The sequence below is a fragment of the Pseudomonas sp. Pseusp18 genome (assembly GCF_059506005.1).
On sequence record NZ_CP169240.1, the window covers coordinates 1,267,306 to 1,323,937 of the forward strand.

The following is a 56,632-nucleotide window of genomic DNA, read 5'->3' on the forward strand; positions in this document are numbered from 1 at the left end:
ACCGCTGACTATTGGAGTGTGATGTTCATGTTTAATGAACATTCGCGCGATCGCTTGAAGACTGCCGGCATCGATATTCCATTTCCGCAGCGGGTTATTCGCGTGGTGCAGGAATCAGCAGCGGTGTAAGGATCAGTCGATCAACTAATGTCTGACCTTTCGGTCAAATATTTTGCAAGCCCCGATCCTCTAAACACAATGCTGTAGCCAATAAAAAAGGCCCATCCGAAGATGGGCCTTTTTCGATTACCGCAAACTAACTTTCTGCAATTACAGAATGTTGAGCGGGTAGTCGGTGATCAGGCGGAACTCAGAGATATCGCCTTCGCCTTCGTCTGCGTTGGCGGTGTGCCATGCTTGACGGATGCGGAACGACAGATCTTTAGCTGGGCCGGACTGAATTACGTATTTAACTTCCACGTTGGTTTCGTGGTGTTTGCCGTCTGCACCGTACAGGCCAGCGTAAGGGCTGCCTGCTGGAGTGTTGGTGCCGTCGATGTCCCAACCTTTCACGTAACGGGTCATGAAGCTCAGACCAGGTACGCCGTATTCAGCCATTTTCAGGTCGTAACGGGCCTGTACCGATTTCTCGCCAGGGGCGTTGAAGTCGGAGTACTGGATGGAGTTGGCGAGGAAGATCGAGTCGCCACCGCGGTTGTTTTTACCCACGCCGATATAGTCGAACGGAGTATCGCCATTCACTTTCTGGAAGCCCAGGGTGATGGTGTGTGCCTTCAGGAACGAGAAAGCGGCAGCGAGGGAGTAGGCGGTGTTATTGATTTCGCCTGCTTTAGCGCTACCAGTGTCCCTGGTGTTGTAGATGTTACCGTCGAAGTTGATCGACTGATCGCCACCCAATGCGAGGGTGTAGTTCGCGTTGGCGTAGTACTGGTTCCAGATGTCTTCGAGCTTGGCACCGTAGAGCGAAACGCTCAGGTCTGGGGTAATGCCGTACTTGCCGCCGAAGTAGTCGATGGAGTTGGCTTGCACGCCAGCGTAGGTTGCCCACAGGTCGCCATTACGAGCATTTCGGTCCTGGCTGGTTGCCGAGTAGAAGTGACCGGCTTCGAGGTCAAGGTCTTTGACTTCGCTGCTCTGCAGTTGGAGACCGCTGGCAGTTTGGTGAAGAATGCGGGAACCGCCTACAGCGAACACCGGAGAGGTGCTTGGCTGCATGTCGCCGATTTTCAGCTCGGTCTTGGAGATGCGGAACTTGGCGGCAGCGCCGGCTTTGCCCTGGTTGTTTTCGACCTCGCCATCATTGCCAACGGGCATGTTGCCGGTACCCGAATACTTGTCGGAACCGTCCAGCTTAATGGCCAGTTGGCCCCAAGCTTCAACGCCAACACCGATCAGACCTTGGGTGTAGCCCGAGCTGTACATGCCCTGGATGCCCTGGGTCCAGTCTTTGTCATCGACGGCGCCGTCTTTCTTGTTACGGTTGTAGTAGTAGTTGCGAACCAGCAAGTCGAGCTTGCTATCTTCAACAAAACCTTTGGCGTCAGCCTGGTCACTTACGAAAGGTGCGGCCGTAGCCAATTGAGTACTGGCTGCTGCTGCAACTGCCAGTGCGATCATGCTCCACTTCATCACGCGCATCGTGATTTGCTCCTTTGGTTTTTAGAAGAGTACTGCCGTCCCACCTGTTTTATTATCTGGGCGGCTCTTTCTTTTTGTGTCGGCGCAAACTTATATCACGCCGACCCTATTGGCGATACTTGCGCATCTAACCTTTCAGCTTCTTTACGACCCTGTCGCAAATGGCTTGATCAATGTCGCAAATTCACAATCCCGACACAATCGGACTGACAACTTCAGCGCTGTTTTCCAGGGCTTGAGCATCGGTAAAAAAGAGTCCTTGGTCCTGCACTTGAATCTCCATCGGGCAACCCTGCCACTGTTTTTATTGGTCTTCAGGCTTCCACTTCCAGCGGAGCGCTTATAGACGATACGGGTGTTAATGCAACAAGCGTGCACAAACCAGAATTCTGTTGCTGTTTTTTTCTGAAAGCCTGCCTGTTGCTGTTAAAGCCTCATAAAACCGGGGGGTTCAAGCTCGTTTTTCTTAGGCTTGACGCCATGCTTTGCATCGTGGTTACCACATCGGCGTTGCGGGGGTGACAACCAAAAACGTTACCGGTTCACCCCGCCAGTGAGTAATTGGCGGATGCTGACGCACTGAGCGTAGACGCGTTGTGCGGTTTTGGTGCAAAAAATTTTATTTCCTGTACTGAATTCACACATGGTGGCTTTGCCGTGGGTTCGAACGGTGCGTTGTTTATGGGGGGGGTCGGCGTTTTTTCCGTGATGGCCGGTTCCGTCATGGTGCGTCCCGAATCAAAATGGCGCATCTCGACGCGCCCGCAGGACGGTGCTGGCGGCAGTTCGTCGTGAAGCGTGTGGCGTTCGCAGGTATGCTGCCGTCCTGTCGCTTGGTGCGCCGTCTTTCGGTGGGGGCGCTAAGCTGAAAAAAGATGACCAGAGGGGAGTGTGCGCTGTGTTCGCTTTAGATCCACGACTTCAACAAGACACGTTGCCAATCGGCGATTTCCCGCTCTGCCGGTTACTGCTGTCCAACGATTCGAATTACCCCTGGTTCATCCTCGTGCCACGCCGTGAGGATATCAGTGAAATATTTCAGCTGGATGGCGCAGATCAACAGCAGCTGTGGCGCGAAACGACTGAGCTGGCGGAAATCCTCAAGGACTCGTTCGACGCGGACAAGTTGAACGTCGCGGCCCTGGGTAACGTCGTCAATCAGTTGCACATGCATGTGATTGTGCGCAAGCGTGAGGACGCCGCCTGGCCAGCTCCGATCTGGGGCAAACAGGAGGCCAAGCCATACAGTTCAGAGCAGATCGCGACGATTCGCGAGCGACTGCGTCTGGTGTTGACCGACGATTTCAAGTTTCTGGAGGGCTGAATCATGAGCCTCGACGAACGCGTTACCGATCTGGAAAGCCGGCTGGCGTTTCAGGATGACACCATCCAGGCATTGAATGATGTGCTGGTGGCGCAGCAGCGTGTGGTCGAGCGTCTGCAGCTGCAAATGACAGCGATGCTCAAGCGGCAGGAGGAAATGGTCGGCCAGTTCGAGTCCTTCGAAGAAGAGGCTCCACCGCCGCATTACTGAAATGCAGGGCATAAAAAAACCGCGAACAGTCTGAACTGTTCGCGGTTTTTTTTAGCCTTGAATCAGCGGCGCGGCAGTGCGGCGATCACATCTTCGGCTTGCAGGCCTTTGTCACGATTCATGACAGAGAACTCCACGCGCTGGCCTTCCACCAGAACGCGGTGGCCTTCACCGCGAATCGCCCGGAAATGCACGAAAATATCATCGCCGGAGTCGCGGGAAATAAAGCCGAAGCCTTTGGAGGTGTTGAACCATTTGACGGTGCCAGTATCGCGGTTGCTCATGTCATAGCTTGGCGCGGCGGCGGCCGGTGAAGATTTGTAGAAGCTGATGGCCAGGTGCAGGAATACGGCGATCAGGGCAGCGACCAGGCTGAACAGAACGGCAGGTTGACCGGCGATGACAGGCATCGGGGCGATCAGCGTCAGGGTTTGCAGTACGACAGCCAGAACCAGCAAGGCGCTGACCAGGTTTTGCAATTGATGACGCGGGCCTTTGTTCCAGTAAGGGATAACAGGCGCAAGGGTGAGGTTGAGTAGGCCGAAAAAGGCCAGGTAAAGCGCATCGGGTTGTTGCAGGTAAGGTACCGCTTCGGATCGCAGGCTAGGGATGAAGGACAGCAGCAGGGCTGCTGCGCCCATTAGCAGGTGGACGATTTTCAACATTTTGATTAACTCACGTTAAGACGGATCACAAGGAAGAGCTGATAGAGCACGGTTCGCTTCAGAACAATAAGAGGCGTTGGGCACGTACCTGATATCAGCCTATGCGCAGCCCCCGGAAAATAGGTGGTAGCGACACACTGCCTATTTAACAGCAAAGCCTGCGGCTACTCAAATCAGGCGGTCCGGCGGCGCTTCCATTGGCATGGCGCGCGGATGACGCTGCTGAGTGTTATTCGTGCGCTGTGTTTCTCGGATCTTTCGCCTTTTCGTTGAGTGATATTGCGTCAGTTTTCGTAGGAAATCGTCCGGCCTAGGACGAGCTCCATGATCGCCCCTTCGTTGTTGGCTTATCCTACGTTGATGGTCATAAAGTCATCTGGATATACCGTAGCGCCTGCGCTTTTATAAGGAAACGGAATATGGCCTTTACAAGCAGCAAGGATGACAAAGGAGTGTCAACGGTATGGTTCATGAAGACAGGCAAGGCGAGGGGAGGAACGGTCCACTCAAGGATATAAGGATTGATTCACTTGTCGGCGAATTCGATATGGGGCTGGCCCAGCCCTTATCCCGGTCGGTGCGTTTGAATGGTTTTGCGACCTGTTTGCGGCTTGAACAGGTCTATTGGGATATTTTGGGCGACATGGCCAAGGTCAATTGCTGTTCGGTCAGTGCGCTGTTGTCCCATGTGGACCGCGAAGTGCACTTGCGCCATGGCGGGGTGAAAAACTTCACCGGGTTGGTGCGGGTTGTCTGCGTCGTGCACAGCCTGAAGGAGGGCAGTTGCCCCGTCATGGCTTAGCGAGAGCAGCTGAATGAGTCGAGTGTCGGTCTGTGCAGTCTTACGGCTGCACAGGCTGCATTTAATGGATATAATCCCGCTCTTTGCCGCAAAGCCCTGCATGCGCGGTAGCAATCTGATCGCCGAGACAACCCCCATGCCGATGTACGATTACCAATGTGCTTCCTGTGGTCATCAGTTGGAAGCCATTCAAAAGATCAGCGCAGCACCGCTGGTCGACTGCCCTGCCTGCCAGGCGCCAGAGCTTAAAAAGATGCTGTCCATGCCCGGTTTCCGCCTCAGTGGCACCGGCTGGTACGAAACCGACTTCAAGACCGGTTCCAAGAAAAATCTGGCCGGTGGCGACAAAGCTGACTAGGGTCTAGCGCCCGGGTTGAACGACACGCGCGAGCTCTTGCATCATCTGGCACCTTATTCAAGTGCGGTGGTGCGGCAAGACCTCCACCCGAATTTCGAATTACGAGAAGTGAAACCACTACCATGATGCGCAGCCATTATTGCGGCCAACTGAACGAAAGCCTGGAAGGCCAGGAAATTACCCTTTGCGGATGGGTTCACCGTCGCCGTGACCATGGCGGGGTGATTTTCCTCGATATCCGTGATCGTGACGGTCTGGCCCAGGTGGTGTTCGATCCGGACCGTGCCGAGAGCTTCGCCGCCGCCGATCGCGTGCGCAGCGAGTACGTCGTGAAGATCACCGGCAAGGTTCGCCTGCGTCCGGCCGGTGCAACCAACGCCAACATGGCGTCGGGCATGATCGAGGTCCTGGGCTACGAGCTGGAAGTGCTGAACGAATCGGAAACCCCGCCGTTCCCGCTGAACGAGTTCTCCGACGTTGGCGAAGAAACCCGCCTGCGTTATCGCTTCCTTGACCTGCGTCGCCCTGAAATGGCCGAGAAGCTGCGTCTGCGTTCGCGCATGACGACCAGCATCCGCCGCTATCTGGACGAGAACGGTTTCCTCGACGTCGAGACGCCGATCCTGACCCGTGCGACGCCGGAAGGCGCGCGTGACTATCTGGTGCCGAGCCGTACTCACGCCGGTTCGTTCTTCGCCTTGCCGCAATCGCCGCAGCTGTTCAAGCAACTGCTGATGGTGGCCGGCTTCGATCGCTACTACCAGATCGCCAAGTGCTTCCGCGACGAAGACCTGCGGGCTGATCGCCAGCCGGAATTCACCCAGATCGACATCGAGACCAGCTTCCTCGATGAAAAAGACATCATGGGCCTGACCGAAGGCATGATCCGCAACCTGTTCAAGGAAGTGCTGGACCTGGAATTCGGCGAATTCCCGCACATGACCTTCGAAGAAGCCATGCGCCGCTACGGTTCCGACAAGCCAGACCTGCGTAACCCGCTGGAACTGGTGGATGTTGCCGACCAGCTCAAGGAAGTCGATTTCAAGGTGTTCAGTGGCCCGGCCAATGACCCGAAATGCCGTATCGCCGCCTTGCGCGTTCCAGGCGGGGCGAGCATGCCGCGCAAGCAGATCGACGATTACACCAAGTTCGTCGGCATCTACGGTGCCAAGGGCCTGGCGTACATCAAGGTCAACGAGCGTGCTGCCGGTGTTGAAGGTCTGCAGTCGCCGATCGTGAAAAACATCCCGGAAGCCAACCTGAACGTGATCCTCGATCGCGTCGGTGCGGTCGATGGCGACATCGTGTTCTTCGGTGCCGACAAAGCCAAGATCGTCAGCGAAGCCCTCGGCGCGCTGCGGATCAAGCTGGGCCATGACCTCGAGCTGCTGACCTGCAAGTGGGCGCCAATGTGGGTCGTCGACTTCCCGATGTTCGAAGAGAACGACGACGGCAGCTTCAGCGCCTTGCACCACCCGTTCACCGCGCCGAAGTGCACTCCTGAAGAGCTGGAAGCCAACCCGGCCGGCGCTTTGTCCCGTGCCTACGACATGGTTCTGAACGGCACCGAGCTGGGTGGCGGTTCGATCCGTATCCACCGCAAGGAAATGCAACAGTCGGTCTTCCGTCTGCTGGGTATCAACGAAGCGGAACAGGAAGAGAAATTCGGCTTCCTGCTCGACGCCCTGAAATACGGCGCGCCGCCGCACGGTGGTCTGGCCTTCGGTCTGGACCGTCTGGTGATGCTGATGACCGGCGCCCAGTCGATCCGTGAAGTGATCGCCTTCCCGAAAACCCAGAGTGCTGCGGACGTGATGACGCAGGCTCCGGGCGTGGTAGATGCCAAGGCGTTGCGCGAACTGCACATTCGTCTGCGCGAAACGCCAAAGGCAGAGTAAGGCTGACCGCAAAGGCGCATCCTGTGGGATGCGCCTTTTCTTTAGGTCGAGATTTTTTTGTTGCTGGCCGACACTCCCTGTGTGGCGGGCGATGTTACAAAGAGAAATTCGGAGCGAGTTATGGCGGGTCATTCCAAGTGGGCGAACATCAAGCACCGCAAAGAACGTCAGGATGCCAAGAAGGGCAAGATTTTCACCAAGTGGATTCGTGAACTGACGGTCGCTGCCCGTCAGGGCGGCGCTGATCCGGGCTCCAACCCGCGTCTGCGTCTGGCGCTGGATAAGGCGCTGGGCGCGAACATGAGCCGTGACATCATCGACCGCGCGGTGGCGCGTGGTGCCGGCGCTGCCGATACCGATGACATGGTCGAGCTGACCTACGAAGGCTATGGCCCGGGCGGCGTGGCAGTGATGGTCGAATGCATGACCGACAACCGCAACCGCACCGCAGCCGCTGTTCGTCACGCGTTCAGCAAGTGCGGCGGTAACCTCGGTACCGACGGTTCGGTGGCTTATCTGTTCGAACGCAAAGGGCAGATTTCCTTCGCGCCAGGGGTTGATGAAGACGCGCTGATGGAAGCAGCCATGGAAGCCGACGCCGATGACGTGGTGACCAACGAAGACGGCTCCATCGACGTGTTCACCTCGTTCGCCGGCTTCTATTCCGTGCGTAACGCCTTGGAGGCCGCAGGCTTCAAGGGCAGCGATGCGGAAATCGTCATGTTGCCGACCACCAGTGCCGAGCTGGATCTGGAAGGCGCCGAGAAGGTTCTCAAGCTGATCGACATGCTCGAAGACCTGGATGACGTGCAGAACGTGTATTCCAACGCGGACATTCCAGAGGCGGTGGCCGCGCAGCTCGGTTGATGCATCGATAAAGATCGCAGCCTTCACCCGGCCCCTACGCTGTACCCGTAGGAGCTGCCGAAGGCTGCGATCTTTTGATTTTCAGCTTTTTAATTAAAAGATCGCAGCCTTCGGCAGCTCCTACACAGTTATCCTCAGCCAACCGCGATCTCTTTCTGCAGGCGTTATGACTTTAATTCTTGGTATCGACCCCGGCTCGCGTATCACCGGTTACGGCATTGTTCGCGATACTGGCCGTGGTTGTGTTTACGTGGCATCGGGCTGTATCCGCACCGGTGCTGGCGAGTTGCATGAGCGTCTGCAGATCGTCTATCGCGGCGTGCGTGAAATCATTCAGACTTATGGCCCGGTCACCATGGGCATCGAAAAGGTGTTCATGGCGCGCAATGCCGACTCCGCGCTGAAACTGGGGCAGGCCCGTGGCGCGGCGATTGTCGCCGGCGCCGAAGAGAGCCTGGAAATTGCCGAGTACACCGCAACCCAGGTCAAGCAGGCCGTGGTCGGCACCGGCGCCGCCAATAAAGAACAAGTGCAAATGATGGTCATGCACATGCTGAAACTGACCAGCAAGCCGCAAATCGATGCCTCGGATGCCCTGGCCATCGCGATTTGCCACGCTCACACCCGTTCCAGCCTGTTGCCCCATGGCTTGGGCGCGGCACGCAGTCGTGGCGGGCGCCTGCGTCTCTGATAGCATCAGCAATCATTTTTTGTGGGATGAGGGTTTTGCGCCTGTGTTGTCGGCGCAAAACCCTTGTTCTGTCAGTCGCCAGCACTGATCTGGCCAACGCTCAAGGATCTGAAACGTGATTGGACGCTTGCGCGGCACTTTGGCTGAGAAACAGCCGCCGCACCTGATTCTGGATGTAAACGGTCTGGGGTATGAGCTGGAAGTGCCCATGACCACGCTTTATCGCTTGCCGTCGGTCGGTGAACCGCTGACCTTGCACACCCATTTGGTCGTACGCGAAGACGCGCAGTTACTCTATGGCTTCTTCGGCAAGCGTGAGCGAGACTTTTTTCGCGAACTGATCCGTCTCAATGGGGTAGGGCCGAAACTGGCGCTGGCCCTGATGTCGAGTCTGGAAGTCGACGAGTTGATCCGTTGCGTGCAGTCCCAGGACACCTCGGCGCTGACCAAGGTGCCGGGCGTCGGCAAGAAGACTGCCGAGCGTTTGCTGGTGGAGCTCAAGGATCGCTTCAAGGCCTGGGAAACCGTGCCGGCGATGTTCGCGCTGGTGCCAAACCAGCCAGGCGGGCCAGACGCGCCGGCTCCGGTGGCCACCGCCGAAAACGACGCGGTCAGCGCGCTGATTTCCCTGGGCTACAAGCCGCAGGAAGCCAGCAAGGCGATTTCCGCGATCAAGGAGAAAGGTTTGAGCAGTGAAGACATGATTCGTCGTGCCCTGAAGGGAATGATCTAAGTGATTGAAGCTGATCGTCTGATCGCCGCTACGGGTGGCCCCCGTGAGCGCGAAGAAGTCCAGGACCGGGCGATTCGTCCCGTCAGCCTGGCCGAATACATTGGCCAGCCGACCGTTCGCGAGCAAATGGAGTTGTTCATCCAGGCCGCGCGCGGGCGCAATGAATCGCTGGATCACACCCTGATTTTCGGCCCGCCGGGCCTGGGTAAAACCACCCTGGCCAACATCATTGCCCAGGAAATGGGCGTGTCGATCAAAAGCACCTCGGGGCCGGTCCTCGAGCGTCCTGGTGATCTGGCTGCATTGCTGACCAACCTTGAGCCCCATGACGTGCTGTTCATCGACGAGATCCATCGGTTGTCGCCGATCGTCGAAGAAGTGCTGTACCCGGCCATGGAAGATTTCCAGCTCGACATCATGATCGGCGAAGGGCCGGCCGCGCGCTCGATCAAGCTCGATCTGCCACCGTTTACCCTGGTTGGCGCAACGACCCGTGCCGGTATGCTGACCAACCCGTTGCGCGACCGTTTCGGGATCGTCCAGCGCCTGGAGTTCTACAGCACCGCCGACCTGGCAACGATTGTCAGCCGTTCGGCGAACATTCTCGGTTTGCCGCTGGACCCGGAAGGCGCCTTTGAAATCGCCCGGCGTGCCCGTGGCACACCGCGAATCGCCAACCGCTTGCTGCGCCGGGTCCGGGATTTTGCCGAGGTTCGTGCCAAGGGCCACATCACCAAACCGATCGCCGACCTGGCCTTGAACCTGCTGGATGTCGATGAGCGTGGCTTCGACCATCAGGACCGACGCCTGCTGTTGACCATGATCGAGAAGTTCGACGGTGGGCCGGTGGGGGTGGACAGTCTGGCCGCTGCGATCAGCGAAGAACGCCACACCATTGAAGATGTGCTGGAGCCGTACTTGATCCAGCAGGGCTATATCATGCGCACGCCGCGGGGGCGGGTAGTGACCCGGCATGCGTATTTGCACTTTGGCTTAAACATTCCGTCACGATTGGGGGAGATGCCCGTGGTAGACGAGTTCCTCGATGCCGTGGACGATTAATCACCTTTGCGCGCTGATTTATTCGGGGTTTGTGCTGTCCCAGGACGGTACTTTCGCCAGAAAGCCGCGAATCAATGAAAAACAGTTGCCTGGCCGGATTGGCAACCTGAGGAGTAAGCACTAGAGTATGCGCGCGCAAAACGGGCTTGAGCCGTTCGCACATCGTTGTCGCGTTTATTACGAGGACACCGATGCCGGCGGCATCGTGTATTACGTCAATTACCTCAAGTTTATGGAACGGGCTCGAACCGAGCGGCTCCGAGAGCTGGGCTTTGCCCAGTCGGCGCTGGCAGGGGAGGACCTGTTGTTCGTCGTGCATTCCAGCGAAGCGCGTTACCACGCGCCGGCGCGACTGGACGACGAGCTGCTGGTAAGCGCCGAAGTAATTGAATTGAACCGGGTCAGCCTGCGCTTCAAACAGCAGGTCAGGCGGGCTACGGATAACGTGCTGCTCTGCGAAGGGCAGTTTCTGGTGGCCTGTGTGCGCACTAACAGTTTGAAACCCCGGGCCATTCCCGAAGCTCTACGTGCGGCCTTTGCCGACGTGAGCGGCGCGGGTACACACTCAAAGCAGGAGATAAAGCGTGGAAGCTAACGTCGTCGACCATTCCTCCATGTGGAGCCTGGTCAGCAATGCCAGTGTCGTGGTGCAACTGGTAATGCTGATCCTGGTAGCCGCATCGGTGACCTCGTGGATCATGATCTTTCAGCGCAGCAACTTGCTGCGCGCCGGTCGACGTGCCCTGGAGAGCTTTGAAGAGCGCTTCTGGTCCGGTATCGACCTGTCCAAACTCTACCGTCAGGCCGGCAGCAACCCTGATCCGGATTCCGGCGTCGAGCAGATCTTCCGTGCCGGCTTCAAGGAATTCTCCCGTCTGCGCCAGCAGTCGGGCGTTGATCCGGAAGCGGTCATGGAGGGCGTGGCGCGTGCCATGCGCGTAGCCATCTCCCGTGAGGAAGAGAAGCTCGAGCAGAGCCTGCCGTTCCTCGCCACCGTCGGTTCCGTCAGCCCGTACATCGGTCTGTTCGGTACAGTCTGGGGCATCATGAACTCCTTCCGTGGTCTGGCGACCGCCCAGCAAGCGACCCTGGCCACTGTGGCTCCAGGTATCGCCGAAGCACTGGTTGCTACTGCGATCGGTCTGTTCGCCGCCATCCCGGCCGTTATCGCCTACAACCGTTTTGCTGCCCGCAGCGAAACCCTGCTGGGCCGCTATTACACCTTCGCCGACGAATTCCAGGCGATCCTGCACCGCAAAGTGCACACCAGCGAAGAATAAGCAGGTAATTTCCAATGGCTTTAATCGCTCGAGCTCGCAAAAAGCGCAAGCCGGTTGCCGAGATGAACGTGGTGCCTTACATCGACGTGATGCTGGTACTGCTGGTCATCTTCATGGTGACCGCGCCGATGCTCAATCAGGGCGTGAAAGTTGATCTGCCCAAGGTTTCCAGCGAAGCCTTGCCGCAGGACAACAACACTCAGGTCCTGACCATTTCGATCAAGGCTGACAAGACCTACTACTGGAACCTTGGCAGCGAAGTCGACACCGAAAAGCAGCAGGACAAGGCCATGACCTTGCCGCAAATGACCGACGCCGTGACCAAGATCATTCGCGTTGGCAACGGTAACGGCAAGCGCACGCAGGTGTTCATTCGTGGCGACAAAACCGTCGATTATGGCTCCGTCATGGGCGCCATGGGCGGGTTGCAGAAGGCCGGGGTCGGTAATGTTGGCTTGATTACCGAGGCGCCCTGATGCAGCAACTGCGAGAGCCGTCCGCCTCGGAAAGCTACTTCTGGCCTAGTGTCTGGGCGATTGTCTTGCACGTGCTGGTGTTCGGCATGCTGTTCGTCAGTTTCGCCTTCACACCGGAGCTGCCGCCGGCCAAGCCGATTGTCCAGGCAACCCTGTACCAGCTGAAATCGAAAAGTCGGGCGACCACCCAGACCAATCAGAAGATCGCGGGTGAGGCGCAGAAATCTGCTGCGCGTCAGACCGAAGTCGAGCAGATGGAACAGAAGAAGGTCGAGCAGGAAGCGGTGAAGGCTGCGGAACAAAAGAAAGAAGAAGCGGCTCAAAAGGCCGAGGAAGCCAAGAAGGCCGACGAGTCGAAGAAAGCGGAAGAGGCGAAAAAGGCTGATGAAGCCAAGAAAGCCGACGAAGCGAAGAAGACCGCCGAAGCCAAAAAGGCCGAAGAGAAACAATTGGCTGATATAGCCAAGAAGAAAGCCGAAGAAGAAGCCAAAAAAGCTGCTGAAGAAGAGGCCAAGAAAGCGGCCGCTGAAGAAGCGAAGAAAAAGATCGTCGAAGACGCGAAGAAGAAAGCTGCGGAAGACGCCAAGAAGAAAGCTGAAGCGGAAGAGGCGAAGAAGAAAATCGCCGAAGACGCGAAGAAGAAAGCGACTGCCGATGCTGCGAAGAAGAAAGCGCAGGATGCGGCTCGCAAATCGGTAGAGGACAAGAAGGCTCAGGCTCTGGCTGACTTGCTGTCCGATAAGACCGAGCGTCAGCAGGCTTTGGCGGATGAGCAAGGCGATGAAACCGCGGGCAACTTTGATGATCTGATTCGTTCGCGAGCATCTGAAGGTTGGGCGCAGCCACCGTCGGCCCGCAAGGGCATGAAGGTGATTCTGCAAATCAACATGCTCCCTGACGGAACGATCTCCGGTGTTTCGGTTGCTCATTCCAGCGGTGACGCGCCGTTCGACAGTTCTGCAGTCGCGGCTGTAAAAAATATTGGTCGATTGACCGAAATGCAGGGTCTGAAGCCAGCTGATTTCGCACCCTATCGTTCATTCAAGATGACATTCACACCTGAGGATCTAGCCTTGTGAGAAACCTTCTTCGAGGACTGCTTGTAGTCATGTTCTGCTTTGCAGGACTGGCCACGGCAGATGAAAAAAATATCCTGGTCAGCAGTGGCAGCTCCCAGGCAACTCCAATTGCCGTTGTGCCTTTCGGCTTCCAGGGCGGTAGCGTGCTGCCGGACGACATGGCTGAGATTATCGGTAACGACCTGCGCAATTCGGGTTACTACGCGCCGATTCCAAAGCAGAACATGATCAGCCAGCCAAGCCAGGCCAGCGAAATCATCTACCGTGACTTCAAGGCGGTGGGTGCCCAGTACGTCATGGTCGGCAGCATTGTTCCGGCGGGCGGTCGCCTGCAGGTGCAGTACGCACTGTTCAACGTCGCCACCGAGCAGCAAGTGCTGACCGGCAGCGTGTCGGGCGGCGTCGATCAACTGCGCGACATGGCGCACTACATCTCCGACCAGTCGTTCGAAAAACTCACCGGTATCAAAGGTGCGTTCTCGACGCGTCTGCTGTACGTGACGGCCGAGCGTTTCTCCGAGAAGAACACTCGCTACACACTGCAACGTTCGGACTACGACGGTGCCCGTGCCGTGACGCTGCTGCAATCGCGCGAGCCAATCCTGTCGCCGCGTTTCGCACCGGATGGCAAGCGCATTGCCTACGTGTCGTTCGAGCAGAAGCGTCCGCGCATTTTCATGCAGAACATCGACACTGGTCGCCGTGAGCAGATCACCAACTTCGAAGGCCTGAATGGCGCGCCAGCCTGGTCGCCGGATGGCAATCGCCTGGCATTCGTGTTGTCGAAAGACGGTAACCCGGACATCTACGTGATGAACCTGGGTTCGCGTCAGATCACCCGTGTCACCAATGGTCCTGGCATCAACACCGAACCGTTCTGGGGTAAGGATGGTTCGACCATCTACTTCACCTCTGACCGTGGCGGCAAGCCTCAGATCTATAAAACCAGCGCAGGCGGTGGTGGTGCGGAGCGTGTGACCTTCATCGGTAACTACAACGCCAACCCTAAACTGTCGGCCGATGAAAAGACCCTGGTGATGATTCACCGCCAGGACGGTTTCACCAACTTCAAGGTGGCGGCCCAGGATTTGCAGCGCGGTAGTGTAAAGATCCTCACTGATAGCACTCTGGACGAGTCTCCTACTGTTGCGCCCAACGGCACCATGGTAATCTACGCCACCCGCCAGCAGGGCCGGGGAGTCTTGATGCTCGTGTCCATTAATGGACGCGTGAGGCTCCCGCTTCCTACCGCACAAGGCGAAGTCAGAGAACCGTCCTGGTCCCCTTACCTGAACTGACGCGGCGCTATACGTTTTACTTAACACACTGGGGTTCATTAGGAGTTTCACGATGGAAATGCTGAAGTTTGGTAAATTTGCTGCGCTGGCTCTGGCCATGGCTGTAGCTGTAGGTTGCTCGTCCAAAGGCGGCGACAACGCCGGTGAAGGCGCTGTAGATCCAAACGCTGGTTACGGCGCTAACACTGGTGCAGTTGACGGCTCCCTGAGCGAAGAAGCTGCTCTGCGCGCAATCACCACCTTCTACTTCGAATACGACAGCTCGGACCTGAAGCCAGAAGCCATGCGCGCTCTGGACGTTCACGCCAAAGACCTGAAAGCAAACGGCGCTCGCGTTGTTCTGGAAGGCAACACCGACGAACGTGGTACTCGTGAGTACAACATGGCACTGGGCGAGCGTCGTGCGAAAGCCGTTCAGCGCTACCTGGTACTGCAAGGTGTTTCCCCAGCTCAGCTGGAACTGGTTTCCTACGGCGAAGAGCGTCCAGTTGCTACCGGCAACGACGAGCAGTCCTGGGCTCAAAACCGTCGCGTCGAACTGCGTAAGTAATTCGTCATGCGAACGTGCCGTCGTGCTGTAACTGTTTTGGCTCTCAGTCTCGCACCGCTTGCGGTGTGGGCTGCGGTTCCTGTGGTCGAGGACAACTCCGGCTATAACAATAGCGGGAGCAGTTATCCGCCTGCGGGTTACGGTACGAACGGCGCCTATGCCGGGGGAGGGGTTTCGGCCCCTGTCTCGGCACAGGGCGAGCTGTTCAACCAACTGCAATCGATGCAGGAGCAGATCTCGCGCCAACAAGGCATCATCGAGGTTCTGCAAAATGATGTAGCGCGCATGAAGCAAGAGAACCTGGAGCGATATCAGGATCTTGATCGGCGCATAGGAACCGGCGTTGCACCAGCCGCGACTCCTGATAATTCTTCCACCGGTGGCAATTTGAATGCCCCCGGTGCAGCAGCCGGTGCAGGTGCGGGAGCGGCTGCCGCTCAAGCCCCGGCCGCGGGTGGCGAACCGGCTGACCCGGCGAAGGAAAAACTGTATTACGATGCAGCCTTCGACCTGATCAAAGCCAAGGATTTCGACAAGGCCAGCCAGGCTTTCGCCGCATTCCTGCGCAAATACCCGAACAGCCAATACGCGGGCAATGCCCAGTACTGGTTGGGTGAAGTGAACCTGGCCAAAGGCGATCTGCAAGGTGCAGGTCAGGCATTTGCCAAGGTTTCGCAGTTGTACCCCAAGCACCCCAAAGTGCCTGATTCGCTATACAAGCTCGCTGATGTAGAGCGTCGTCTCGGTCATACCGACCGGGTCAAAGGCATTCTGCAACAGGTCGTGTCCCAATATCCGGGCACTTCCGCCGCTCAGCTGGCGCAACGGGACTTGCAGCGCATGTAAGCCTGTTTAGCCCGTTTTGAAGAAACCCGCGCTTGTCGCGGGTTTTTTCGTTAGAATTCATGCCCTTTTTATGAAACACGCTTTTTGGGATCTGCGCGTTGGCGGGGTTCCTTGAAGTGCCTGACGGAGGCGGACAGCCTGTTTAGCTGTTACGCCCGTGGCGACTATGCAAGACACATTGAGAATCACCGAAGTTTTCTACTCGTTGCAGGGTGAAACGCGGACTGCCGGGCTGCCCACTGTTTTTGTGCGCCTGACCGGTTGCCCATTGCGTTGCCAATACTGCGACAGCGCCTACGCGTTCACTGGCGGCACCCTCCGCACGCTCGACGACATCCTCGAGCAAGTGGCCGGTTTTCGCCCGCGTTACGTCTGTGTCACGGGCGGTGAGCCCCTGGCGCAACCCAATGCCATTCCCTTGCTCAAGCAGTTGTGTGACGCCGGTTACGAAGTGTCGCTGGAAACCAGTGGTGCTCTGGACATCTCGGCGGTCGATCCACGGGTCAGTCGCGTCGTCGACCTGAAAACCCCGGGTTCGAAAGAAGCCCACCGCAACCGCTACGAGAACATTGAACTGCTCACGCCCAACGATCAGGTGAAGTTTGTCATCTGCTCGCGGGAAGACTATGACTGGGCCGTGTCCAAGCTGATTCAATACGGTTTGAACGAGCGTGCCGGCGAAGTCCTGTTCTCGCCGAGCCACCATGATCTGAATGCACGTGATCTGGCGGACTGGGTGGTGGCGGACAATCTGCCTGTGCGTCTGCAATTGCAGCTGCATAAATATCTTTGGAATGACGAGCCGGGGCGCTGAAATGACTGAACAACTGAACATTGCTGAAAAACGTGCGGTCATCCTGCTGTCCGGCGGCCTTGACTCGGCGACGGTCGTGGCCATGGCCCGTGCCGAAGGCTATAGCTGCTACACCATGAGCTTCGATTACGGTCAGCGCCACCGTGCCGAACTGCAAGCCGCCGAGCGTGTTGCCCGCGACTTGGGTGTGGTCGAGCACAAGGTGATCGGCCTGAACCTGAACGGTATCGGCGGCTCGGCCCTGACCGACAGTTCCATCGACGTACCGGAGGCGCCGAGCGAAGGCATTCCGGTGACTTATGTGCCGGCGCGCAACACGGTGTTTCTGTCCCTGGCGTTGGGTTGGGCCGAAGTGCTGGGTGCACGTGACATCTTTATCGGTGTAAACGCGGTGGATTATTCCGGTTACCCGGATTGCCGTCCCGAGTTCATCGAAGCCTTCGAGCGCATGGCTAATCTGGCGACCAAGGCCGGTGTAGAAGGGAATGGCTTCCGTATCCAGGCGCCCCTGCAGAACCTGAGCAAGGCGCAGATCGTTCAGGCAGGCGTGAAGCTTGGCGTCGACTACGGGCTGACCGTTTCCTGCTATCAGGCGGACGATAACGGCCGTGCTTGCGGCAAATGCGACAGCTGCCGTCTGCGTGCAGAAGGCTTTGCGGCGGCCGGAATCAGCGACCCGACACCTTATTTTTGATTTATTTCAAATTAGGTGTTGAATAGTCCTTAAAAATCAGTATTATACGCGCCACCACACAGCGGGTCGTTAGCTCAGTTGGTAGAGCAGTTGGCTTTTAACCAATTGGTCGTAGGTTCGAATCCCACACGACCCACCATTTTAAAAAATCTGGAAGGCCCACGTAAGTGAGGATTTCCGGGTTTTTTTTTGCCCGCGATTTAAGGTTGTCCCGCTCCGGGATCGCCCTGCGTGACGCAGGTCAGAATCATCTTTTGCATCCGCCGGATATTCTGTAGCCTTGCGCAGCTTCAACGCTGTCCATGCCTGATGAATACTCACTCTCCCGGCGGTACCCCGAAGGGTCCGGAGCCGGGTGTATACTCGACTTTCGCGCGAAAGCGCCTGCAGGTCTTGCGAACATGACGCAGATTTCCGAACGCCTTCTGGTTCAAGCCCACCTCGACGCCAAGCAGCCCAAGCCGCTGACGGCCGAGGAAGAGGCTTATTACCGCACAGCCATCGCAGCCGAGCTCAAGGCTCAGGACGCGGTGCTGGTTGCCCACTTCTATTGCGATCCAGTCATTCAGGCCCTGGCCGAAGAAACCGGTGGCTGCGTCTCCGACTCTCTGGAGATGGCTCGCTTCGGCAATGCCCATCCGGCCAAGACCGTAGTGGTTGCCGGTGTGAAATTCATGGGCGAAACCGCGAAAATCCTCAACCCTGAAAAACGTGTGCTGATGCCGACCCTGGAAGCGACCTGCTCGCTGGACCTGGGTTGCCCGGTGGACGAGTTCTCGACGTTCTGCGATCAGCACCCGGAACGCACGGTGGTGGTGTATGCCAACACCTCGGCGGCAGTCAAAGCCCGGGCGGATTGGGTGGTGACGTCCAGCTGCGCGCTGGAAATCGTCGAAAGCCTGATGGATAACGGCGAAACCATTATCTGGGGCCCGGACAAGCACCTGGGCACTTACATCCAGCGCAAGACTGGCGCCGACATGCTGCTGTGGGACGGTGCCTGCATCGTTCACGAAGAGTTCAAGGCCAAGCAGCTCGAAGACATGAAAGCGCTATACCCGGATGCGGCCATTCTGGTGCACCCGGAGTCGCCGACCGCGGTGATCGAATTGGCCGACGCGGTGGGCTCCACCAGTCAGCTGATCGCTGCCGCACAAAGCCTGCCGAACAAGACCCTGATCGTCGCCACCGACCGCGGCATTTTCTACAAGATGCAGCAGCTGTGCCCGGACAAGGTCTTTATCGAAGCGCCAACGGCTGGTAACGGCGCTGCTTGCCGCAGTTGCGCGCATTGTCCGTGGATGGCGATGAACACCCTTGAGCGCACGCTGAAGAGCTTGAAGGAGGGGACCAACGAGATCTTCGTTGACCCGGCGTTGATTCCGCAGGCGATTCGGCCGTTGAAGCGGATGCTGGATTTCACGCAGGCGGCGCGGATGAAGTTGGCCGGCAACGCTTAAGGGCAAGATTAAAAGGCAAGATCAAAAGATCGCAGCCTTCGGCAGCTCCTACGGGTGTATATGGAACCGTGTAGGAGCTGCCGAAGGCTGCGATCTTTTTTTGCGAATTATTTTGTCTTCTTTGGAATGCGCACGAGCTGGGTGTTGGAGTAGATGTCATGCCAGCTGCGCTTCTGCTTGTCGAACAGCGACCAGAAGAACCCCAGCCCGAGGCATAACCAGGACGCGATCGACACTACAAAGCGCAGCAGCGCCTGCCACAGGCTGATGGATGAGCCGTCGGCGTTTTGTACGCGGATGCACCACACCTGCATGCCCAGGGTCTGGCCCGACCAGGTCCAGAACTTGGCGAAGAAGCCGAACAGCACAAACAGCAGAACCGTCGACAGCAGTGGGTCACCGTCCAGGGCGCCGGCCTCGGTCAGGGTGCGCATCCGGTCTTCGCCGATGATCGCCATCTGGATCATCTTGTAAATACCGCTGGTGACGATCAGCAGCGCGGTGCACAGCAGGAAGTCGTAGAACATCGCTGCCAGGCGACGACCCAGGCCGACGGCGGGAAAGTCGCCTTGGGGGTTGAGCAGGTGTTTCGACATGGCTGCCTCTGAACGGAAAAAGAAGCCATTTTACGGATTTACGCGCACAAAAAAGCCCCTGATGTCAGCATCAGGGGCTTTTTCGTAACAGAAGATTAGCCTTCTGCTTGTACTTCGTCAGCCTGCATGCCTTTCTGGCCTTGCACAGCAACGAACGTCACTTTCTGGCCTTCTTTCAGGCTCTTGAAGCCGTTGCCCTGAATAGCGCGGAAATGCACGAACAGATCCGGACCGCTTTCTGGAGTGATAAAACCAAAACCTTTCTCGTCGTTAAACCACTTGACGGTACCGCTCTGACGTTGGGACATTTCTTATTTCCTTTGACGCAAAAATGAATGACAGTCTCCTTCTCGTGAAAGAGTACTGGGGCTGGTTGCAGGAGAGTAAGAAGACGTCGAACGGGATGTAGCTAACTTGTAGGCTACTGCCCAGGTCACGATTTCCAAGCGACCCATGCAAACACAGTGAACAAACTCTACGCCAACTACGGGAGAAAAAACAAGCCCCGCGAAGGCCCGGATTTCCTCAGGTTGATGGCAATTAGAGTGGCTACTAGTGCGGGCTTATTCGATCGCGTTGTTCATTGCTTTTCGATTGTTATAAGTAGCGTTCATAAGCGAAACGTATGCACTGTTTTATGGCGGTTGCGTTACAGATTAGTGCACTGTTAACGCAACCGCGTTACTTATAGAAACAGTCAATCAGCCACGATAGTAGCGTTGTGGAACAAATGGCATTTTGCTTACAAGCAAAGGCACCTTTTTCCCACGCACAATGGCCCAAACTGGTGTTTCCAAAACGGTATAAGCGCTGTCGAGGTAACCCATGGCCAAAGGGCCGCCCAAGGTCGGACCGAAGCCGCCGCTGCAGACGCTGCCGATGATCTCGCCGGCATCGTTGACGATCTCTGCACCTTCACGCACCGGTGTACGTTCCTGCGGCAGCAGGCCAACGCGCTTGCGGCTGACACCGGTTTGCTGTTGGGCGAACACGGTTTCGGCGCCAGGGAAACCGCCGGCCCGCGCGCCATCGGCACGTCGAGGCTTGGAGATGGCCCATAGCAGGCTTGCTTCGATCGGCGTGGTTTCGGTGTTCATGTCGTGGCCGTACAGGCACAGACCGGCTTCCAGGCGCAGGGAATCGCGGGCGCCGAGGCCGATGGCCTCGACTTCCGGTTCGGCCAGCAGGGCGCGAGCCAGCGCTTCGGCGTTGGCCGCCGGTACGGAGATTTCGTAACCGTCTTCACCGGTGTAGCCCGAACGGCTGACAAAGCAGTCCACTCCCAACAGTTTCACGCGGGTGAACTGCATGAAGGTCATCTTCGCAACTTCCGGTGCCAGGCGTGCGAGCACGGTGACGGCGGCCGGGCCTTGCAACGCCAGCAGCGCGCGCTCTTCGAACAGCGGTTCGATGCTGCACTGGTCGCCGATGTGCTTGCGCAGGTGCGCCAGGTCCTGGTCTTTGCAAGCGGCGTTGACCACCAGGAACAGCTCGTCATTACCGAGGTTGGCGACCATCAGGTCGTCGAGGATGCCACCGGCCTCGTTGGTGAACATCGCGTAGCGCTGCATGCCCACCGGCAGGTCGATGATGTCCACCGGCACCAGGGTTTCCAGGGCTTTGGCGGCATTGGCGCCGGTCAGGCGGATCTGGCCCATGTGCGACACATCGAACAGCCCGGCCTGATCACGGGTGTGCTGGTGTTCTTTCATCACGCCCAACGGGTATTGCACCGGCATGTCATAACCGGCGAACGGCACCATGCGGGCGCCGAGTTCGAGGTGCAGGGCGTGCAACGGGGTCTTCAATAGTTGTTCGGTGGACATATACAGCTCCTGAAAAAGTGTGCAGATGCGCGTGAGCATCAGCACTCGATAATGTTGACCGCCAAACCGCCACGGGCGGTTTCCTTGTATTTGCTTTTCATGTCGGCGCCGGTCTGGCGCATGGTGCGGATGACCTTGTCGAGGGAGACGAAGTGCTGACCGTCGCCACGCAGGGCCATGCGCACTGCATTGATGGCCTTGACCGAACCCATGGCGTTGCGCTCGATGCAAGGCACTTGCACCAGTCCGCCAATCGGGTCGCAGGTCAGGCCGAGGTTGTGTTCCATGCCGATTTCGGCCGCGTTTTCCACCTGCTGCACCGTACCGCCGAGCACTTCGCACAAGGCGCCGGCCGCCATGGAACAGGCAACGCCAACCTCGCCCTGACAGCCGACTTCGGCGCCGGAGATCGAGGCGTTTTCCTTGTACAGAATGCCGATTGCAGCGGCCGTCAGTAGAAAACGCACCACGCCGTCTTCGTTGGCACCGGGGATGAAGCGCATGTAGTAATGCAACACGGCCGGGATAATGCCGGCTGCACCATTGGTGGGCGCAGTGACCACGCGTCCGCCATTGGCGTTTTCTTCGTTGACCGCCAGGGCGTACAGGTTGACCCAGTCCAGCACCGACAGCGGATCGCGCAGCGATGATTCCGGGTTTTTGCACAGTTGCCGATGCAGCGCTGCGGCCCGACGTTTGACCTTCAGCCCACCGGGCAGGATGCCTTCGTTGCGGCAACCGGCGGCGACGCAGTCTTGCATCACTTGCCAGATCTTCAGCAGGCCGGCGCGGGTTTCCGCTTCCGGGCGCCAGGCGCTTTCGTTGGTCAGCATCACCTGACTGATCGATAAACCGTAGGTGCTGCAGTGACCAAGCAGGTCCTTGGCGCTTTTGAACGGAAAGGTCAGTGGCGTGGCGTCTTCGACGATGCGGTCGGCACCGGCAGCGTCTTCATCGACCACGAAGCCGCCACCGACCGAGTAATACTCGCGGCTGCGCACTTGCAGGCCGGCCGCGTCGAACGCGCGAAAGATCATGCCGTTGGGGTGATAGGCCAACGGTTTGCGAATCATTGCCAGGTGTTCTTTCTCGTTGAACGCGATGCTGTGTTCACCGAGCAGGTTCAAGCGACCGCTGCTGCGAATCTCTTGCAGGCGGGCGGTGACGGTTTCGGTGTCCACGGTGTCCGGGTGTTCGCCTTCCAGGCCCAGCAATACGGCCTTGTCGCTGCCGTGGCCTTTGCCGGTGGCGCCGAGTGAGCCGTAGAGCTCGACTTTGACGCAGGTGGTTGCCGCCAGCAGCCCTTCACGGCGCAGACCTTCGGCGAAGCGCGCAGCGGCACGCATCGGGCCGACGGTGTGGGAGCTGGAGGGGCCGATACCAATCTTGAACAGGTCGAACACGCTTAACGACATGGTTGTTCTCCGGTTTCTTGTTATAGGCGAAATATCACGAGATATGCACCCTGTAGGAGCTGCCGCAGGCTGCGATCTTTTGATCTTGCTCTTGATACAGAAAGATCAAAAGATCGCAGCCTGCGGCAGCTCCTACAGGGGGAGTGCGGTGTTGTTGAAGGGGGCGAGTAACTCGCCCCCTATAGATCAAGCGTAGCTTTCGATAGACGGGCAGGCGCAGACCAGGTTGCGATCGCCAAACACGTTGTCGACGCGACCGACCGGCGGCCAGTACTTGGCTTCGATCAGCGACGCTACCGGGTAAACAGCTTGCTCGCGGCTGTACGGGTGAGTCCACTCGCCGACGATTTCCGCAGCGGTGTGCGGGGCGTTTTTCAGTGGGTTGTCATCCTTGTCCAGCGTGCCGTTTTCCACTGCGCGGATTTCTTCGCGGATGCGGATCATGGCGTCGCAGAAGCGGTCCAGTTCTTCCTTGGATTCGCTCTCGGTCGGCTCGATCATCAACGTGCCGGCCACCGGGAACGACATGGTCGGGGCGTGGAAGCCGAAGTCGATCAGACGCTTGGCCACGTCATCGACGCTGATGCCGCTGCTGTCTTTCAACGGACGCAGGTCGAGGATGCATTCGTGCGCCACCAGACCGTTGCTGCCGGTGTACAGCACTGGATAGTGCTCTTCGAGGCGACGGGAAATGTAGTTGGCATTCAGGATCGCCAATTGCGAAGCGCGCTTGAGGCCGGCGCCACCCATCATTCGAATGTACATCCAAGTGATCGGCAGAATGCTCGCGCTGCCGAACGGTGCCGCGCAGACCGCGCCTTCCTTGCGTTCCATCTGGGCGTGACCCGGCAGGAACGGCGTCAGGTGCGACTTGACGCCAATCGGGCCGACGCCCGGGCCGCCACCGCCGTGTGGGATGCAGAAGGTTTTGTGCAGGTTCAGGTGCGATACGTCGCCGCCGAACTTGCCTGGTGCGCAAAGGCCGACCATGGCGTTCATGTTCGCGCCATCGATATACACCTGGCCGCCGTTGTCGTGAATGATGCCGCAGATTTCGCGGATGCCTTCTTCGAACACACCGTGGGTCGACGGGTAGGTGATCATCAGCGCGGCGAGGTGTTCGCGGTGCTCGATGGCCTTGGCGCGCAGGTCTTCGATGTCGACGTTGCCGCGGGCATCGCACGCGGTCACAACCACGCGCATGCCGGCCATGTTGGCAGTGGCCGGGTTGGTGCCGTGGGCGGACGACGGGATCAGGCAGATGTCGCGACGGTCTTCGCCACGGCTCTGGTGGTAGGCACGGATCGCCAACAGACCAGCGTATTCACCCTGGGAACCGGCGTTCGGTTGCAGGGAGATCGAGTCGTAACCGGTGGCGGCGCAGAGCATCGCTTCCAGTTCATCGGTCAGCTGCTGATAGCCGGCGCTTTGCTCGGCCGGGGCGAACGGGTGCAGGGCACCGAATTCAGCCCAGGTCACCGGGATCATTTCGCTGGCGGCGTTGAGTTTCATGGTGCAGGAGCCCAGCGGGATCATGGTGCGATCCAGGGCCAGGTCCTTGTCCGCCAGTTTGCGCAGGTAGCGCATCAACTCGGTTTCGGAGTGATAACGGTTGAACACCGGGTGGCTGAGGATCGGCGATTGGCGAACCAGCGCGGCCGGGATAGTGCTTGCAACGTTCGCAGCCAATGCTGCGAAGTCCGGCAGTGCCTTGCCGTCGGCCAGCAGGCTCCACAGGGTTTCGACGTCAGCCTGGCTGCTGGTTTCGTCGAGGGACAGGCCCAGACGCTCAGCATCGACCACGCGCAGGTTGATCTTCTGCGCATGAGCCTTGTCGTGCAAGGCAGCCGTTTGTGCGCCGGTTTTAATCGTCAACGTGTCGAAGAAGCTGGCTTGCTCGACGCTCAGGCCCAATGCGCTCAAGCCTTTGGCGAGGATCGCGGTCAGGTGATGAATGCGATTGGCGATTTGCGTCAGGCCTTTCGGGCCGTGGTACACGGCGTACATGCTGGCGATGTTGGCCAACAGAACCTGGGCGGTGCAGATGTTGCTGGTGGCTTTCTCGCGACGGATGTGTTGCTCGCGGGTCTGCATGGCCAGGCGCAGGGCCGGCTTGCCGAAACGGTCCACGGAAACGCCGACCAGACGGCCCGGCATGTCGCGCTTGAATGCATCCTTGGTGGAGAAGTACGCCGCGTGCGGACCACCGAAGCCCAGCGGCACGCCGAAGCGTTGTGCGCTGCCGATGGCCACGTCGGCGCCGAACTCGCCCGGTGGGGTCAGCACGGTCAGGGCCAGCAAGTCAGCAGCGACCGCGACCAGTGCATTAGCGGCGTGGAAGCGCTCGGTCAGTTCGCGGTAGTCGAACACGTCACCGTTGCTGGCCGGGTATTGCAACAAGGCGCCGAAGAACGGCGTCACGTCGGTCAGTTCACGCTCGTCGCCAACGACCACGTCGATGCCCAAAGGCTCGGCACGGGTGCGCAAAACGTCGAGGGTTTGCGGGTGGCAATGAACGGAGGCGAAGAAGGCGTGGCTGCCCTTGTTCTTGCTCAGGCGTTTGCAGAAGGTCATCGCTTCGGCAGCGGCAGTGGCTTCGTCCAGTAGGGAGGCGTTGGCGATCGGCAGGCCGGTCAAGTCGCTGATCAGGGTCTGGAAGTTCAACAGCGCTTCGAGACGGCCCTGGGAAATTTCTGGCTGGTACGGGGTGTAGGCGGTGTACCAGGCCGGGTTTTCCAGCAGGTTGCGCAGGATCGGCGACGGCGTGTGAGTGCCGTAGTAGCCCTGACCGATGTAAGTCTTGAACAGCTGGTTTTTACCGGCGATGGATTTGATCAACGCCAGGGCATCGGCTTCGCTCAGGCCGTCTTCAAGGCCGAGGATGCTGGTGCCTTTGATGCTGTCGGGAATCACGCTGGCGCTCAGGGCTTCCAGGGAGTCGAAACCGAGGCTGTTGAGCATGGCTTGCTCGTCGCCTGCACGCGGGCCGATGTGGCGGGTGATGAATTCGTTGGCGGTCGTCAGATTGACTTGAGTCATGTAGGCGCTCCTCAGGCTTGGGCAATCAGACGGTCGTAAGCGTCTTGATCCAGCAGTTGGCCGACAGCCGAGGCGTCGGTTGGCTTGAAGCGGAAGAACCAGCCTTCGCCCAGCGGATCTTCGTTGACCAGTTCAGGGCTGCTATCGAGGGCCGGGTTGGTCTCGACCACTTCTCCGTCCAGAGGCATGTACACGCCGCTGGCAGCTTTTACCGATTCCACGGTGGCGGCTTCTGCGCCTTTGTCGTAGGACTGCAGCTCAGGCAGTTGTACGAAAACCACGTCGCCCAGTGCGTTCTGTGCGAAAGCGGTGATGCCGACCGTAACGGTGCCGTCAGCTTCGGTGCGCAGCCATTCGTGATCTTCAGTAAAACGCAACTCGCTCATGGAAACTCCTAAGGGGGCCAGACTCGTCTGGTGGACGCGATGGAATGCAGGGGCAATGCCCTGCTTTATGAGTGGTTACTTAGCAAAATCGCGGCCAATGTTATTTTGTTGTTTAAAAACAATGACTTATGATTTTGTATGGACCGTCGTGTTTCTGTAGCTGTAGCGAAATCGCTACAGCTCGAACCAAAGAAAAAAGCTTAGGTGGATCAAAGCCTTGGACAGCGCTGATCAGGAAGGGGTGTATCGATATCATTCCACTGTAGCGCTTTCAGTACAGATGGAGGTCGCTTTTAAACAGGTTAGAAACCCTTGAATTGGAACCCGACCCGTAGGAGCTGCCGAAGGCTGCGATCTTGTCCCAGGCACTACAAGGCGAAAGTCAAAAGATCGCAGCCTTCGGCAGCTCCTACGGGGGATGTGTCGGATTGAAGACGGTGTTCCAACATCCGACCGAGTAAGCCTCACGGCTTATTGGGAATCCCGTACTTGCGCAACCGATGGGCAATCGCGGTGTGGGAGGTTTGCAGGCGGCTGGCCAGTTGGCGGGTCGAGGGGTAGCTGACGTAGAGCTTTTCCAGCAGATCTTTCTCGAACTCTTCCATGGCCTGTTCGAGGCTGTCGACCTCGGTATCGCTCTGGCGTGCCACAGAGGTGCCGGCAATGTCGAGGTCGCCGATGTCCACCAGGCTGCTTTCGCAGATCGCCGCGGCGCGGAAGATCACGTTCTGCAATTGCCGCACGTTACCTGGCCAACGGTTACCCAGCAGCGCCGGGTAGGTGCCGGGGGCCAGGCGACAGACCGGGCGCTGGATCTGCGCGCAGGCCTGCTGCATGAAGTAGCGCGCCAGCAGCAGAATGTCCTGGCCGCGCTCGCGCAGGGGCGGTACTTCGACATTCAGCACGTTGAGGCGATAGAACAGGTCTTCGCGGAAGGTGCCTTCGCTGACCATTTTTTCCAGGTCGCGGTGGGTCGCGCTGAGGATCCGTACGTTGACCTTCACTTCGCGATCGCCGCCAACCCGACGGAAGCTGCCGTCGTTGAGAAAACGCAGCAGTTTCGCCTGCAAATACGGCGACATTTCACCGATCTCGTCGAGAAATACCGTGCCCTGGTTGGCCAGTTCCATCAGCCCCGGCTTGCCACCCCGTTGCGCGCCGGTGAAGGCGCCGGGGGCGTAGCCGAACAGTTCGCTTTCGGCGAGATTTTCCGGCAGCGCCGCGCAGTTCAAGGCCAGGAACGGCGAACTGTGGCGGGCGCTGATGGCGTGGCAGGCGCGGGCCACCAGTTCTTTGCCGGTGCCGGTTTCACCCTGGATCAGCAACGGTGCATCAAGGGCTGCGACGCGTTGAGCGCGAGCCTTCAGCGTACGAATGGCAGGGGATTCGCCGAGCAGGGCATCGAAACCTTCAGCGTGATCGTGGTGCAGCGCCGAGAGGCGTTCACCGATGCGGTTCGGTTGATACAGGGTCAGCAGGGCGCCGGCGTCGGTGATCGGCGTGGCATCCAGCAGCAGGGTTTGACCGTTGACGGTGATCTCGCGCAGCGGCAGGCGGAAGCCGTTTTCCAGCAATGTGTCGAGCAGCGCCGGGTCGGCAAACAGCTCGCTGATGCTTTCACCCGCCGGTTCGCGACCGTACAGGGCAATCAGTGCCGGGTTGGCCAGCAGCACCTTGCCGGCGCTGTCCAGGGCCAGCACCGGATCGGTCATGGCGGCGAGTAGCGCATCGAGCTGCAAGTGACGGCGCTGGCCGGGAAGGATGTCGACCACCGTCACCGCTTGCACGCCATGCACGTTGAACAGCGCATCGCGCAGCTCTTCGAGCACGGCCGGGCTCAAGGTCGGGGCGTCGATGTAGACGTTGGGTGGCACCATTTCCACCGCATCCAGATTGAGATTGCGCCCACCGAGCAGGGCCAGGACTTCCTGGGTGATACCGACGCGGTCGATGAAACTGACGTGGATGCGCATGGGGCGGTTTGGTTCTGGAGTGCGGAGGTTGGCAAGTATGCCTTGGAGGAGGGTTGGAGGTGAAATCGGCAATGGGGGATTGCTTGAAAAGATCGCAGCCTTCGGCAGCTCCTACAGGAGAATACGTTCGGCGTAGGAGCTGCCGAAGGCTGCGATCCGTTGATCTTCCAGTCGTTATTCCAGGTGTTCGGGTTTGACCGGATCGCCCGACTTCATGTTGAGCTGTGCCCGCACGTCTTCGAACATTGCATCGTAGTACTGGTGAATTGAACCGATGCTGCTCAGCGTCTTGGGGATGCCGTACTTCTCGGCGATTCTGGTGACGTTACTGGCGAAGTTATAGGCCTGATCCTTTGGCAGGAAAAATGACTCCGTCAGTTCCTTGCCCTGGATGCTGCCGTGCATCGTGAACTGCATCCCTTTGCCCTCCTTGGGATCCTGGGTGACTTCATAGTCGATGCACACGTTGTAGCTGACATCGCCCTTGTTCAGTGCGTGGCGCTCGATGTGCAGGTGACCGGGCTCAAACTTGGCCATTGGCGTCTCTCCTTCAAAGGCATTGAATCAGGGCAGACCTCACGCCTGCCTCCCTGCGTTTCTTTCTATTCGTTTCTTTCTATTGATAACTGATGCCAGGCGTCGCTGTGCTGATACGGGTGCCGGCCTTGCCCTGGACGATCGCTTCGATGTCCGAGAGTGAACCGATTACCGCGACTTTCCCAGTATGGCGGGCGAACTCGCAGGCCGCCTGGACCTTTGGTCCCATTGAGCCGGCGGCGAAGCCGAGTTTGTCCATTTCATCGGGGTGGGCCTGGGCAATGGCTTTCTGCGTGGGTTTGCCGAAATCGATGAACGCCGCGCTGACGTCGGTGGCGATCACTAACAGATCGCTTTCAAGCTGTTCGGCCAGCAGCGCCGAGCACAGGTCTTTGTCGATCACCGCTTCCACGCCTTGCAGTTTGCCGCTGGCGCCGTACATCGTCGGGATGCCGCCACCGCCGGCGCAAATCACGATGCTGCCTTTTTCCAGCAGCCATTTGATCGGGCGGATTTCGAAGATGCGTTTGGGTTTCGGGCTGGCGACCACGCGCCGGAATTTGTCGCCGTCCGGGGCGATGGCCCAGCCTTTTTCGGCGGCGAGTTTCTCTGCGTCGGCCTTGGAGTAGACCGGGCCGATGGGTTTGCTGGGAGCCCGGAAGGCCGGGTCATTGGCGTCGACTTCGACCTGGGTCAGCAGGGTGGCGAACGGGACTTCGAAGTCCAGCAGGTTGCCCAGTTCCTGTTCGATGATGTAGCCGATCATGCCTTCGGTTTCGGCACCGAGCACGTCCAGCGGGTAAGGAGAAACCTGGGTGTAGGCCGCCGCTTGCAGCGACAGCAGGCCGACCTGCGGACCATTGCCGTGGGCGATCACCAGTTGGTTGCCGGGGTAGACCTTGGCGATCTGTTCGGTGGCGATCCGGATGTTGGCGCGCTGGTTGTCCGCAGTCAGGGGTTCACCCCGGCGGAGCAGGGCATTACCGCCCAGAGCAACGACGATACGCATAATGCAGATCCTTTCAGAATTCGGTGAGCCCCGTAGGAGCTGCCGAAGGCTGCGATCTTTTGATCCTGGTCTTTTGATCTTGATCTTTGCCGAGCCATTGAAGATCAACATCAAGATCAAAAGATCGCAGCCTTCGGCAGCTCCTACGGGGGGCGGGGTCAGGTCATGAACAAGTGTTCAGCCTCAGATATCCGCCAGCGCCGACACCAGAATAGCCTTGATGGTGTGCATACGGTTTTCCGCTTGCTCGAAGGCGATGTTGGCCGGCGATTCGAAGACTTCTTCAGTCACTTCGACGCCGTTGGCCAGGTGCGGATAGCGTGCGGCGATGTCCTTGCCGACCTTGGTTTCGCTGTTGTGGAACGCCGGCAGGCAGTGCATGAATTTCACGCGCGGGTTGCCCGAGGCCTTCATCATGTCGGCGTTGACCTGGTACGGCAGCAGTTGCTCGATGCGCTCGTCCCACGCTTCCACCGGCTCACCCATCGACACCCAGATGTCGGTGTGGATGAAGTCCACGCCCTTGACCGCGGCTTTCGGGTCTTCGGTGATGGTGATGCGCGCGCCGCTCTCTTCGGCGAAGGCTTTGCACTGATCGATGAAGTCCTGATGTGGCCACAGCGCTTTCGGTGCGGCGATGCGCACGTCCATGCCGAGTTTGGCGCCGATCATCAGCAACGAATTACCCATGTTGTAGCGCGCATCGCCCAGGTAGGCGTAGCTGATGTCGTGCAGCGGTTTGTCGCTGTGTTCGCGCATGGTCAGGGTGTCGGCGATCATTTGCGTCGGGTGGAATTCAGCGGTCAGACCGTTGAACACCGGTACGCCGGCGAACTTGGCCAGCTCTTCGACGACTTCCTGTTCGAAGCCACGGTACTCGATGGCGTCGAACATCCGCCCCAGCACGCGGGCGGTGTCCTTCATGCTTTCCTTGTGGCCGATCTGCGACGACACCGGGTCGATGTAGGTGACGTGGGCGCCCTGGTCATGGGCCGCGACTTCGAAGGCGCACCGGGTGCGGGTCGAGGTTTTTTCGAAGATCAGCGCGATGTTCTTGCCTTGCAGGTGCGCACGCTCGGTGCCGGTGTATTTGGCGCGCTTGAGGTCGCGGGACAGGTCCAGCAGGTAGTGCAGCTCGCGAGTGGTGTGGTGCATCAGCGAGAGCAGGCTGCGGTTGCGCATGTTGAAAGCCATGATTGGATCTCCTTGGGTTTCGGTTATCCCCTCGGCCGTGCTGGATAAGCATCGGCCAAGGCTTGAAAGTTAATAATCGATAGGGTCGCGAATGATCGGGCAGGTCATGCAGTGGCCACCGCCACGCCCGCGCCCGAGCTCACTGGCGCTGATGGTGATGACCTCGACGCCGGCCTTGCGCAGCAGGGTGTTGGTGTAGGTGTTGCGGTCGTAGCCGATGACCACGCCTGGCTCCACCGCCACCACGTTGTTGCCGTCGTCCCATTGCTCGCGTTCGGCGGCAAAGGCGTTACCTCCGGTTTCGACGACGCGCAGCGCCTTGAGGTTGAGGGCCTTGGCCACGGTGTCGAGGAAGCTGGCTTCTTCACGGCGCACGTCGATGCCGCCCGGTTTGCTTTCATCGGGGTGCAGGCTGAAGGCGACGATCTGCTTCACCACTTCCGGGAAAATCGTCACCAGGTCGCGGTCGCAGAAGCTGAACACGGTGTCCAGATGCATCGCTGCGCGGGATTTCGGCAGGCCGGCGACGATGACTCGTTCCACCGCTTTGTTCTTGAACAGGTTGACCGCCAATTGGCCGATGGCCTGGCGGGACGAGCGCTCGCCCATGCCGATTAACACCACACCGTTGCCGATCGGCATCACGTCACCGCCCTCAAGGGTGGCGCTGCCGTGATCCTGGTCCGGGTCGCCGTACCAGATCTGGAAGTCAGCGTTGGTGAACTGCGGGTGGAATGTGTAGATGGCGGTGGCCAGCAGGGTTTCCTGACGGCGCGCCGGCCAGTACATCGGATTCAGGGTCACACCGCCGTAGATCCAACAGGTGGTGTCGCGGGTGAACTGGGTGTTGGGTAGCGGCGGCAGAATGAAGCTGGAATGACCGAGGAAGTCGCGGAACATCTGGATGGTCTTGCCACCGAAACTGTCTGGCAGGTCATCGGCGGAAACCCCGCCGATGAGGAACTCGGCGATCTTGCGTGGTTCCAGGCTACGTAGCCAGGCTCCCACTTCATGGACCAGGCCGAGGCCGACCGAATTGGCGGTGATCTTGCGTTCCAGAATCCAGTCCAGCGCTTCAGGCATCGCGACGATGTCCGTCAGCAGGTTGTGCATTTCCAGCACGTCGACACCACGCTCGCGCATCTTGGTGACGAAGTCGAAGTGATCGCGTTTGGCTTGGGCGACCCACAGCACATCATCGAACAGCAGTTCGTCGCAGTTGTTCGGGGTCAGCCGCTGGTGGGCCAGGCCGGGGGAGCAAACCATGACTTTGCGCAGTTTGCCTGCTTCGGAATGGACGCCGTACTTAACTTTTTCCGTGGTCATTACGTGTTCCTCCAGATGAAAACAATCGGGTGCTGCTTTTCACAACAGTGCTAAAGGGTCAGAAAGCCGGCATACAGCCCATAGGCCGCCACCAGGGCGCCCGCGACGACAGCGGCGAAAATCAGCTTCTCGACGTTGGTGAAAACCGGTTTGTCGACTTCAAGCTTGGCTTTGGCGAACAGGATCGCGCCGGGGGCATACAGCAGGGCGGAGAGCAGCAGGTATTTGACGCCGCCGGCGTAAAGCAGCCAGATCGCGTAGATCAGTGCGATGCCACCGATGAGCAGGTCTTTGCTGCGCTCGGCCGCAGCGTTTTCATAGCTCTCGCCGCGCACCGCCAGCAGCACGGCATAGGCCGCCGACCACAGGTACGGCACCAGAATCATTGAGGTGGCGAGGTAGATCAGCGACAGGTAAGTGCTGGCCGAAAACAGTGTGATGATCAGGAACAGCTGCACCATCGCGTTGGTCAGCCACAGCGCGTTGGCCGGTACAAGGTTGGCGTTTTCACGGCGCAAAAACGCCGGCATGGTGTGGTCCTTGGCGGCAGCGAACATGATCTCCGCGCACAGCAACACCCATGACAGCAACGCCCCGAGCAAGGAAATGATCAGGCCGACGCTGATCAGCACCGCGCCCCAGTGACCGACCACATGTTCCAGCACCGCGGCCATCGACGGGTTCTGCAGTTTCGCCAGTGCAGGTTGGGTCATGATCCCCAGGGACAACACGTTCACCAGCATCAGGAACAACAGCACGGTGATGAAGCCGATGACGGTGGCTTTACCCACGTCGCTGCGTACTTCGGCACGGGCTGAGAAAATGCTCGCGCCTTCGATGCCGATGAACACCCAGACGGTGACCAGCATCATCTTGCGCACTTGGTTCATCACGCTGCCCAGGTCCGGGTTTTTCACGCCCCAGATGTCAGCGGTGAAGATATCCAGTTTGAAGGCGAACACGGCGATCAATACGAACAGCAGCAGCGGCACGACCTTGGCGACGGTGGTCACCAAGTTGATGAACGCCGCTTCCTTGATTCCCCGTAACACCAGAAAGTGCACCGCCCAGAGCAGCAGCGAGGCGCCGATGACGGCGGCAACGGTGTTGCCTTCGCCGAAGATCGGAAAGAAATAACCGAGGGTGCTGAACAGCAGAACGAAATAACCCACGTTGCCCAGCCAGGCACTGATCCAGTATCCCCAGGCGGACGAGAAACCCATGTAGTCGCCGAACCCGGCCTTGGCGTAGGCATAAACACCGCCATCCAGATCAGGCTTGCGATTGGCCAGGGTCTGGAAGACGAAAGCGAGGGTCAACATGCCCACCGCGGTAATCGCCCAACCAATAAGAACAGCACCAACGTCAGCACTGGCAGCCATGTTCTGGGGCAAAGAGAATATTCCGCCACCAATCATTGAACCGACCACTAAAGCAACGAGCGCACCGAGTTTCAGTTTTCCGGGGGATTCAGACATGGCATGACTCCAGTGCAGGAGAAGAGAGACAACAGAGTAGTTCTGCAGGCTGTTCAATCAGCTGACATAGATCAGTGCATGGGCACATTCCATTGTTAATGAAAGACTTATGTATCGTTCTCGGGCATAGCGGTATTGCCGGGGAAGCCCTGTTCAGAGGGGGGCAAGTCAGGTGGGCGTAAGCGGTATTGCTTGGGCTTTGAAATTAGTGTGTTACTGCGGTTTCGCCAATTTTCTGATAACTGTTTTATATGACAGATTTGATTTATCAGGTGCGCGGTACTGGAATTAATGAATAAACGTTATTTCGTTTTATCTGTTTAGTTAAAAAACAACTACGCGACGATGTTTGCGGTGACTGTTCGGGCCTCATCGCGGGCAAGCCACGCTCCCACATTGGATCGGTATCCATTTGTAGGCGCGAGGGTTGCCCGCGAAAGCTATCTGATGATCACCACCACTGCGCGCGATGGGCGCCCAGTTCCCCGGCCGGCAGCGCCCATTGCAGTGGCGTCCCGGTGATCTTCAACGGCACCTGCAACCGATGGGCCGGCCCCCACGGTGTTTGCTCAATCAACATCCCTTGATCGTGGTCATCCTCTGCGCGCAACGGCTCGTTGGTTCCGGCGCCATGTTCGATCAACAACTTCGCCGTCCGTGCCAGCGACAACCGCGCAGAGCCACCGTGCTCCAATAGCTTGATCGCACTGGCCGCCATCAAATACCCGGTGGCGTGATCAAGGGCCTGGACCGGCAGCGGTGTCGGTTTATCCGATTTCTTCCAGTGCATGCCCGCGTCGGCAATCCCGCTGCTCATCTGCACCAGGCTGTCGAAGCCGCGACGGTTCTGCCAAGGGCCGCTCCAGCCGTACGCGTTGAGGCAAACATCGATCAGGCCGGGGGCCAGTGCCTGGCGTTGGGCGATGCCGTAACCCAGGCGTTCCAAGGCATCGGCGCGGTAGCCGTGGAGCAGAATGTCGGCGTCCTTGAGCAGGCTTTCGAACACCGCGCGATCGGCTTTGTCGTGCAGATTCAGGCGCGCACAGCGTTTGCCCAAGGTGACTTCCGGCACCACGCCCGGTTCATTCCAGGTCGGTGGGTCGATGCGCAGCACGTCGGCGCCGAGCCCGGCGAGGAAGCGGCTGGCGATCGGGCCGGCGAGTACTCGCGTGAGGTCCAGTACCTTGATTCCGGCCAGCGGTTGCGCCACCGAGCCTTGCCACGGTTTGGCGGTTTGGTTGCCATCGACGCTGAACTGAATCAACGGCTCGGCGTTCACGGCCCGACCTTGGGGGTGAGCTTGCCATTGCTTCCAGCTGCGCATCTCGGCGGCGCAACCACCGGCCTCGACCACCGCTTGTTCCAGATCGTTTTTCGCCCACTGAGCCACTTTGCTCGCCATCGCTGCGCGGTCGGCACAGGCGCCGAGCACTGACTCAGCAGCGGCGCGGTGATGGGGCGCGTTGGTGTGCAGGCGGATCCAGCCGTCCTTGGTCGCGTAGTCACCGGCGACCGGATCCCACAGCGGCGGGACGCTCCAGCCCACGGGGCGGATCGAGGTGGCGAACCAGAACGACGCCAGGCGGCGGTCAACTTCAAGGCTGGGCAAACGACCGGTTTGCCGGTGCAGCAGTTCGCTGGCGGCCTGGCCGGCGGCAGCAATGCTGGCGCAGGCCAGATCGGTCACGGCAAATGCCGAGGGCAGGGCGCCGCTCGAGGTGAACGGGATTGGGGTGTGAGGCAAGCCGAGTGCGGCTTGAATGGACGTGAGTAAATCAGTCATCGAAGGCCCTCCGGAACGAGAGCCCGAGCATAGTTCAAAAAAACGGCGCGGCCAGATGAAAGCAAGTTGAGGGTTTCCCCTCAACCATAGAATCTCCCACAGGGGATTTGTGCAGAGTGATTCCGGGCGCTTTACCCACGCCCCAGCAGATAGGTCGCGTAATCCGGGATGCGGTGTTCGTGAGCCTGATCCATCAACGGGCTGCTGAGCAGGTAGTCGGCGCTGCATTCGTTGCAGGCTACCGGGATGTTCCACACCGCCGCGACCCGCAGCAGCGCCTTTATGTCCGGGTCGTGGGGTTGCGGTTCGAACGGGTCCCAGAAGAACACCAGCATGTCGACCCGCTGCTCGGCGATTTGCGCGCCGAGTTGCTGGTCGCCGCCCAGTGGACCGCTGATCATGCTTTCCACCGACAGGCCGAGGCGTTGTTGCAACAACAACCCCGTGGTACCGGTGGCGACCAGTTCATGCTGCGCGAGTTTGTCTTTCTGCCGCTCGGCCCAGTCCAGCAAAAACACTTTGCAATGGTCATGGGCGACCAGGGCGATACGCTTGCGCGCCGCCATGGTCTTTTGCGTAAAGCTGATACCGATCATCGCTTGCTGCTCCAGACGAGAATGCGCCGGCGACGACGCATTTTTCGGCGTTGCAAATACCCGTAGGAGCTGCCGCAGGCTGCGATCTTTTGATCCTGGCGGCCGTGAGGCCCATGAAAATCAAGGTCAAAAGATCGCAGCCTTCGGCAGCTCCTACAGGGCCGCGTCCAACAAAGAATGAGGCGTCGTGCGCCCCATCACTTATTCAGCGTTGCAGAGCGCCAGGCAGTTATCGAGCATGCGGTTGGAGAAGCCCCACTCGTTGTCGTACCAGGCCAGCACTTTGAGCAGCTTGCCGCTGGACTTGGTGTGGTTGGCGTCGAAGATCGACGACAGCGGGTTGTGATTGAAGTCGCTGGATACCAGCGGCAGGGCGTTGTAGCCGAGAATCTTCGAGTGCTGGCTGGCTTGTTTGAGCAGCGCATTCACTTCATCGGCCGACGCTTCGCGCTTGAGCTGCACGGTCAGGTCCACCAGCGACACGTTGATCACTGGAACACGCACCGCCATGCCGGTCAGTTTGCCCGCCAGCTCCGGCAGTACCAGGCCTACTGCTTCAGCGGCGCCGGTCTTGCTCGGGATCATGTTCTGGGTGGCGGAACGGGCGCGGTACGGGTCGGTGTGGTAGACGTCGGTCAGGTTCTGGTCGTTGGTGTAGGCATGGATGGTGGTCATCAGACCGCTTTCGATGCCCAGCTCGCGGTGCAGCACCTGGGCCACCGGGGCCAGGCAGTTGGTGGTGCACGAGGCGTTGGAGATGATCTGGTGCGACTGGCGCAGAATGTCGTGGTTAACCCCATAAACCACAGTGGCGTCGGCGCCTTTGGCCGGGGCCGAGATAATCACTTTGCGTGCGCCGGCCGTAATATGGGCGGCGGCTTTGGCACGGTCGGTGAACAGACCGGTGCATTCGAACACGACGTCGACCTTCTCCGCGGCCCAGGGCAGTTCGGCCGGGTTGCGAATGGCGCTGACCGAAATACGGTCGCCGTTGACGGTCAGGCTTTCCTGATCGTGCTGGACATCGGCATCGAATGTGCCGTGAACGGTGTCGTACTTGAGCAGATGGGCATTCATCGAGCTGTCACCCAGGTCGTTGATCGCAACGATCTGCAGATCCTGACGATAGCCTTGGGTATACAGTGCGCGCAGGACATTACGGCCAATACGGCCAAAACCATTGATTGCGATTCGAAGAGTCATTTACAGCGCCGCCGTCGTTTTGTTGTTGGAATTACAAGATTATTCGCAAAAAAATAGAAAACAAGCCTTTTTAGTGGCAATATTTTGTTTTATCTACAACGAGTGACCTGAATCAACTGGTCCGAATGGTCAACAAAGCCGTCTGTCATCCCGATCACACCGGCAATTGATCAGCATAGACAATCAGGTCGCCACATCCGTTAGCCTGGAGTTCTACACATGCATCCCCGCGTCCTTGAGGTCACCGAACGGCTTATCGCCCGCAGCCGCGCCACGCGTGAGGCTTACCTTGCATTGATCCGCGGCGCGGCCAGCGACGGCCCGATGCGCGGCAAGCTGCAATGCGCCAACTTTGCCCACGGCGTGGCCGGGTGTGGCAGCGACGACAAGCACAGCTTGCGGATGATGAACTCCGCCAACATCGCAATTGTTTCGTCATATAACGACATGCTCTCGGCGCACCAGCCGTACGAAGTCTTTCCTGAACAGATCAAAAAAGCCTTGCGCGAAATCGGCTCCGTCGGCCAGTTCGCCGGCGGCACCCCGGCCATGTGCGATGGCGTGACCCAGGGCGAGCCAGGCATGGAACTGAGCCTGCCGAGCCGTGAAGTGATCGCGTTGTCCACCGCCGTGGCGCTGTCTCACAACATGTTCGACGGCGCGCTGATGCTCGGCATCTGCGACAAGATCGTGCCGGGCCTGATGATGGGCGCGTTGCGCTTCGGTCATCTGCCGATGATTTTCGTGCCGGGCGGGCCGATGGTGTCGGGCATCTCCAACAAGCAGAAAGCCGATGTGCGTCAGCGCTACGCCGAAGGCAAGGCGACCCGCGAAGAGCTGCTGGAATCGGAGATGAAGTCCTACCACAGCCCTGGCACCTGCACGTTCTACGGCACCGCCAACACCAACCAGTTGCTGATGGAAGTCATGGGCCTGCACTTGCCGGGCGCCTCGTTCGTCAACCCGAACACCCCGTTGCGCGATGCGCTGACCCGCGAAGCGGCGCATCAGGTCACTCGCCTGACCAAGCAGAATGGCAACTTCCTGCCGATCGGCGAAATCGTCGACGAGCGTTCGCTGGTCAACTCCATCGTGGCCCTGCACGCCACCGGCGGCTCGACCAACCACACCTTGCACATGCCGGCCATCGCCATGGCCGCGGGCATTCAGTTGACCTGGCAGGACATGGCCGACCTCTCCGAGGTGGTGCCGACCCTGAGCCACGTGTACCCGAACGGCAAAGCTGACATCAACCACTTCCAGGCAGCGGGCGGCATGTCGTTCCTGATCCGCGAACTGCTGGAAGCCGGCCTGCTCCACGAAAACGTCAACACCGTGCTCGGCCACGGCCTGAGCCGCTACACCCAGGAACCGTTCCTCGAAAACGGCGAGCTGGTCTGGCGCGAAGGCCCGATCGAAAGCCTCGACGAAAACATCCTGCGCCCAGTGGCTCGTGCATTCTCGCCAGAAGGCGGTTTGCGCGTGATGGAAGGCAACCTCGGCCGTGGTGTGATGAAGGTCTCGGCGGTTGCTCTGGAAAACCAGGTCGTCGAAGCCCCGGCCATGGTGTTCCAGGATCAACAGGACCTGGCCGATGCGTTCAAGGCCGGTCTGCTGGAGAAGGATTTTGTCGCGGTAATGCGCTTCCAGGGCCCGCGCTCCAACGGCATGCCGGAACTGCACAAAATGACGCCGTTCCTCGGCGTGTTGCAGGACCGCGGTTTCAAAGTCGCGTTGGTGACTGACGGGCGCATGTCCGGCGCCTCGGGGAAAATCCCGGCGGCGATCCATGTCAGCCCCGAAGCTTATGTGGGCGGCGCTTTGGCACGGGTGCGTGAGGGCGATATCATCCGCGTCGATGGCGTCAAAGGCACCCTGGAGCTTAAGGTGGACGCCGAAGAATTTGCAGCGCGCGAGCCGGCCAAAGGCCTGTTGGGCAACAACATCGGCACCGGTCGCGAACTGTTTGGTTTCATGCGCATGGCCTTCAGCTCCGCAGAGCAAGGCGCCAGCGCCTTTACTTCTGCCCTGGAGACGCTTAATTGAAACTGGCTTTGGTCGGTGACATCGGTGGGACCAACGCACGTTTCGCGTTGTGGAAAAACCAGCAACTGGAATCAGTCCAGGTGCTGGCAACGGCAGACCACGCCACCCCGGAAGAAGCGATTGCGCTGTACCTGAACGGGCTCGGCCTGGCGCCGGGTTCGATCGGTTCGGTGTGTCTGTCGGTGGCGGGCCCTGTGAGCGGTGATGAATTCAAATTCACCAACAATCACTGGCGGCTCAGTCGCAAGGGTTTCTGCAAGACCTTGCAGGTGGATCAACTGCTGCTGGTCAACGATTTCTCGGCCATGGCCCTGGGCATGACCCGCTTGCAGCCGGGCGAGTTCCGGGTGGTCTGCGAAGGCACGCCGGAACCGTTGCGGCCAGCAGTGGTAATCGGTCCGGGTACAGGCTTGGGCGTAGGCACGTTGCTCGATCTGGGCGAGGGCCGTTTTGCCGCGTTGCCGGGGGAGGGTGGTCACGTCGATCTGCCGCTGAGCAGCCCGCGGGAAACCCAGCTGTGGCAACACATCTACAACGAGATCGGCCATGTCAGCGCTGAAACGGCGTTGAGCGGTAGTGGTTTACCGCGAGTCTACCGGGCGATTTGCGCCGTGGACGGCCACACGCCTGTGCTCGACACGCCTGAGGCGATCACGGCGGCCGGGTTGGCGGGCGATCCGATTGCCCTGGAAGTGCTCGAGCAGTTCTGCTGCTGGCTCGGTCGCGTGGCCGGCAACAACGTGCTGACCACAGGCGCACGGGGTGGCGTGTACATCGTTGGCGGGGTGATTCCACGGTTTGCCGATTTCTTCATCGAAAGCGGTTTCGCCCGGTGCTTCGCCGACAAGGGCTGCATGAGCGATTACTTCAAAGGCATTCCGGTGTGGCTGGTGACAGCGCCGTATTCCGGCCTGGTGGGCGCGGGTGTGGCGCTGGAACAGGCCTGAGACCTGTGGCGAGGGGGCTTGTCGGAACGCCGCACCGCCCCGTTCGGCTGCGAAGCAGTCGTAAAAAAGGACCGCTACGCGATCCAACGGGGGCAAGCCCCCTCGCCACAAATCCGCGCACGTCATCAGATTTCCGTAAGGCATAATCCTCCCCAACACAAACAACAAGGATGCCGCCGTGAGCTCAGTCAACAAGTCGATTTTGTTGGTCGATGACGATCAAGAGATACGCGAGTTGCTGGACACCTACCTGACCCGTGCCGGTTTCCAGGTTCGTACCACGCCCGATGGCGCAGGCTTTCGTCAGGCGCTGAACGAGGCGCCGAGCGATCTGGTGATCCTCGACGTGATGCTGCCGGACGAAGACGGTTTCAGCCTCTGCCGCTGGATCCGCCAGCACCCGCGCCAGGCTCACGTGCCGATCATCATGCTCACCGCCAGCTCCGACGAGGCCGATCGTGTCATCGGCCTGGAACTGGGCGCCGACGACTACCTCGGCAAACCCTTCAGCCCCCGTGAATTGCAGGCGCGCATCAAAGCCCTGTTGCGTCGTGCGCAGTTCGGTCAGGAGCGGTCCGGCGGTGAAGTGCTGGCCTTCGACGACTGGCGGCTGGACATGGTCAGCCATCGGCTGTTCCACACCGACGGCGAGGAAGTGATTCTCTCCGGCGCCGATTTCGCCCTGCTGAAACTGTTCCTCGATCACCCCCAGGAAATCCTCGACCGCGACACCATCGGCAACGCCACCCGTGGCCGTGACCTGATGCCGCTCGATCGCATCGTCGACATGGCGGTCAGCCGTTTGCGCCAGCGCCTGCGCGACACCGAAAAACCGCCGCGGCTGATTCGGACCGTGCGGGGCAGCGGCTACCAACTAGCGGCCAACGTGGTTGCCGGCAATGGCCACTGAGTTCCTGCGCAAGCTCGCCGGGCGCGTGCCGGTGCCGCGTTCGCTGCTCGGGCGCATGTTGCTGCTGACCCTGTTGGCGGTGCTGTTTGCCCAGACACTGTCGAGCGTGATCTGGGTTTCGCAACTGCGCGCCACGCAACTTGAAGGGCTGGTCACCAGCGCCCGCAGTCTGGCCCATTCGATGACGGCCAGTGTCAGTTATTTCCGCTCGTTGCCGGTGGCGTTCAGGCCGCTGGTACTCGACCAGTTGCGCAGCATGGGCGGCACCCGGTTCGTGGTGACCCTCAACGACAAACCCTTGGGCATGGAAGTGCTGCCGATCACGCCGCGCAAAGAAGCGGTGCTCAAAGCGGTGGACGAGGTGCTGCGCCAGTCGCTGGGCCAGGACGCGGATATTTCGGTGACGTTCGTCAGCCCCGAAGACCTGCGGATCTTCAATAGCGGGCTGAAACTCGATGAGTTGCCACGCTCCTGGGCGCACTACGCGTTGACCCTGGAGCCAGTGAACCCACCGGTGCTGGTCACGCAAATCCAGATGGCGCCGGGGGAATGGCTGTACATCGCCTCGTTGTTGCCCGAACCCTACACCAGTCTTGAAGAGCAAGGCCTGCCGGCACAGCAAGTCTGGTTCATCGTACTCACCAGCGGCTTCTTGCTGCTGTTCATCGGCCTGCTGGTGCATTGGCAGAGCCGGCCGCTCAAGCGATTGGCGCGGGCGGCGCGGGACATGTCCTTGGGCGCTGACGTCGAACCGGTCGCTCAGGGCGGCGGCAGTGAAGTGGTGGAAGTCGGTCGCGCGTTCAATGCAATGCGTGAACGCATCAGCCGTTACCTGACCGAGCGCAGCCAGTTGTTCAGCGCGATTTCCCATGACTTGCGCACACCGATCACTCGGCTGCGACTGCGGGTCGAATTGCTTGAAGACGAAAAGCTGCAAGCCAAGTTCGGACGTGATCTGGATGAGCTGGAGTTGCTGGTCAAAGGCGCGCTGCAATGCGTGAAAGACACCGACATCCACGAAAACATCGAGCCGGTGGACCTCAATCATGTGCTCGACTGCCTGGTGGAACCGTATCTGGCGCCTAACGGCAACGGCCGCGTGACTCAGCAGGGGCGGGCGCTGGCGCCGTATCCCGGCAAGCCACTGGCGCTCAAGCGCTGCATCGGCAACCTGATCGACAATGCCTTGAAGTACGGGCAGAACGCGCATCTGCACATCGATGACGACGAGAGCGCGTTCGTCCTGCATGTCGACGACGAAGGTCCGGGTGTGCCCGAACAGCGGCTGGAGCAAGTGTTCGAGCCGCACTTCCGCCTGGCCGGGCAGCAACAGGGTTATGGCTTGGGGCTGGGGATTGCGCGCAACATCGCCCATAGCCATGGCGGTGAAGTCAGCCTGCAAAACCTGCGTGAAGGCGGGTTGCGCGTGACGTTGCAGTTGCCGCGACCAATGGATTGACACTGCCCCTGTGGTGAGGGAGCTTGCTCCCGTTGGACTGCGCAGCAGTCCCTCTTTCAGGGCCGCTCCGCGCCCCAACGGGAGCAAGCTCCCTCGCCACAAGTAACCACTCACTTCAAAATCAGGGTGAATGTCACAGCTCGGTGACAAAAGCCGCCCCCTTCGTTACCTGCCCGCCACCGACCGTTGTTTAGACTGGTCCCAGTCATAACAACAAAAAAGGTACCGCATGGACACCTTCCAACCCGCCTTCAGCAGTTGGCTGAACGCGCCTGCCCATCAGCAATGGCTCGCCGCCGAAGGCCTGCGCCTGTTGGCATTTGCCAGGGCTTCAAAGCTTCCCGACGGTTTCGGCAACCTTGATGAAAAGGGACGCCTGGCGGTCAACGCGCAAGCCGAAACCATGAACACCGCGCGCATGACCCACAGCTTCGCCATGGCCCACATCCAGGGTTTGCCGGGGTTCGCCGAGCTGGTGGATCACGGCATCAAAGCCCTCAGCGGGCCGCTGCGTGACGCCGAACACGGTGGCTGGTTCGCCACGCCCGAACACCGCGACGGCAATACCGGCAAAGCCGCTTATCTGCATGCCTTCGTGGCGTTGGCCGCGAGTTCTGCGGTGGTTGCCCAGCGTCCCGGTGCGCAAGCCTTGCTCGACGATGCGATCCACATCATCGACAGCCATTTCTGGAGCGAGGAGGAGGGTGCCCTGCGCGAATCCTTCAACCGCGACTTCAGTTGCGAGGAAGCCTATCGCGGCGCCAACAGCAACATGCACGCCACCGAAGCTTTCCTCGCCCTGGCCGATGTCACCGAGGACCACCGCTGGCTGATTCGCGCGCAGCGCATCGTCGAGCGTGTCATTCACGAACACGCCGCCGCCAACGATTACCTGGTGGTCGAGCATTTCGACCGCGACTGGCAGCCGCTGCGTGACTACAACCACGACAACCCGGCCGACGGTTTCCGCCCTTACGGCACCACGCCGGGTCATGGTTTCGAATGGGCGCGGCTGTTGCTGCACCTCGAAGCCGCGCGGGTACAGGCCGGGATGCTCACGCCGGGCTGGCTGGCCACCGATGCGCAAAAACTCTTCGAACACAATTGCCGTCACGGCTGGGACGTCGACGGTGCGCCGGGCATCGTCTACACCCTCGACTGGGACAATCGCGCGGTGGTTCGTCATCGTTTGCACTGGACTCATTGCGAAGCCAGCGCCGCCGCCAGTGCGCTGCTAAAACGCACCGGTGATGAGCAATACGAGCACTGGTACCGACTGTTCTGGGAATTCTGTGACAGTCATTTCATCGACCGCTGCGATGGCAGCTGGCATCACGAGCTCGATCCGCTGAACCGCCCGAGCGCCGATATCTGGGCCGGTAAACCCGACCTGTATCACGCCTGGCAAGCCGTATTGATCCCGCGCCTGCCGTTGGCACCGAGCATGGCCACCGCGCTGGGGCAGTTGTCCCAGAGCATTCCTGTGTAACCATGTGGTGACATTCGCGCGTCCCTTCGTTACCTGCGAAGGGCTATCCCCTGTTTAAAATCCTATGCAGCGCAAGCACCAGACTTGCATGCATAACAACAAGAAAGGTACTACTAGATGAATGCGATTTCTCGCCTCGCTACTGTCATTTCTCTCGCTTCACTGCTTCCCGTTGCTGCATTCCCGCTCAGTGCCCTTGCCGCCGATTCCAAAGGTTCGGTGGAAGTCGTTCACTGGTGGACGTCTGGTGGTGAAAAAGCGGCTGTCGATGTGCTCAAGGCTCAAGTCGAAAAAGACGGTTTCACCTGGAAAGACGGCGCAGTCGCCGGCGGTGGCGGTGCCACTGCCATGACCGTACTCAAAAGCCGCGCCGTTGCCGGTAACCCGCCGGGCGTAGCGCAGATCAAAGGTCCGGACATTCAGGAATGGGCGTCTACCGGTCTGCTCGATACCGACGTCTTGAAAGACGCTGCCAAAGCTGAGAAGTGGGACAGCCTGCTCGACAAGAAAGTCTCCGATACCGTGAAGTACGACGGTAACTATGTGGCCGTGCCGGTGAACATTCACCGCGTCAACTGGTTGTGGATCAATCCGGAAGTCTTCAAGAAAGCCGGCATCGAAAAAGCGCCAACCACCCTTCAGGAATTCTACGCGGCCGGTGACAAGCTCAAGGCTGCGGGCTTCATTGCGCTTGCCCACGGTGGCCAGCCTTGGCAAGACAGCACCGTGTTCGAAGCGGTGGTCCTGTCGGTCATGGGCGTCGATGGCTACAAGAAAGCCCTGGTCGATCTGGATAACGCGGCGCTGACCGGTCCTGACATGGTCAAGGCGCTGACCGAGCTGAAGAAAGTCGCGACCTACATGGACGCCGACGGCAAAGGCCAGGACTGGAACCTGGAGGCGGCCAAGGTCATCAACGGCAAGGCCGGCATGCAGATCATGGGTGACTGGGCCAAGAGCGAGTGGACAGCGGCCAAGAAAGTCGCCGGCAAGGATTACGAGTGCGTAGCCTTCCCGGGCACCGACAAGGCCTTCACCTACAACATCGACTCGCTGGCCGTGTTCAAGCAGAAAGACAAGGGCACTGCTGCAGCTCAGCAGGACATTGCCAAGGTCGTGCTGGGTGAGAACTTCCAGAAAGTCTTCAGCATCAACAAGGGCTCGATCCCGGTTCGAAACGACATGCTGAGCGACATGGGCAAGTACGGTTTCGACTCCTGCGCCCAGACGGCTGCCAAAGACTTCCTGGCGGACGCCAAGACCGGTGGCTTGCAGCCGAGCATGGCGCACAACATGGCGACCACGCTGGCGGTACAGGGTGCTTTCTTTGATGTCGTGACCAACTTCATCAACGATCCGAAAGCCGATCCTGCCACTGCCGCCAAGCAACTCGGCACTGCCATTAAAGCGGCCAAGTAACCGTTAGCCGCGCCCCCCTGTGGGAGGGATTTTGTGGGAGCCGGGCTTGCCCGCGATGCAGACACCTCGGTTTATCAGTTGCACCGAGGTGATGCCATCGCAGGCAAGCCAGCTCCCACAGAAGGCCGCTCCCACAAGGGAAAGCGCTTGTAATCCTTTCTCTTCGTACTGGATCTTCCCATGAGTTCTGTTGCTGTGTTCAGCAAGGCCTCGCCGTTCGATGCACTGCAGCGCTGGCTTCCCAAGCTGGTGTTGGCGCCGAGCATGTTCATTGTTTTGGTGGGGTTCTATGGCTATATCCTGTGGACCTTCGTCCTGTCGTTCACCACTTCGACCTTCCTGCCGACTTACAAATGGGCAGGTCTGGCGCAGTACCAGCGGTTGTTCGACAACGATCGTTGGTGGGTAGCGAGCAAGAACCTGGCGCTTTTCGGCGGCATGTTCATCGGTATCACCCTGGTGATCGGTGTGTTGCTGGCGGTGTTTCTTGATCAGCGCATTCGTCGCGAAGGTTTCATTCGCACCATTTACCTGTACCCGATGGCGCTTTCGATGATCGTCACCGGTACTGCCTGGAAATGGCTGCTCAACCCGGGCATGGGCCTGGACAAATTGCTGCGTGACTGGGGCTGGGAAGGCTTTCGCCTGGACTGGTTGATCGATCCGGATCGCGTTGTGTATTGCCTGGTGATCGCGGCGGTATGGCAAGCCTCGGGCTTTATCATGGCGATGTTCCTCGCCGGTCTGCGTGGTGTTGATCAATCGATCATCCGTGCCGCCCAGATCGATGGCGCGAGCATGCCGCGCATTTACCTGAAAGTGGTGTTGCCGAGCCTGCGCCCGGTGTTCTTCAGCGCAGTGATGATCCTGGCCCACATCGCTATCAAGAGTTTCGACCTGGTAGCGGCAATGACCGCCGGTGGCCCGGGTTATTCCTCCGATCTGCCTGCGATGTTCATGTATTCCTTCACCTTCAGTCGCGGCCAGATGGGCATGGGCTCGGCCAGTGCGATTCTGATGCTCGGTGCGATTCTCGCGATCATCGTGCCTTACCTGTACTCCGAGCTGAGGGCCAAACGTCATGACTAGTTTCGCTGCCAAACCTGCCATCAGCCTGAGTCGCATCGCGATCTATGGCGTGCTGCTCCTTGCGGTATTGCTGTACCTGATACCACTGGTGGTCATGCTGTTGACCAGTTTCAAGACGCCGGAAGACATCAACTCCGGCAACCTGCTGAGCTGGCCGACCGTGGTCAGCGGTATTGGCTGGATCAAGGCCTGGGGCACGGTTGACGGGTACTTCTGGAACTCGATCAAGATCACCGTTCCGGCGGTAATGATCTCCACGGCCATCGGTGCGTTGAACGGCTATGTGCTGTCGATGTGGCGCTTTCGCGGGTCGCAGTTGTTCTTCGGCCTGCTGCTGTTCGGTTGCTTCCTGCCATTCCAGACGGTCCTGCTGCCGGCCTCGTTCACCCTCGGCAAGATGGGCCTGGCCAGCACAACGACAGGCCTGGTGTTCGTGCACGTGGTCTACGGCCTGGCGTTCACCACGCTGTTTTTCCGTAACTACTACGTCAGCGTTCCCGATGCGCTGGTGAAGGCGGCGCGGCTCGATGGCGCGGGGTTCTTCACCATCTTCCGCTTGATCATCCTGCCGATGTCCACCCCGATCATCATGGTCTGCCTGATCTGGCAGTTCACCCAGATCTGGAACGACTTCCTGTTCGGCGTGGTGTTCTCAAGCGGTGACTCGCAACCCATTACGGTGGCGTTGAACAACTTGGTCAACACCAGTACCGGGGCCAAGGAATACAACGTTGATATGGCGGCGGCAATGATCGCCGGGCTGCCGACCCTGCTGGTCTATGTGGTCGCAGGTAAGTATTTCGTGCGCGGGCTGACGGCCGGCGCAGTCAAGGGGTAATCATGGCTACGCTCGAACTTCGCAATGTAAACAAAACCTATGGCCCCGGCCTGCCGGACACTCTCAAGAACATTGAGCTGTCGATCAAGGACGGTGAATTCCTGATTCTTGTAGGTCCTTCGGGTTGCGGTAAATCGACCCTGATGAATTGCATCGCCGGCCTTGAGACCATCACCGGCGGCGCGATCATGATCGGTGATCAGGACGTCAGCGGCATGAGCCCCAAAGACCGCGACATCGCCATGGTGTTCCAGTCCTACGCGCTGTACCCGACCATGAGCGTGCGCGAAAACATCGCGTTCGGTTTGAAGATCCGCAAGATGCCCGCCGCCGACATCGACGCGGAAGTCGCTCGCGTGGCCAAGCTGCTGCAAATCGAACACCTGCTCAACCGCAAGCCGGGTCAGCTCTCCGGTGGTCAGCAACAGCGCGTGGCCATGGGCCGGGCGTTGGCGCGTCGGCCGAAGATCTACCTGTTCGACGAACCGCTGTCCAACCTCGACGCCAAGCTGCGGGTCGAGATGCGCACCGAAATGAAACTGATGCACCAGCGCCTGAAAACCACCACGGTCTACGTGACCCACGACCAGATCGAAGCGATGACCCTGGGCGACAAAGTGGCGGTGATGAAGGACGGGATCATCCAGCAGTTCGGTACGCCGAAAGACATCTACAACAACCCGGCCAACTTGTTCGTGGCGAGCTTCATCGGTTCGCCGCCGATGAACTTCATTCCCCTGCGTTTGCAGCGCAAGGACGGCCGTCTGTTGGCGTTGCTCGACAGTGGTCAGGCGCGCTGCGAATTGCCGCTGGGCATGCAGGACGCCGGGCTCGAAGACCGCGAAGTGATCCTCGGCATGCGCCCGGAGCAAATCGTGCTCGCGAACGGCGAAGCCAACGGCCTGCCGACCATCCGCGCCGAAGTGCAGGTCACCGAACCGACCGGTCCCGACACCCTGGTATTCGTCAATCTCAACGACACCAAGGTCTGCTGCCGTCTGGCACCGGACGTCGCACCGGCCCCGGGCGAGACCCTGACGCTGCAATTCGATCCATCGAAAGTGCTGCTGTTCGATGCCAAGACCGGTGAGCGTCTGGGCGTTGCCGGCCTGCCAAAAACCGAAGCTCACAGCGCCAACGTGGCCCAGTTCAAAGGCCGCTGAAGATCAAATGTGGGAGCGAGCAAGCCCGCTCTCACAGGGGGGATTAGTGGCGGATGGAGACATCCGTCGCAATCGATGTAAACCGCGTTAGATAAAAACAGTTAATAACAATAAAACGAGGATGTAGGGATGAAGAAGAAGAACAACGCTCAGCTGATCTGCCAATTGACAGCGGTTGCGGCGATGATGCTGGCCGGTAGCGCACACGCGGCTGACGCGTTCAGTGCCGATTCCCAGTGGATGACGGGGGACTGGGGTGGTGAGCGGACCAAGCTGATCGAGCAAGGTATCGACATCAAGGCCGACTACGTCGGTGAAGTGGGCGCCAACCTGCACGGCGGCTACAACGACGACAAGACAGCGCGTTACGCGGACCAGTTTGGTCTGGGCGTGGCGCTGGACCTGCAAAAACTGTGGGGCTGGGATAACACCCAGGCCAAGATCCAGCTCACCAACCGTAACGGTCAGAACATCTCCAATGACCGTGTCGGCGACCCGCGTGCCGGCACCTTGAGCTCCTCCCAGGAAGTCTACGGCCGTGGCCACATGGTCCGTCTGACCCAGCTGTGGATCAAGCACCAGTTCCTCGACGGGAAACTGGACGTCAAGGCCGGTTACTTCGGCGAGGGCGAAGACTTCAACACCTTCCCTTGCGAGTTCCAGAACCTGGCATTCTGCGGTTCCCAGGCGGGTAACTGGGCGACCGGTATCTGGTACAACTGGCCGGTCATGCAGGCAGCGATTCGCGTGAAGTACAACATCACGCCTGAGTTCTATGCGCAGATCGGCGCGTACAACCAGAACCCATCGCAACTTGAGCACGGTAACGGCTTCAAGCTCAGCGGCAGCGGTACCAAGGGCACCGTCTTGCCGGTTGAATTGGTCTGGTCGCCGAAGGTCAACAACCTGCCGGGCGAATACCGTGTCGGTTACTACAAGAGCACGGCCGACGCCAATGACGTCCGTAAAGACGACAACGGCAACGATGCAGCGACCACCGGCAACGCCTATCGCAGCCATGACAGCAAGCACGGTTACTGGTTCGTGGCGCAGCAACAACTGACCACCCATAACGGTGATGCTTCGCGCGGTCTGAACATCGCGGCCAACGCCACCTTCCACGACAAGGACACCAACTTCGTCGACAACTACCAGTCGCTGATGTTTGTTTACAAGGGCCCGTTCGATGCGCGTCCAAAAGACGACGTCGGGATCGGTTTCTCCCGTATCCATGTCAACGATGACGTGAAGAAAAACTCCGAGTTGGTCAACGCCGCCAATGGTGTCACCGACTACAACGATCCACTGTTCGCGCCACTGCGCAGCACCGAGTACAACTACGAGATCAACTACGGTTTCCACGTTACCAACTGGCTGACGGTGCGTCCTAACTTGCAATACATCACTCACCCGGGTGGTGTGGATGAAGTTGATAACGCGCTGGTCGCCGGCCTGAAAATTCAGTCGGTGTTCTAACGCTGTTGCGATAAGCTCCTCTCAATGTGCGCATTTTTGCGGACGGCCATGGCTGTCCGCTTTTTTTTGGGGGATGGCACGCCCTCGGGTGACAGATGATTTTCAGGACCGTGGCACATGCTTGAGCATCCGCTACAACGCTTCTTCAAATCCTTGCGCGAACGTCCGGTGTTTGCGTGGGAGCGCTATCAGATGCGCGACGTGCTGGTGATCGACCATCCGCTGTGTCAGGCGGTGTTCAGTCGTCAGGGCGCGCAGTTGCTGCACTTCCAGCCAAAGGGTCAGAAACCCTGGTTGTGGTGCGCGGCGAAATGGCCGCACGTCGGTGCGATTCGCGGCGGTGTGCCGGTGTGCTGGCCGTGGTATGGCCGCCACCCAAGCGAAAACGCCTGGCCGTCCCATGGCTGGGCGCGCCTGCTTGACTGGAAATTGCTCGACAGCAGCAGTGACGACGATGGCGTGCGCCTGCACTGGCAGTTACAGCTGTGCGACTGGCAAGTGGACTTGCATGCGCACCTGGGCGAACGCATGGATTTGCACTTGAGCACCGAGCATCAGGACGACATGCCGTGCCAGTTGAGTCAGGCGTTGCACGCCTATTGGCGTATTGGTGATGTCGGTGAGGTAGCGCTGTCTGGGCTCGAAGGAGCGCAAGGTTACGATCAGTTGAACCGCCAGGCTTGCCAACAGGAAGGCGAGTTGCGGGTCGACGGTGGGTGTCAGCGCGTGTTCCAGCATGACGGCGAATTGCAGCTCAAGGACCACGCCTGGCAGCGCGAACTGTGCATCGACACCGGTGATCATGCAGACACGGTGGTCTGGCATCCCGGCTCGCGGCCATTGCTGGGCGTGAGCTGGAACGAGATTTCCGAGTTCGTCTGTGTGGAAGCGGCCAGCGGCGGCACCGACAGCCTGTGCCTGGCGCCGGGGGAGCGGGCGCATTTGAGTTTGCAGGCGCGGGTTGGGGCGTGAGAAAGATCAACAGATCGCAGCCTCGCTTCGCTCGACAGCTCCTACAAAGGGTTGGCGTACACCTGTAGGAGCTGTCGAGCGAAGCGAGGCTGCGATCTTTTAAGCGCTAGTTAAATTCATCCCCAATCGGATACCGACTGGCATTCAGGCTTTCCTTGATCTTGCGCAAATGCGGCTGGAAATCCACGCCTCGGCGCAAGGTCATGCCGGTGGCGAGCACATCGAGCACGGTCAGCTGAATGATCCGCGAGGTCATCGGCATGTAAATGTCGGTGTCTTCCGGCAACGGAATGTTCAGGCTCAAGGTACTGGCCTTGGCCAGCGGCGAACCTTCGGCCGTCAGCCCCAGCACCGAAGCGCCGTTTTCCCGGGCGATGCGTGCCACTTCCACCAATTCGCGGGTACGGCCGGTGTAGGAGATGATCACGAACAACTCACCGGTGTGGGCCACCGAGGCAATCATGCGTTGCATCAGCACATCGGCATGGGCGGTCACTGCCAGGTTGAAGCGGAAGAACTTGTGCTGCGCATCCAGTGCCACCGGGGCCGAGGCGCCGAGGCCGAAGAAGTGGATCTGCCGGGCCTGGATCAACAGGTCGACGGCGCGGCTGATCAGGTTCGGATCCAGTGCCTGGCAGGCGCTGTCCAGGGACGCGATGGCGCTGCCGAAGATCTTCTGGGTGTAAGCCTCGGGGTTGTCGTCGGCTTCCACCGCGCGGCTGACATATGCCGCGCCGCTGGCCAGGCTCTGTGCCAGTTGCAGTTTCAGTTCAGGGTAGCCGCTGACACCGAATGAGCGGCAGAAACGGTTGACCGTCGGCTCACTGACCGACGCGGCCTGGGCGAGGGCGGCGATGCTGAACCGGGTCGCCTGCTGTGGGTTGAGCAGGATCACTTCGGCGACTTTGCGTTCTGCCTTGTTCAGGTCTTCGAGGCGACTCTGGATCTGTTCCAGTAAATTTCGCACGCGGTCCATATGGGTTCCTAAATTCACCTGCGCAAACAAGCGCTCGGCTATGCAAATTGGGCCTTTGATACGGCCCATAACGGTGGCCTATCCTACTGATGGCTCCGACCGACCACCACTCGGAATCTATATTTTGCGAAAATGTTGTGGTTATTACTACATTTTCCCTTGAGTGATGCCTTGAAAAAAGGTATTTGTAGCTTAACTTGATAAAAGAACAAACATCATGCCTTCGATTACGGTTGAACCGTGCACCTTTGCCTTGTTCGGCGCTCTCGGCGATCTAGCCTTGCGCAAGCTGTTTCCTGCCCTTTATCAACTCGATGGTGCCGGCCTGCTTCATGAGGATACGCGCATTATCGCACTGGCCCGTGAACCCGGCAGCGAGCAGCAGCATCTGGCGTTCATCGCCACCGAGTTGCGTCGCTACGTGGGCGCCAAAGAGCTGGATGAAGCCGTGCTCGAGCGCTTCCTGGCCCGGTTGAGTTACCTGCATGTCGACTTCCTCAAGGCCGACGATTACGTCGCCCTGGCCGAGCAGGCCGGCAGTGCCCAGCGGGTGATTGCCTACTTCGCCACGCCGGCGGCGGTTTACGGTGCTATTTGCGAGAACCTGTCGAAGGTCGGCCTGACCGAAAACACCCGCGTGGTGCTGGAAAAACCCATCGGTTCTGACCTGGAATCCTCGCGCAAGGTCAACGATGCCGTGGCGCAGTTCTTCCCGGAGAACCGCACCTACCGTATCGACCACTACCTGGGCAAAGAGACCGTACAAAACCTGATCGCCCTGCGTTTCGCCAACAGCCTGTTCGAAACCCAGTGGAACCAGAATTACATTTCCCACGTGGAAATCACCGTGGCCGAGCAGGTCGGGATCGAAGGCCGTTGGGGTTACTTCGACAAGGCCGGCCAGCTGCGGGACATGATCCAGAATCACCTGCTGCAGTTGCTGTGCCTGATCGCCATGGACCCGCCGGCCGACCTGTCCGCCGACAGCATCCGCGACGAGAAAGTCAAAGTCCTCAAGGCACTGGCGCCGATCAGCCCGGAAGGCCTGACCACTCAAGTGGTGCGCGGCCAGTACATCGCCGGTCACAGCGAAGGCAAATCGGTGCCCGGGTATCTGGAGGAGCCTAACTCCAATACCCAGAGCGACACCGAAACCTTCGTTGCCCTGCGTGCCGACATTCGCAACTGGCGTTGGGCCGGCGTGCCGTTTTACCTGCGCACCGGCAAGCGCATGCCGCAGAAGCTGTCGCAGATCGTCATCCACTTCAAGGAACCGTCGCACTACATCTTCGCCCCTGAGCAGCGCTTGCAGATCAGCAACAAACTGATCATCCGCCTGCAACCGGACGAAGGCATTTCCTTGCGCGTGATGACCAAAGAACAAGGCCTGGACAAGGGCATGCAGTTGCGCAGCGGTCCGTTGCAGCTGAATTTTTCCGACACCTGGCGCAGCGCACGGATTCCCGATGCTTACGAGCGGTTGTTGCTGGAAGTGATGCGTGGCAATCAGAACCTGTTTGTCCGTAAAGATGAAATCGAAGCCGCGTGGAAGTGGTGTGACCAGTTGATTGCCGGGTGGAAAAAGTCCGGTGATGCGCCCAAGCCGTACGCGGCCGGGTCGTGGGGGCCGATGAGCTCCATTGCACTGATCACGCGGGACGGGAGGTCGTGGTATGGCGATATCTAAATTGAAACTGCCTCAGGGCGTCAGCGCCCATGAGTTCAAAAGCCCGGTGCTGCTGGCCGAAGGCCTGGCATTGGCAGTGGCCAAACAACTGAGCGACGCGATTGCCGCACAAGGCAACGCGACGCTGGTGGTGTCCGGTGGGCGCAGCCCGGTGGCGTTTTTCCAGCACTTGGCCAAGCAGGCGCTGGACTGGTCGAAGGTGGTGGTCAGCCTGGCTGACGAGCGCTGGGTGCCGGTGGAGCATGCCGACAGCAATGCCGGTCTGCTCAAGCGTTACCTGTTGCAAGGCCCGGCAGCCAAGGCCCAGTTCCTGAGCCTCTACAGTGCCACCGCCAACCTGGAACAGGCCGCCGAGCAGGCTGATCGCTTGCTCGCCGAATTACCGGCGATCGATGTGCTGGTGCTGGGCATGGGCGACGACGGTCACACCGCGTCGCTGTTCCCCAACAGCCCGAACCTGGCCGACTCCTTGAAAGTCGACGGCAGCCGTCGCTGCTGGCCGATGCTGGCGCCGACCGTGCCGCGCCAGCGCCTGACCATGAGTCGCGCGCTGCTGGCTTCGGCCAGGCACACCGTTCTATCGATTTCCGGTCAGTCCAAGTTGACCACCCTGAGCGCCGCACTGGCCGGTGACGATGTCGCCGCCATGCCGATTCGGGCGTTTCTGCAACCTACGTTAGAGATTTACTGGTGCCCATGAACCAAGGATCAGCCGCTATGACAAACACATCCCCGACCGTTTCCATGGCGGACAAAGTTGCCCTGATCGACAGCCTCTGCGCCAAGGCGCGGATCCTGCCGGTGATCACCATCGCTCGCGAACAGGACGTGCTGCCGTTGGCCGACGCCCTGGCCGCCGGTGGCCTCACGGCGCTGGAAGTGACCCTGCGTTCGCAGTTCGGCCTCAAGGCCATCCAGATCCTGCGCGAGAAGCGTCCGGAACTGGTGACCGGCGCCGGTACGGTGCTTGATCGCAGCATGCTGGCCGCTGCCGAAGCCGCCGGTTCGCAGTTCATTGTGACGCCTGGCATCACCCGTGACCTGCTCGAAGCCAGTGTCGCCAGCCCGATCCCGCTGTTGCCGGGCATCAGCAACGCCTCCGGCATCATGGAAGGCTATTGCCTGGGTTATCGCCGCTTCAAGCTGTTCCCGGCGGAAGTCAGCGGCGGCGTCGCAGCCATCAAGGCATTGGGCGGACCGTTCGGCGAAGTTAAATTCTGCCCGACCGGCGGCGTCAGCCCGGCCAACATCAAGAGCTACATGGCGTTGAAAAACGTGATGTGCGTGGGCGGTAGCTGGATGCTTGACCCCGAGTGGATCAAGAACGGCGACTGGGCCCGCATCCAGGAGTGCACCGCCGAGGCGTTGGCCCTGCTGGATTGATCTGATTTACCGGATTTACCAAACACTTCGTTGTGTGTTCTACGGCTTTACGGTGCGCTTGGTCGGTGCACCGTTTTTTTTTGCCTGATGAAAACTCCTGTGGCCGTCGAAACGCTCGTTGTAGCAGCTGTCGAGCCTGCGAGGCTGCGTTCGGCTGCGAAGCAGTCGTGAATCCGGCTGACGCGGTCTGTCTGACATACCGCAATCTCTGGTTTTACGACTGCTGCGCAGCCGAACGCAGCCTCGCAGGCTCGGCAGCTGCTACGGATCGACATCACGCGATACATAGTTACCGCATCTCGTCGCACGTCCAGCGTTAACCTGCGTTCATCTTATGGAAGAGAGAATGTCATGGACGACAACACTGCAGTTGTATCCGCTTCACCGGTTTATCAACTGTCACCCGAGCAGATCGCCGGTCCGTATTTTCGAAACCCGAAACTGATCAGACGAAACATCAGCGAAGGCATGGACGGCGTCCCCTTGGTGCTGCGGCTCACGATCATCGATGCCATGACCGGTCAACCGGTTACCGGGGCATTGGTCGATATCTGGCATTGCAATGCGCGCGGGGCGTATTCGGGCTGGAGCAAGGTCAACCCGGACAAGGAAGTCGATGTGGATGATATCGGGTCGATCCCGCGCACCGACGACGACACCTACCTGCGTGGTGGGCAATTCACCGACAAAATGGGCATCGTGCGGTTTACCACGATTTATCCGGGGTTCTATGCCGGCCGCGCTTTGCACATTCACGTCGCGGTACGCATCACGGCCGGTAATAACTATCTGGAAGAGCGGCATGTCGCCTGGGTCGGCCAGCTTTACTTTCCCGAGGTCGCATCAAGGTCGGTGCTCAACGCCCGTGAGTACAGCGGTCGAGCCGTTTCACCGCTGACCAATGCGCAGGATATGTTTCATCAGCGCATGGGCGGCGAGGCCTCGACCCTCAACATTCACACCATCGGTCGAGACTCGAATGAGGACGGCTTTTTCGGGCACACGACCATCGGTGTCGACACGTTTGCGGTGTCATCGCAAATCAAGCCCGAGGACTTTGATAAATACACCGTGTGACGTCAGCGCAATTCGTTCAACGCCCGGGCCAGTACATCCATGTCCGCTGCCATGGTCGTGAGCCCCGGCGTGATGCGGATGCACGGGCCACATGCTGCGCCGCTGCGCGCCACGGTAAACAGGTTGTAGTCGTTGAGCAGGCGCTCGACCATCACTTGTTGGTCGGCATGCCCGGTAAAGCGCATCGAGGTGATGCCGCAGTACAGGCGCGGGTCATCCGGGGTCAGGACTTCGATCCCCGGTAACGCCCGAACGGCATCGACCCAGCGGTTGCGCAGGTAATTGAGCCGTGCACCCTTGGCGACGGAACCGCCCATGGCGCAATGCTCTTCGAACACCAGCGGCAGGGTCAGCAGGGCCGGGATGTTCGGGGTGCTGTATGGCGTGCGGGCGCGAATGTCGGTGATCGGGAAATGCATCTCGCCCATGTCCGGGTCGATGTCGGCCAGGCGCTCGGGCGCGATGTAAATGAAGCCGAGGGTCAGCGGGGCACCGATCCATTTGTGCAGGTTGTAGCCGGCAAAGGCGATGCCCAGCTCATCGAGGTTGAACTCGATCTGGCCCAGAGCATGGGCGCCGTCGAGGATCACATCGATGCCGTGTTCCCTGGCGGCAGCGGCAATCGCCTGCACCG

55 protein-coding genes and 1 tRNA gene (2 of these 56 running past the window's edge) are annotated in these 56,632 nt (G+C 59.4%); 37 read left to right on the forward strand and 19 right to left on the reverse strand.

Annotated elements, in window-relative coordinates; genetic code table 11:
- A protein-coding gene (locus tag ACEN9A_RS05510) for a mechanosensitive ion channel family protein (RefSeq protein WP_258672584.1) crosses the window boundary here: on the forward strand, window positions 1-129 show its 3' end. 714 nt of this gene lie to the left of the window's left edge; 129 of the gene's 843 nt are visible here — the last part of the coding sequence; its start codon lies off the left edge, out of view; the stop codon is at window positions 127-129.
- Between the two features lie 141 nt (window positions 130-270).
- Here the strand turns inward: ACEN9A_RS05510 and ACEN9A_RS05515 are convergent, their stop codons facing one another.
- On the reverse strand, window positions 271-1,599 hold the full coding sequence (locus tag ACEN9A_RS05515; RefSeq protein WP_258672585.1) for an OprD family porin: 1,329 nt from the start codon (window positions 1,597-1,599) through the stop codon (window positions 271-273).
- 561 nt (window positions 1,600-2,160) lie between these two features.
- Here ACEN9A_RS05515 and ACEN9A_RS05520 point away from each other — a divergent pair.
- The 3 genes from ACEN9A_RS05520 to ACEN9A_RS05530 all read left to right on the forward strand — a co-directional run bounded on the left by ACEN9A_RS05520 (window position 2,161) and on the right by ACEN9A_RS05530 (window position 3,133).
- Window positions 2,161-2,394 (forward strand): hypothetical protein, encoded by a 234-nt coding sequence (locus ACEN9A_RS05520; protein WP_413387271.1) that lies wholly within the window; start codon window positions 2,161-2,163, stop codon window positions 2,392-2,394.
- A 103-nt stretch (window positions 2,395-2,497) separates the two neighbouring features.
- Entirely contained in the window at window positions 2,498-2,923 is a 426-nt protein-coding gene (locus ACEN9A_RS05525) for an HIT family protein (RefSeq protein ID WP_007933275.1), read from the forward strand.
- A gap of 3 nt (window positions 2,924-2,926) precedes the next feature.
- Window positions 2,927-3,133 (forward strand): SlyX family protein, encoded by a 207-nt coding sequence (locus tag ACEN9A_RS05530; RefSeq protein WP_019651433.1) that lies wholly within the window; start codon window positions 2,927-2,929, stop codon window positions 3,131-3,133.
- A gap of 62 nt (window positions 3,134-3,195) precedes the next feature.
- On the opposite strand, the gene ACEN9A_RS05535 is transcribed toward ACEN9A_RS05530, so the two are convergent.
- Window positions 3,196-3,798: a cold-shock protein gene (locus tag ACEN9A_RS05535; protein WP_019651434.1), complete on the reverse strand. Its 603-nt coding sequence runs from the start codon at window positions 3,796-3,798 to the stop codon at window positions 3,196-3,198.
- A 463-nt stretch (window positions 3,799-4,261) separates the two neighbouring features.
- Here ACEN9A_RS05535 and ACEN9A_RS05540 point away from each other — a divergent pair, with 463 nt between their 5' ends.
- The 18 genes from ACEN9A_RS05540 (at window position 4,262) to nadA (ending at window position 18,706) form a co-directional block, all read left to right on the forward strand.
- Window positions 4,262-4,600: a ribbon-helix-helix domain-containing protein gene (locus ACEN9A_RS05540; RefSeq protein ID WP_111454753.1), complete on the forward strand. Its 339-nt coding sequence runs from the start codon at window positions 4,262-4,264 to the stop codon at window positions 4,598-4,600.
- 136 nt (window positions 4,601-4,736) lie between these two features.
- Window positions 4,737-4,958: an FmdB family zinc ribbon protein gene (locus ACEN9A_RS05545; RefSeq protein ID WP_010457489.1), complete on the forward strand. Its 222-nt coding sequence runs from the start codon at window positions 4,737-4,739 to the stop codon at window positions 4,956-4,958.
- A 122-nt stretch (window positions 4,959-5,080) separates the two neighbouring features.
- Window positions 5,081-6,856 carry an aspartate--tRNA ligase gene (aspS, locus tag ACEN9A_RS05550; RefSeq protein WP_019651436.1) on the forward strand — a complete coding sequence of 592 codons (1,776 nt, stop codon included), beginning with the start codon at window positions 5,081-5,083 and terminating at the stop codon, window positions 6,854-6,856.
- 120 nt (window positions 6,857-6,976) lie between these two features.
- Window positions 6,977-7,723 (forward strand): YebC/PmpR family DNA-binding transcriptional regulator, encoded by a 747-nt coding sequence (locus ACEN9A_RS05555; RefSeq protein WP_018926501.1) that lies wholly within the window; start codon window positions 6,977-6,979, stop codon window positions 7,721-7,723.
- Window positions 7,724-7,889: 166 nt separating this feature from the next.
- A complete protein-coding gene (ruvC, locus tag ACEN9A_RS05560; RefSeq protein WP_018926500.1) occupies window positions 7,890-8,414 on the forward strand; it encodes a crossover junction endodeoxyribonuclease RuvC in 525 nt (174 codons plus the stop codon).
- 115 nt (window positions 8,415-8,529) lie between these two features.
- A complete protein-coding gene (gene ruvA, locus ACEN9A_RS05565; protein ID WP_019651438.1) occupies window positions 8,530-9,147 on the forward strand; it encodes a Holliday junction branch migration protein RuvA in 618 nt (205 codons plus the stop codon).
- Complete coding sequence (ruvB, locus tag ACEN9A_RS05570; protein WP_018926499.1) at window positions 9,148-10,209, forward strand: Holliday junction branch migration DNA helicase RuvB; 1,062 nt, start codon at window positions 9,148-9,150, stop codon at window positions 10,207-10,209. It abuts the gene before it with no gap.
- Between the two features lie 127 nt (window positions 10,210-10,336).
- Entirely contained in the window at window positions 10,337-10,804 is a 468-nt protein-coding gene (gene ybgC / locus ACEN9A_RS05575; protein WP_007933231.1) for a tol-pal system-associated acyl-CoA thioesterase, read from the forward strand.
- Window positions 10,794-11,489 carry a protein TolQ gene (gene tolQ, locus ACEN9A_RS05580; RefSeq protein ID WP_018926498.1) on the forward strand — a complete coding sequence of 232 codons (696 nt, stop codon included), beginning with the start codon at window positions 10,794-10,796 and terminating at the stop codon, window positions 11,487-11,489. Before ybgC ends, tolQ begins: the two co-directional genes overlap by 11 nt.
- A gap of 23 nt (window positions 11,490-11,512) precedes the next feature.
- Window positions 11,513-11,965, forward strand: coding sequence for a protein TolR (tolR, locus tag ACEN9A_RS05585; protein ID WP_167331185.1), 453 nt, complete (start codon window positions 11,513-11,515; stop codon window positions 11,963-11,965).
- The gene (gene tolA / locus ACEN9A_RS05590) at window positions 11,965-13,044 is read left to right on the forward strand and encodes a cell envelope integrity protein TolA (RefSeq protein ID WP_018926496.1); all 1,080 of its coding nucleotides are present in this window, start codon (window positions 11,965-11,967) and stop codon (window positions 13,042-13,044) included. Before tolR ends, tolA begins: the two co-directional genes overlap by 1 nt.
- A 29-nt stretch (window positions 13,045-13,073) precedes the next feature.
- Window positions 13,074-14,342 carry a Tol-Pal system beta propeller repeat protein TolB gene (gene tolB, locus ACEN9A_RS05595; RefSeq protein ID WP_018926495.1) on the forward strand — a complete coding sequence of 423 codons (1,269 nt, stop codon included), beginning with the start codon at window positions 13,074-13,076 and terminating at the stop codon, window positions 14,340-14,342.
- A 52-nt stretch (window positions 14,343-14,394) separates the two neighbouring features.
- A complete protein-coding gene (pal, locus tag ACEN9A_RS05600) occupies window positions 14,395-14,892 on the forward strand; it encodes a peptidoglycan-associated lipoprotein Pal (RefSeq protein ID WP_003178634.1) in 498 nt (165 codons plus the stop codon).
- A gap of 6 nt (window positions 14,893-14,898) precedes the next feature.
- Entirely contained in the window at window positions 14,899-15,738 is an 840-nt protein-coding gene (gene ybgF / locus ACEN9A_RS05605; protein ID WP_026331869.1) for a tol-pal system protein YbgF, read from the forward strand.
- 166 nt (window positions 15,739-15,904) lie between these two features.
- Window positions 15,905-16,552, forward strand: coding sequence for a 7-carboxy-7-deazaguanine synthase QueE (gene queE / locus ACEN9A_RS05610; RefSeq protein ID WP_018926493.1), 648 nt, complete (start codon window positions 15,905-15,907; stop codon window positions 16,550-16,552).
- A 19-nt stretch (window positions 16,553-16,571) separates the two neighbouring features.
- Window positions 16,572-17,246: a 7-cyano-7-deazaguanine synthase QueC gene (gene queC / locus ACEN9A_RS05615; RefSeq protein WP_258674145.1), complete on the forward strand. Its 675-nt coding sequence runs from the start codon at window positions 16,572-16,574 to the stop codon at window positions 17,244-17,246.
- A 63-nt stretch (window positions 17,247-17,309) separates the two neighbouring features.
- Window positions 17,310-17,385: transfer RNA gene (locus tag ACEN9A_RS05620), tRNA-Lys, on the forward strand.
- A 262-nt stretch (window positions 17,386-17,647) separates the two neighbouring features.
- Window positions 17,648-18,706 carry a quinolinate synthase NadA gene (gene nadA / locus ACEN9A_RS05625; RefSeq protein WP_258672587.1) on the forward strand — a complete coding sequence of 353 codons (1,059 nt, stop codon included), beginning with the start codon at window positions 17,648-17,650 and terminating at the stop codon, window positions 18,704-18,706.
- A 107-nt stretch (window positions 18,707-18,813) separates the two neighbouring features.
- On the opposite strand, the gene ACEN9A_RS05630 is transcribed toward nadA, so the two are convergent.
- The 15 genes from ACEN9A_RS05630 to gap all read right to left on the reverse strand — a co-directional run bounded on the left by ACEN9A_RS05630 (window position 18,814) and on the right by gap (window position 37,067).
- Window positions 18,814-19,302, reverse strand: a complete 489-nt coding sequence (locus ACEN9A_RS05630; RefSeq protein WP_086944499.1) for an RDD family protein — start codon at window positions 19,300-19,302, stop codon at window positions 18,814-18,816.
- Between the two features lie 95 nt (window positions 19,303-19,397).
- Complete coding sequence (locus ACEN9A_RS05635; RefSeq protein WP_007934683.1) at window positions 19,398-19,610, reverse strand: cold-shock protein; 213 nt, start codon at window positions 19,608-19,610, stop codon at window positions 19,398-19,400.
- Between the two features lie 393 nt (window positions 19,611-20,003).
- Window positions 20,004-21,128 (reverse strand): glycine cleavage system aminomethyltransferase GcvT, encoded by a 1,125-nt coding sequence (gene gcvT / locus ACEN9A_RS05640; RefSeq protein ID WP_019651442.1) that lies wholly within the window; start codon window positions 21,126-21,128, stop codon window positions 20,004-20,006.
- A 38-nt stretch (window positions 21,129-21,166) separates the two neighbouring features.
- Window positions 21,167-22,543 (reverse strand): L-serine ammonia-lyase, encoded by a 1,377-nt coding sequence (locus tag ACEN9A_RS05645; protein ID WP_258672588.1) that lies wholly within the window; start codon window positions 22,541-22,543, stop codon window positions 21,167-21,169.
- Window positions 22,544-22,729: 186 nt separating this feature from the next.
- On the reverse strand, window positions 22,730-25,582 hold the full coding sequence (gcvP, locus tag ACEN9A_RS05650; protein WP_258672590.1) for an aminomethyl-transferring glycine dehydrogenase: 2,853 nt from the start codon (window positions 25,580-25,582) through the stop codon (window positions 22,730-22,732).
- 11 nt (window positions 25,583-25,593) lie between these two features.
- Window positions 25,594-25,968, reverse strand: coding sequence for a glycine cleavage system protein GcvH (gene gcvH, locus ACEN9A_RS05655; RefSeq protein ID WP_018926486.1), 375 nt, complete (start codon window positions 25,966-25,968; stop codon window positions 25,594-25,596).
- A gap of 464 nt (window positions 25,969-26,432) precedes the next feature.
- Window positions 26,433-27,941 (reverse strand): transcriptional regulator GcsR, encoded by a 1,509-nt coding sequence (gene gcsR / locus ACEN9A_RS05660; RefSeq protein WP_258672591.1) that lies wholly within the window; start codon window positions 27,939-27,941, stop codon window positions 26,433-26,435.
- 174 nt (window positions 27,942-28,115) lie between these two features.
- On the reverse strand, window positions 28,116-28,478 hold the full coding sequence (locus ACEN9A_RS05665) for a DUF5064 family protein (protein ID WP_258672593.1): 363 nt from the start codon (window positions 28,476-28,478) through the stop codon (window positions 28,116-28,118).
- A gap of 79 nt (window positions 28,479-28,557) precedes the next feature.
- Window positions 28,558-29,487 carry a carbamate kinase gene (gene arcC / locus ACEN9A_RS05670; RefSeq protein ID WP_258672594.1) on the reverse strand — a complete coding sequence of 310 codons (930 nt, stop codon included), beginning with the start codon at window positions 29,485-29,487 and terminating at the stop codon, window positions 28,558-28,560.
- 183 nt (window positions 29,488-29,670) lie between these two features.
- Entirely contained in the window at window positions 29,671-30,681 is a 1,011-nt protein-coding gene (locus tag ACEN9A_RS05675; RefSeq protein ID WP_258672597.1) for an ornithine carbamoyltransferase, read from the reverse strand.
- 69 nt (window positions 30,682-30,750) lie between these two features.
- Complete coding sequence (gene arcA, locus ACEN9A_RS05680; RefSeq protein ID WP_258672601.1) at window positions 30,751-32,007, reverse strand: arginine deiminase; 1,257 nt, start codon at window positions 32,005-32,007, stop codon at window positions 30,751-30,753.
- 50 nt (window positions 32,008-32,057) lie between these two features.
- Entirely contained in the window at window positions 32,058-33,485 is a 1,428-nt protein-coding gene (gene arcD, locus ACEN9A_RS05685; protein ID WP_258672603.1) for an arginine-ornithine antiporter, read from the reverse strand.
- Between the two features lie 451 nt (window positions 33,486-33,936).
- Complete coding sequence (locus ACEN9A_RS05690; RefSeq protein ID WP_258672605.1) at window positions 33,937-35,268, reverse strand: CoA transferase; 1,332 nt, start codon at window positions 35,266-35,268, stop codon at window positions 33,937-33,939.
- A gap of 131 nt (window positions 35,269-35,399) precedes the next feature.
- Window positions 35,400-35,864, reverse strand: a complete 465-nt coding sequence (locus tag ACEN9A_RS05695) for a methylglyoxal synthase (protein WP_007934704.1) — start codon at window positions 35,862-35,864, stop codon at window positions 35,400-35,402.
- A gap of 201 nt (window positions 35,865-36,065) precedes the next feature.
- A complete protein-coding gene (gene gap / locus ACEN9A_RS05700) occupies window positions 36,066-37,067 on the reverse strand; it encodes a type I glyceraldehyde-3-phosphate dehydrogenase (protein ID WP_007934706.1) in 1,002 nt (333 codons plus the stop codon).
- Between the two features lie 219 nt (window positions 37,068-37,286).
- Between gap and edd the strand changes: the two genes are divergently transcribed.
- The 11 genes from edd (at window position 37,287) to ACEN9A_RS05755 (ending at window position 50,875) form a co-directional block, all read left to right on the forward strand.
- Entirely contained in the window at window positions 37,287-39,113 is a 1,827-nt protein-coding gene (gene edd, locus ACEN9A_RS05705) for a phosphogluconate dehydratase (protein ID WP_019651699.1), read from the forward strand.
- Complete coding sequence (locus ACEN9A_RS05710) at window positions 39,110-40,060, forward strand: glucokinase (RefSeq protein WP_258672608.1); 951 nt, start codon at window positions 39,110-39,112, stop codon at window positions 40,058-40,060. The genes edd and ACEN9A_RS05710 overlap by 4 nt, the downstream gene beginning before the upstream one ends.
- A 178-nt stretch (window positions 40,061-40,238) precedes the next feature.
- Window positions 40,239-40,970, forward strand: a complete 732-nt coding sequence (locus ACEN9A_RS05715; protein ID WP_007934711.1) for a response regulator — start codon at window positions 40,239-40,241, stop codon at window positions 40,968-40,970.
- Window positions 40,960-42,429, forward strand: coding sequence for an ATP-binding protein (locus ACEN9A_RS05720; protein ID WP_258672610.1), 1,470 nt, complete (start codon window positions 40,960-40,962; stop codon window positions 42,427-42,429). The genes ACEN9A_RS05715 and ACEN9A_RS05720 overlap by 11 nt, the downstream gene beginning before the upstream one ends.
- Before the next feature lie 229 nt (window positions 42,430-42,658).
- Window positions 42,659-43,918 (forward strand): D-mannose isomerase, encoded by a 1,260-nt coding sequence (locus tag ACEN9A_RS05725; RefSeq protein WP_258672611.1) that lies wholly within the window; start codon window positions 42,659-42,661, stop codon window positions 43,916-43,918.
- Window positions 43,919-44,035: 117 nt separating this feature from the next.
- A complete protein-coding gene (locus ACEN9A_RS05730) occupies window positions 44,036-45,337 on the forward strand; it encodes an ABC transporter substrate-binding protein (RefSeq protein WP_018926471.1) in 1,302 nt (433 codons plus the stop codon).
- A gap of 180 nt (window positions 45,338-45,517) precedes the next feature.
- Window positions 45,518-46,426, forward strand: coding sequence for a carbohydrate ABC transporter permease (locus ACEN9A_RS05735; protein ID WP_018926470.1), 909 nt, complete (start codon window positions 45,518-45,520; stop codon window positions 46,424-46,426).
- Window positions 46,419-47,264: a carbohydrate ABC transporter permease gene (locus tag ACEN9A_RS05740; RefSeq protein WP_019581464.1), complete on the forward strand. Its 846-nt coding sequence runs from the start codon at window positions 46,419-46,421 to the stop codon at window positions 47,262-47,264. The genes ACEN9A_RS05735 and ACEN9A_RS05740 overlap by 8 nt, the downstream gene beginning before the upstream one ends.
- Window positions 47,265-47,266: 2 nt before the next feature.
- Window positions 47,267-48,427: an ABC transporter ATP-binding protein gene (locus ACEN9A_RS05745; protein WP_018926468.1), complete on the forward strand. Its 1,161-nt coding sequence runs from the start codon at window positions 47,267-47,269 to the stop codon at window positions 48,425-48,427.
- A 129-nt stretch (window positions 48,428-48,556) separates the two neighbouring features.
- Window positions 48,557-49,903 (forward strand): carbohydrate porin, encoded by a 1,347-nt coding sequence (locus ACEN9A_RS05750; protein ID WP_019651703.1) that lies wholly within the window; start codon window positions 48,557-48,559, stop codon window positions 49,901-49,903.
- 117 nt (window positions 49,904-50,020) lie between these two features.
- Window positions 50,021-50,875 carry a D-hexose-6-phosphate mutarotase gene (locus tag ACEN9A_RS05755; protein WP_258672613.1) on the forward strand — a complete coding sequence of 285 codons (855 nt, stop codon included), beginning with the start codon at window positions 50,021-50,023 and terminating at the stop codon, window positions 50,873-50,875.
- 106 nt (window positions 50,876-50,981) lie between these two features.
- Here ACEN9A_RS05755 and ACEN9A_RS05760 read toward each other — a convergent pair whose 3' ends face one another.
- On the reverse strand, window positions 50,982-51,842 hold the full coding sequence (locus tag ACEN9A_RS05760; protein WP_172901244.1) for a MurR/RpiR family transcriptional regulator: 861 nt from the start codon (window positions 51,840-51,842) through the stop codon (window positions 50,982-50,984).
- A 226-nt stretch (window positions 51,843-52,068) separates the two neighbouring features.
- Here ACEN9A_RS05760 and zwf point away from each other — a divergent pair, with 226 nt between their 5' ends.
- From zwf to ACEN9A_RS05780, 4 genes are all read left to right on the forward strand, one after another.
- Window positions 52,069-53,538 (forward strand): glucose-6-phosphate dehydrogenase, encoded by a 1,470-nt coding sequence (zwf, locus tag ACEN9A_RS05765; protein ID WP_018926464.1) that lies wholly within the window; start codon window positions 52,069-52,071, stop codon window positions 53,536-53,538.
- Entirely contained in the window at window positions 53,525-54,238 is a 714-nt protein-coding gene (gene pgl, locus ACEN9A_RS05770) for a 6-phosphogluconolactonase (RefSeq protein WP_258672615.1), read from the forward strand. The genes zwf and pgl overlap by 14 nt, the downstream gene beginning before the upstream one ends.
- 17 nt (window positions 54,239-54,255) lie before the next feature.
- Window positions 54,256-54,921 carry a bifunctional 4-hydroxy-2-oxoglutarate aldolase/2-dehydro-3-deoxy-phosphogluconate aldolase gene (locus ACEN9A_RS05775; protein ID WP_018926462.1) on the forward strand — a complete coding sequence of 222 codons (666 nt, stop codon included), beginning with the start codon at window positions 54,256-54,258 and terminating at the stop codon, window positions 54,919-54,921.
- Between the two features lie 351 nt (window positions 54,922-55,272).
- A complete protein-coding gene (locus tag ACEN9A_RS05780) occupies window positions 55,273-55,998 on the forward strand; it encodes an intradiol ring-cleavage dioxygenase (RefSeq protein ID WP_258672618.1) in 726 nt (241 codons plus the stop codon).
- A gap of 2 nt (window positions 55,999-56,000) precedes the next feature.
- On the opposite strand, the gene ACEN9A_RS05785 is transcribed toward ACEN9A_RS05780, so the two are convergent.
- Window positions 56,001-56,632 carry the 3' portion of an aminotransferase class V-fold PLP-dependent enzyme gene (locus ACEN9A_RS05785; protein ID WP_258672619.1) on the reverse strand. Its footprint extends 550 nt past the window's final position, so the window shows 632 of its 1,182 coding nt (coding positions 551-1,182); its start codon lies off the right edge, out of view; the stop codon is at window positions 56,001-56,003.

What these genes read in the sequence shown, in the direction of transcription:
- ACEN9A_RS05515 (WP_258672585.1), bottom strand. Translation starts at nt 1,599, where the DNA reads ATGCGCGTGATGAAGTGGAGCATGATCGCACTGGCAGTTGCAGCAGCA.
- ACEN9A_RS05530 (WP_019651433.1), top strand. Translation starts at nt 2,927, where the DNA reads ATGAGCCTCGACGAACGCGTTACCGATCTGGAAAGCCGGCTGGCGTTT.
- ACEN9A_RS05535 (WP_019651434.1), bottom strand. Translation starts at nt 3,798, where the DNA reads ATGTTGAAAATCGTCCACCTGCTAATGGGCGCAGCAGCCCTGCTGCTG.
- ACEN9A_RS05540 (WP_111454753.1), top strand. Translation starts at nt 4,262, where the DNA reads ATGGTTCATGAAGACAGGCAAGGCGAGGGGAGGAACGGTCCACTCAAG.
- ACEN9A_RS05545 (WP_010457489.1), top strand. Translation starts at nt 4,737, where the DNA reads ATGCCGATGTACGATTACCAATGTGCTTCCTGTGGTCATCAGTTGGAA.
- aspS (WP_019651436.1), top strand. Translation starts at nt 5,081, where the DNA reads ATGATGCGCAGCCATTATTGCGGCCAACTGAACGAAAGCCTGGAAGGC.
- ACEN9A_RS05555 (WP_018926501.1), top strand. Translation starts at nt 6,977, where the DNA reads ATGGCGGGTCATTCCAAGTGGGCGAACATCAAGCACCGCAAAGAACGT.
- ruvC (WP_018926500.1), top strand. Translation starts at nt 7,890, where the DNA reads ATGACTTTAATTCTTGGTATCGACCCCGGCTCGCGTATCACCGGTTAC.
- ybgC (WP_007933231.1), top strand. Translation starts at nt 10,337, where the DNA reads ATGCGCGCGCAAAACGGGCTTGAGCCGTTCGCACATCGTTGTCGCGTT.
- tolA (WP_018926496.1), top strand. Translation starts at nt 11,965, where the DNA reads ATGCAGCAACTGCGAGAGCCGTCCGCCTCGGAAAGCTACTTCTGGCCT.
- tolB (WP_018926495.1), top strand. Translation starts at nt 13,074, where the DNA reads ATGTTCTGCTTTGCAGGACTGGCCACGGCAGATGAAAAAAATATCCTG.
- pal (WP_003178634.1), top strand. Translation starts at nt 14,395, where the DNA reads ATGGAAATGCTGAAGTTTGGTAAATTTGCTGCGCTGGCTCTGGCCATG.
- ybgF (WP_026331869.1), top strand. Translation starts at nt 14,899, where the DNA reads ATGCGAACGTGCCGTCGTGCTGTAACTGTTTTGGCTCTCAGTCTCGCA.
- queE (WP_018926493.1), top strand. Translation starts at nt 15,905, where the DNA reads ATGCAAGACACATTGAGAATCACCGAAGTTTTCTACTCGTTGCAGGGT.
- nadA (WP_258672587.1), top strand. Translation starts at nt 17,648, where the DNA reads ATGACGCAGATTTCCGAACGCCTTCTGGTTCAAGCCCACCTCGACGCC.
- ACEN9A_RS05630 (WP_086944499.1), bottom strand. Translation starts at nt 19,302, where the DNA reads ATGTCGAAACACCTGCTCAACCCCCAAGGCGACTTTCCCGCCGTCGGC.
- ACEN9A_RS05635 (WP_007934683.1), bottom strand. Translation starts at nt 19,610, where the DNA reads ATGTCCCAACGTCAGAGCGGTACCGTCAAGTGGTTTAACGACGAGAAA.
- gcvT (WP_019651442.1), bottom strand. Translation starts at nt 21,128, where the DNA reads ATGTCCACCGAACAACTATTGAAGACCCCGTTGCACGCCCTGCACCTC.
- ACEN9A_RS05645 (WP_258672588.1), bottom strand. Translation starts at nt 22,543, where the DNA reads ATGTCGTTAAGCGTGTTCGACCTGTTCAAGATTGGTATCGGCCCCTCC.
- gcvP (WP_258672590.1), bottom strand. Translation starts at nt 25,582, where the DNA reads ATGACTCAAGTCAATCTGACGACCGCCAACGAATTCATCACCCGCCAC.
- gcvH (WP_018926486.1), bottom strand. Translation starts at nt 25,968, where the DNA reads ATGAGCGAGTTGCGTTTTACTGAAGATCACGAATGGCTGCGCACCGAA.
- gcsR (WP_258672591.1), bottom strand. Translation starts at nt 27,941, where the DNA reads ATGCGCATCCACGTCAGTTTCATCGACCGCGTCGGTATCACCCAGGAA.
- ACEN9A_RS05665 (WP_258672593.1), bottom strand. Translation starts at nt 28,478, where the DNA reads ATGGCCAAGTTTGAGCCCGGTCACCTGCACATCGAGCGCCACGCACTG.
- arcC (WP_258672594.1), bottom strand. Translation starts at nt 29,487, where the DNA reads ATGCGTATCGTCGTTGCTCTGGGCGGTAATGCCCTGCTCCGCCGGGGT.
- ACEN9A_RS05675 (WP_258672597.1), bottom strand. Translation starts at nt 30,681, where the DNA reads ATGGCTTTCAACATGCGCAACCGCAGCCTGCTCTCGCTGATGCACCAC.
- arcA (WP_258672601.1), bottom strand. Translation starts at nt 32,007, where the DNA reads ATGACCACGGAAAAAGTTAAGTACGGCGTCCATTCCGAAGCAGGCAAA.
- arcD (WP_258672603.1), bottom strand. Translation starts at nt 33,485, where the DNA reads ATGTCTGAATCCCCCGGAAAACTGAAACTCGGTGCGCTCGTTGCTTTA.
- ACEN9A_RS05690 (WP_258672605.1), bottom strand. Translation starts at nt 35,268, where the DNA reads ATGACTGATTTACTCACGTCCATTCAAGCCGCACTCGGCTTGCCTCAC.
- ACEN9A_RS05695 (WP_007934704.1), bottom strand. Translation starts at nt 35,864, where the DNA reads ATGATCGGTATCAGCTTTACGCAAAAGACCATGGCGGCGCGCAAGCGT.
- gap (WP_007934706.1), bottom strand. Translation starts at nt 37,067, where the DNA reads ATGACTCTTCGAATCGCAATCAATGGTTTTGGCCGTATTGGCCGTAAT.
- edd (WP_019651699.1), top strand. Translation starts at nt 37,287, where the DNA reads ATGCATCCCCGCGTCCTTGAGGTCACCGAACGGCTTATCGCCCGCAGC.
- ACEN9A_RS05720 (WP_258672610.1), top strand. Translation starts at nt 40,960, where the DNA reads ATGGCCACTGAGTTCCTGCGCAAGCTCGCCGGGCGCGTGCCGGTGCCG.
- ACEN9A_RS05725 (WP_258672611.1), top strand. Translation starts at nt 42,659, where the DNA reads ATGGACACCTTCCAACCCGCCTTCAGCAGTTGGCTGAACGCGCCTGCC.
- ACEN9A_RS05730 (WP_018926471.1), top strand. Translation starts at nt 44,036, where the DNA reads ATGAATGCGATTTCTCGCCTCGCTACTGTCATTTCTCTCGCTTCACTG.
- ACEN9A_RS05735 (WP_018926470.1), top strand. Translation starts at nt 45,518, where the DNA reads ATGAGTTCTGTTGCTGTGTTCAGCAAGGCCTCGCCGTTCGATGCACTG.
- ACEN9A_RS05740 (WP_019581464.1), top strand. Translation starts at nt 46,419, where the DNA reads ATGACTAGTTTCGCTGCCAAACCTGCCATCAGCCTGAGTCGCATCGCG.
- ACEN9A_RS05745 (WP_018926468.1), top strand. Translation starts at nt 47,267, where the DNA reads ATGGCTACGCTCGAACTTCGCAATGTAAACAAAACCTATGGCCCCGGC.
- ACEN9A_RS05750 (WP_019651703.1), top strand. Translation starts at nt 48,557, where the DNA reads ATGAAGAAGAAGAACAACGCTCAGCTGATCTGCCAATTGACAGCGGTT.
- ACEN9A_RS05755 (WP_258672613.1), top strand. Translation starts at nt 50,021, where the DNA reads ATGCTTGAGCATCCGCTACAACGCTTCTTCAAATCCTTGCGCGAACGT.
- zwf (WP_018926464.1), top strand. Translation starts at nt 52,069, where the DNA reads ATGCCTTCGATTACGGTTGAACCGTGCACCTTTGCCTTGTTCGGCGCT.
- pgl (WP_258672615.1), top strand. Translation starts at nt 53,525, where the DNA reads ATGGCGATATCTAAATTGAAACTGCCTCAGGGCGTCAGCGCCCATGAG.
- ACEN9A_RS05775 (WP_018926462.1), top strand. Translation starts at nt 54,256, where the DNA reads ATGACAAACACATCCCCGACCGTTTCCATGGCGGACAAAGTTGCCCTG.
- ACEN9A_RS05780 (WP_258672618.1), top strand. Translation starts at nt 55,273, where the DNA reads ATGGACGACAACACTGCAGTTGTATCCGCTTCACCGGTTTATCAACTG.